Below are 57,671 nucleotides of genomic sequence, written 5' to 3' on the forward strand. Positions count from 1 at the left end.
TGGGCCTGATTTTGCTGCCGATCATGATCTACCACCCGCTGCAGTTGATCGTGTGCTCGGTGATGGCAGAAAGCTACGCCACTCGCAAATACAACATGAGTGGGAGCGGGCTTGCTCGCGATGCAGACGCCGCGGTGTAACAGCCACACCGCGGTGATGCCATCGCGAGCAAGCCCGCTCCCACCCACATGCGGCTACCGCTCAATGATTGCGGTAACGCCCTGCCCACCTGCCGCGCAGATCGAGATCAGCCCTCGTCCCTGCCCGGCAGTGGCGAGCAGCTTGGACATATTGGTCACGATCCGCCCTCCTGTCGCCGCAAACGGATGCCCCACCGCCAGCGAGCTGCCCTTGACGTTGAGCTTGCTGCGATCAATCGAGCCCAGCGGTGCATCCAGGTCGAGCCGGCTTTTGCAGTAGGCCGCATCCTCCCAGGCCTTCAACGTACACAGCACCTGCGCAGCAAAAGCCTCGTGAATTTCGTAGTAGTCAAAATCCTGCAAAGTCAGGCCATTGCGCGCCAGCAGCCGTGGGACTGCATACACCGGCGCCATGAGCAAACCTTCCGCTCCATGCACGAAATCAACAGCAGCAGTTTCGCCATCACGCAAATACGCCAAAATCGGCAAGCCGCGCTCCCGGGCCCACTCTTCGCTGCCCAACAGCACCACGGCAGCGCCATCGGTCAGTGGCGTGGAGTTGCCCGCCGTCAACGTGCCTTTGGCACTGCGCTCGAACACAGGCTTAAGGGCGGCCAGCTTCTCCAGGGTCAAGTCGGCACGCAGGTTGTTATCGCGGCTCAAACCCCGGAAAGGCGTGAGCAAGTCATCTTCCCAGCCTGCGTGATAGGCCGCCGTCAATGCCTGATGGCTGTGCAGCGCCAGTTCGTCCTGTTCAAGCCTTGGGATGCTCCAGGCTTGCGCCATCAGTTCGCAGTGCTGGCCCATCGACAGCCCGGTGCGGGGCTCGCCATTACGGGGAAACTCGGGTTTCAGAAAACCCGGACGCAATTGCAGCAAGGTCTTGAGCTTATCCAGAGGCGCCTTGGTGCGATTGAACTGCAGCAACCATTTACGCAGGCCGTCATTAAGGCCAATCGGCGCATCGGATGTGGTGTCCACTCCCCCGGCAACCGCACAGTCGATCTGCCCCAGGGCAATCTTGTTGGCCACCAGCAATACCGCTTCAAGCCCCGTCCCGCAGGCCTGCTGCAGGTCATAGGCCGGTGTTTTCGGCGACAGCCGTGAGCCCAGCACGCACTCACGGGTCATGCTGAAATCCCGAGAATCCTTGAGCACCGCCCCGGCCACAACCTCCCCCATGCGCAGCCCGTGCAGGTTGTAACGCTCGATCAACCCCTCCAGCGCGGCCGTCAACATGTCCTGATTACTGGCGGTCGCATACGGCCCGTTGGAGCGGGCAAACGGGATTCGGTTACCACCAATAATTGCTACACGACGCAGACTCATACGATTGCCCCTATTCTTTTGAATCCATTAATCGTTACAAGCGTAGGTCTTATCGCTGATAACGAACGACCACGGCCTGTTTGTGGTCAACCCTTTGAACCCCACCTGTCGGAGAGTGTTCCATGTCAGACCGTTATATCGACTTCGTCAACTCATCCCTCGGCCAGCGTCTGGTCGGCGCGTTGGGGCTGCCGTCACCGGGACGACTGGAACGCTGGCAAGCCGGGCGCCTGCGCCCCGTCGAAGGCCCGCTATTGATTGGCGGCGGGGCACTGGCCGAACAGGTGAACCGTTTTGCCAGCAAACTCACCGACGCCGTCTACAGCTACGGCCCCGAACCGTTGCTCGCAACCCCCTGGATTCCTGGCCAGGGACCAAAGCTCAAGGCCGTGGTGTTCGACGCCAGCGAGCTGCTGCACACCGACCAACTCAAACAACTGCGCGAGTTTTTCCAGCCACTGCTGCGCAGCCTGGAACACAGCACCCACATGGTGATTCTGGGCCGTGCACCTGAAACATTAAGTGACCCATTTGCTGCCAGCGCCCAGCGTGCGCTTGAGGGTTTCAGCCGGTCACTGGCTAAAGAACTGCGCAACGCCAGCACCCTGCAACTGCTGTATGTCGGTGAAGGCGCTGAAGATCAACTTGAAGGTGCACTGCGGTTTTTCCTTTCGCCCAAAAGTGCATTTATCAGTGGGCAAGTGCTGCGCCTCACGACCTGCGCCTCCCAGGTACAGGACTGGACCCGCCCCCTGGCCGGGTGCAAGGCATTGGTGACCGGGGCGGCCCGAGGAATTGGCGCCTCGATTGCCGAAACCCTGGCCCGGGATGGCGCCCACTTGATCCTGCTTGACGTGCCATCCGCCAAGGCCGACCTGGATGCGCTGGCCGCCCGTCTGGGCGGGCACAGCATCGCGCTGGATATCTGTGCCGCCAATGCCGCTGAAGAACTGGTCGAGCACCTGGCTGACGGTGTCGACATCGTGGTGCACAACGCAGGCATCACCCGTGACAAGACCTTGGCCAACATGACGCCCGAGTTCTGGGACTCCGTGCTCGCGGTCAACCTCAACGCCCCGCAGGTGCTGACCAAAGCCCTGCTCGACAGTGGCACCTTGCGCGATAACGGCCGGGTGATTCTGCTCGCCTCCATCAGCGGTATCGCCGGTAATCGCGGTCAGACCAACTACGCCGCCAGCAAGGCCGGGCTGATTGGCCTGGCTCAAGCCTGGGCCCCCTTGCTGGGCGAACGCGGCATCAGCATCAACGCCGTGGCCCCCGGGTTTATCGAAACCCGGATGACTGCGCATATTCCCTTCGCCTTGCGCGAAGCGGGTCGACGCATGAGCTCCCTGGGCCAGGGCGGCCTGCCGCAAGACGTGGCCGAAGCCGTGGCCTGGCTCGGGCAGCCGGGGTCGGGCGCCGTCAGCGGTCAAGCGCTGCGGGTGTGCGGACAAAGTATTCTGGGAGCATGAACCATGACCGTGAAGTGGCTCGACCTCGCCAGCCCACCGCACTTGCCCGCGCTGTACGCCCACGCCGCCGCCCGGCGCAAAATCACCGGCAGCACCTTGCCGGAACAGGGTTTGCGCTGCTGGGTGGAAGTTGAGCCCACGTCACTGGCTGCCTTCAGGGAGGTGTGCGCCCTGGCGCCAAGCCCACTACTCCCGCCCACCTACCCCCATGTCCTGGCCTTCGGGCTGCAAATGCAATTACTGACCAGCAAGGACTTCCCCTTCCCACTGCTTGGACTGATTCATCTGACCAATCGGGTACGGCTACTGCGGCCCATGGGCAGCGTGACGCAGCTACGCATCGGTGTGTTTGTGCACAACCTGCAAAAGCACCCCAAGGGGGCGACCTTTGAGGTGATCACCCAGGTGGACGACATGCTCGGGCCGCTGTGGGAGGCCGAAAGCACGCTGCTGTGCAAAGGCGTCGAGCTGCCGGGGGGCCCCCCTGAAACCGCCGCCCCCGGGCCGGTGGTGCTGAACGAGCTGACGCGCTGGTATGCCCCCACCGACATTGGCCGCCGCTACGCCAAGGTGTCGGGCGACTACAACCCCATTCACCTCAGTGCGGCCAGCGCCAAACTGTTTGGCCTGCCCAGCGCCATCGCCCATGGCCTGTGGATAAAAACCCGTGCCCTGGCGGCATTGAATTCGCACCTGCCAGCCGCCAATGTCGAGATCTTTGTCGCGTTCAAAAAGCCGGTACGTCTACCCAGCGAAGTGATTTTGCGCTGCAGCGAAGCGGGTTCCAGTGGTGATTTCCAGCTGAGCGGGCATGGCGATCTGGTGCACATGACCGGTAATTGGCGACCTATCAGTTGAGCCGGCACTTGCCCTGTAGCCGCTGAGGAGCGTAGCGAGGCTGCAATCGATAACGCAGCCTTCGTTCCTCGTCAGCGACTACAAAGAATTGCGCGCCACACCAGCACGCGCCTGTGCCTTTCGCTTGCGCCAAAGGCCGTTCAGTCGCAAGCTTTGCGCCTTCTGGAGAGCACACCCTCGATGAACCTCGACGAACTCACGCAACGCATGCACCGCATTCGCGATAACAACGACTGGAAACAATTCCACAGCCCGAAAAACCTGGCCATGGCCGCCAGTGTCGAAATGGCTGAGCTGGTGGAAATCTTTCAGTGGCTAAGCGAGGACCAGTCCCGCCAGCTCCCCGCCGACAAGCTCGCCCACGCAGGCCAGGAGGTAGGCGATATCGTGCTGTATCTGGTGTTGCTATGCGCCGAACTGGGGTTGGACATGAACGAAGTGGTGCGCAGCAAATTGGCTGACAATGAAAGGCGTTTCAACCCATGAGTGACCGTCACTTCGATCAACTGGCCACCCGTTTCGCCGAGAAAATCTACGGCGGCGCCAAGGGTGCCATTCGTCTGGCCGTGCTTCAGGCCGACCTTGAAGAATCACTGCCAAAACGCCCGTTACGTGTACTGGATATCGGTGCAGGCCTGGGTCATATGTCGTTGTGGCTGGCCCAGCAAGGTCATGATGTGACCCTGGCCGAACCGGCCGCGCCAATGCTTGAAGGCGCCCGCCAGCGTTTTGCCGAAGCAGGCCAGACCGGCACCTTTATCCAGGCGCCGTGGCAAGAGCTGCTGGGGCAACTCACCGAGCCCTACGATCTGGTGCTGTGCCACGCCGTACTGGAATGGCTGGCGGAACCCCACGCGATCCTGCCGGTGCTGCATCAGCTGACCGCCAGGGACGGCTGGTTGTCCCTGGCGTTCTACAACCGCGACGCGTTGATCTATCGCAACCTGCTCAAGGGCCACTTCCGCAAAATGCGCAAGAACGACATGGCCGGCGAAAAACAGAGCCTGACCCCTCAACAACCACTCGACCCTCGAGAACTGGCCACGGCACTCGAAGGCCTGTGGCAGGTCCAAACCCAAAGCGGTGTGCGTGTGTTTCACGACTACATGCCCGTTGAGTTCCAGGCACGAGCCGAGCTTGAGGCGCTGGTTGAAATGGAACTGGCCCATCGTCGCCATCCAGCCTTTGCCGGGCTTGGACGTTATCTGCATTGGGTGTGCCGCCCGGTTTGAATCGCCCTGCGGGGGAGACCATCATGTATCGCCGCGTTGCCTTAGTCGTTTTAAGCCTGGGGCTGGGCGCTTGCCAAAGCCCCAACCCTTACACCCCGAGCGCCCTGCCCATGCCGCCAGCCCCGGCACAAGCGACCAATAGCCTGGATTTGAGCGCCTATCCGGCACCGCCTCGCGATTACGGGCGCTACCAGAGTTGGGCCTGGCTCAATGGTCGCCTGCCGGTCGGGACCGCGTGGGCCGACTCTGCCCAGATCGCCGAAGCGGTGAACAATGCACTCGACCAGCGGGGCTTGCGCCCGGCGCAGCCCAACCGTCCAGCGGATCTGTGGGTCAGTGCCGACTTGCACACCGAAAAACGCTTGCGTCAGGTTCAGGACGACTATGGTTACGGAGCGGGCTACGGCAGCGGCTATGGCCGTTACGGCAGCCAGTACGGGATGTACAACTCTGTGCCCGTGGTGCGTACCTACGAAGTTGAGGTCATGGTGGTACGACTCAATCTGTATGACGGCAAAACCGGTCAACCGGTGTGGAGTTCCAGTGCAGAAACCAGCAGTAAAGGCAGCCTGGGCGAACGCAGTGATGCTCTGCGCGAATCACTGAACAAGGCAGTACAGGCTTATCCTCCCCATTAAGACTTATTGTTGAAGCGGAGAAATCATCATGCTACGTCGCCTGGCATTACTGGGCATCGCCCTGCTGCTCAGCGCTTGCGAAACCATGCAGGTCAGCAGCGATTACAACCCTGCGGTCGATTTCGCCAAGTTCCAGTCCTGGGCCTGGAAAGACCCTGCTGTGCAATATCACCCCAATAACCCGATGCTGCGAAGCAGCCTGACCGAGCAACGGATCGTTCAGGCCATCAGTGGCCAGCTGGACCAACGGGGTCTGCGCCCGGTTGCGGCAGGCAGCAAGCCGGACTTGCTCGTGCAAGCCTGGTTGATCGTTGCCAACCGCCAGGAGCAGGTCGTGACCAACTACGGCTACGGCGGCCCTTGGGGCGGACCATGGGGTGGTTACTGGGGTGGCCCGTGGGAAGGTTACTGGGGCCCACCGATGTATAACGAAGTACGCAACGTGGTCTATCAGGTTGGCACGCTGCAAATCGACCTGATCGATGCCAAGGACGGGAAACTGGTGTGGCGCGGCAGTGCTGAAAAAGTCGTCGACACCAGCCCTACTCCGGCTGAACGCAGCGCGGCAATTCAGGAGGCGGTCACTAAAATCTTGAGCGCCTATCCACCGAAGTAAGTTCCAGGACACTCACTTGCTCACACTGTATATATGTAAGTTGGTATTAATACTTTCGTGAGCAAGTTAGTTTCCACACTCGATTTTCGGCTATTTATCATCGGCTTTTGATTAACTGTTCACATCACGCCTATAAAACTGGCAACTGGCCAGCGCGACGATCACTTTCTGGCTACACTCGATCAAACTTTGGAGAGTTAGCGCTGGGCTATGTTCCAGCAACAGGAGTGCTCGATGTCTCCCCAACTACGCGGTATTGGTTTTACGGGCCCACAGCAACAGCGTGGCGCAATCGGCTTGATGGCTGCCGTGACCCTCGGCATGGTGCTGTTGTTCATGTTGTTGGTTGTCGACAGCGGGCGTTTGTACCTGGAGCAACGAAAATTGCAACGGGTGGCGGATATGGCGGTGTTGGAGGCGGTGAGTCGTGAGGGAAATTGCCTAGACGGCAGTGCCAAGAGCTACGTCGATGCAAGCGCCGGACGTAATGGATTTGCCCTCAGCAACATGCAAACGATAACCCCTACCTGTGGAGCTCTGACTATAGGTAGCGATCAGGTGCGCTTATTTAATAAAAACGAAAACGGCTCCGGTGATTTTATCCAGGTTATTGCCACCACCACCGTCCCTACCAGCGTGGCGGGTGGTTTGTGGAGCCTGTTTTCCAAGGACGGGTTTGAAACATTGACGCGTTTGACAGCAAGCGCTGTTGGGGCTTCGTCAGGACCTACGTTAGCTCAGCTAAGTATTCGAAGTACGCTCCTGAAAATTGATACCGATAACTCACCGTTACTATCCAGCGTCCTATCGCAAATGTTGGGGACATCCGTGACAGTGGAAGCAGTGGGCTGGAATGGCATGCTCAATACGGACATAAATTTGCTTGAATACCTGAACGAACTATCCGTCGTCGCATTAAACTTAGAGGTTGGAGACTACACTAAAGTCCTGGGCGCCAACGTTACAGCAGCACAACTAATTCAGGCAGCAGCCAACGTTGCAGAAAATGACAAAGCAACAGCAGCAGTTAGAGCTGCACTAGAAAACCTAGCAAGCACCGCAATTAACATACCCGGCATAAAAAGCATAAACGTAGCTGAGCTATTCAACATAAAGACTGGAACCACTTCTGCCGGCCTCGACGCAAACGTCCAACTATTCCAACTAATCCAAGCATTTGTTCAAGCCGCAAATAAAAATAGTGCAATTACTGCAACAGTACCAATCAATCTTTTAGGCTTAGTAAAAGTAACCACCCAAATAAAAGTAATTGAACCACCACAATTCTCCTCTGTCGGCAATCCAGCACTAGCTATTGGAAAGCCCATCAACGATATCAATGCGATATATGTTCATACTGCACAAATCAGAACCTTAATCGCTGTCGAACTACCACTACTTAAGGCACTTAGCGGACTTTTATCACCCATCACAAACTTACTGAAAGATATTCAGTGTTTAATATCAGCAACATGCCCAGTGGCCATCAGCATAATTGACAACCCAGTTTTACACATCAACTTAGACGTTGGTGGCGCAAGCGCATTACTGACAAATTACGATTGCTCCCTAAATAAAAAAAGCATCACAGTCGAAGCGAAATCCTCTATCGGAGAGCTTAGAATTGGTCAAATTGTTAGCCCCTCGACGGCTTTCACCGATAAAGAAGTCAAAGTTCGACCTCTACCTCTGATAAATGTCGCCATTGACAAGGTTCCTTTCGCTGGTGGTGGCGTCGCTCTGAGCTTTGACACTCCAGTTGGACAAACCATTCAAAAGAATTTGACTTTTTCAGGACAACTCTCCCCCCCGAACCTATCACTTCCTCCTGCCGAACAGCACATGAAACCTACTAGTGACATTGTGGAAAGTCTTAAGAAGACCCTAGCTGGCATCTCAATCAAAATCTATAGCCCTGCTAACAACCAAGAAATTCCCCGGGGGTTTGCTTCAAGTATCTCAACAACTTTGAACACTTTACTAAACTTGCTAACAACGATAATTTTACCGCCAATTATTACTCTCTTGGGCGACATATTGGACCCTATAATCAATCAAATTCTATCCTTACTAGGTGTAAACTTGATGGATACGGTAGTCGGCGCCAACCTCTCCTGCAACCAAGGCGGTCGCGCCCAGTTGGTGCTTTAACTCTTTGCGACCGATCACGAAAAGCGACTAAACCCCTGCAGCGCGGTGTATCAGATACACCGCGCTGCAGGGGTTTACGACTGCTGCGCAGCCGATCGCAGCCTCGCTTCGCTCCTCAGCGGCTACACACCCACTGCATGTAGCCGCTGACGAGTAGCACTCGCAATGTCGTCAATATCGCAGCACCTCACTCCTGCACTTCAACCACCGGCAACTCCACGCAAAACCGGGCGCCGTGCTCGGTGTTGCTGACGCTCAACCGCCCGCCCATGTTGTCGATGATGCCGTAGCTCACAGACAACCCCAGGCCCGTGCCAAGGCCAATGGGCTTGGTAGTGAAGAAAGGTTCGAAGATCCGCTCCAGCAGACGCGGGTCAATACCGCCTGCGTTGTCGTCCACTCTCAAGCACACATGCTGTGCATCGGACTCGATACTCAGGGCAATCCAGGGCTCAAAGTCGCGGTCGCTTTCTCGCTTGCTCATCAGCGCATCACGGGCATTGACCATCAGGTTGATCAGCACTTGCTCAAGCTGGTCGACATGGCCACGCACCTGCACGTCACACACCTGGCCTTCACTGCGCAATTCCACGCCTTTACCGCGCAGGCCTTCGCTGAGCAAGGCCACGGAGCCTTCCATCGCCTGCGAAGGGTTGAACACCTGCTGCTCGATTTCCGAGCGACGACCAAACACCCGCAAGTGATCTACCACCCGCGCCGCACGCTGGACTTGCCCGTCGATACGGGCAAGCTTTTCCTGCAGGTACTCGATCTGTGCATCGCCGTTGCTCAGACGCTTGAGCACGTTCGCCACGGCCATGCGCATGACGTTCAACGGCTGGTTGATTTCGTGGGCCAGCCCCGTGGCCATTTCACCAAGGGTGGCCATTTTCGCACTGTGGGTCAGTTGCTGCTGCGAGCGACGCACCTCGGTGTTGTCGCGGCCAACGGCTTGTACTTCCAGCAAGTTGCCCTGCTCGTCGAAAATCCCCCGGTCCGACCACACCCACCAGGCATATTCGCGCCCCGGCAGTTGCAGGCTGATTTCAGCGGAGCTCACCGGAGACTGTGGAGTCAAACCCGCAATACGCTGCACAAAGGCTTCACGCTGTTCGTCGGACAGCCAACTGCTCAGGTTGATGCCCGGCAACTGCTCGGTCGTGCACTCCAGGTAGCTGGCAAGGGGCTGGTTGCCAAAGGTCAGGGTCAGGTCGGGCAGGTAACGGCAGATCATGGCGGGTGAATCTTCGACCAGGATTCGATAGCGTTCTTCGCTGCTCTTGACCCGTTCGGCCGCTTCGGTGGCCTCGGTGATGTCCAGCCACAGCCCGACGACTTCCACCGGCAAGCCCAGGTCATCACGTAGCAACTTGGCTTCATCCAGCAACCAGTGGTAATCACCGCCTCGGTCGCGAAGGCGATAGCGACGTCGGGTGCTGCCTTCGCGCAGCAACTGGCGGGTGCGTTCAAAATAGTGCTCCCGATCATCGGGGTGGACCCACTCGATCAAGGTCGCGCTCGTGCACTCCTCCAGCGTCCAGCCCAGCAAGGGCTTGAGGCTGTCACTGAAAAACGCAGGCAACAGAGCGCCTTCGACATAACGCTGCACGTAAATCACCGCAGGCGAACTGGCGATAAGGTTGTCCAGCCGCGCATGGGCGGCTGCAACTTGCTGCTGTTGATTCTTGATGTCGCTGACATCCAGCATAAAACCCACGATGCGCCGCCGGGTGCCGGTCCCCAGCATCTGGCCCTGAACTCGATACCACTGGGCAGGTTGGGTGCTTTGGGGTTGATGCACCCGCGCAAACAGCAACAACTCCTTGCCATGCTCCAGCAATTCATTAAAACGACCGCAGAGCTCATCCCGATCGGCAGGATGAAACAGCGCCAGCCATGCCTCGCGGGTCATAGACTGCGGCTCGATGACCTCAGTCAGGTTAGCGGCCAGTTGGGGGGCCAGTTGCATCAGTTCGTTAGTGATCGACCACTCCCACCACCCCGTGCCCAGCAAGCCTTGAAGGGCTTCCATGCGCTCTCGCTGCTGCAGGTGCTGTTGCTCGCGCAAGCGATCCAGCAGGGGTGCGGCCAATGCCGCGCACACCTGCATCCAGTCGCTTTCACTCATCTGCGGTCCGTGCAGGGACGCGGGATAAAAGCCCAGCATCAACCAGGCACACAAGCCTTGCTGGTCGCTGTACGGCACCAGTACGCCGTCGGCATTGCCAAACAAATCGTTCAGCCGCGGGTTGCCATCGCGCTCGACACGCTGGGGGGAGTTGCCGCCCAGCGGGTCAAGCAGGCTGCCCAGGTTTTGCTCTGGCAACCAGAGTTGCGGCGCATCAAACGAGTGATACGTGCTGTGCATATACCAGGAGGACTGCCCATCATCGCGCACGGCCAGCGCCATGCAAGGCACACGACCATGCTGGGCCACGCTGCGCAGCGCTTCGTGCATCACTTCCGGCAGGCGCTGCACACTGCACTGACGCAATTGCTCGCCCAGGCTAAGGGTCAGTTGCGTGCAGCGCTCACGGTTGCGCGCCTGCTCGCTGCCAAGGCGCAAGTCACTGATATCCAGCAGCTGTAAAAGCCAGCCATCACCCTGGGGCTGAACCCAGCCTCGGGTATGCACCACGCGCAGCCCGGCGCATTGAAAGTCCAGGTCGAGGCTGTGGCCCACCCAGTCCGCCGGCACGCCTTCGAGCGCCAGCGTGCTGCCCGGCACCATGTAGCTCAGCAGCAGGCGCGGTGCGCCGTCGCCGCTTGAGCGCGCCAGGCCATAACGCTGCAGACCGTGAATGTCGGTCACGTACCCGTGTTGATCGAGCATCAATTGGATGCCCGCATGATTGTGCAATTGCGGATCATTGGATTCAGGCAAGCGCTCGTCGGTCCGTCCCAACAAACGCCCGAACAGCCCTTCACTGCTTTTCAAGGTTACCCACTTGAATTCTCGACTCTGCGATCAAGCTCTTTGGCAAATCAGGCACAGTGATTACTCCAAGATTGAGTACTGGCATGATGCTGTTCAACTCATTAGTATCAAATGTTACCTTGGCAAAAATCTGTTTGGTTGAAGGGGCATACCCCCCGTCCAGACTTAGACCACGTTCCACCGCCTCGGGCACCCAATCCAATTTTTGAGCCAACACCTCCTCGATCACTTTTTCTACCGTGCTCGCATAGTCATCCTTCGTCTCAGGATCGACCGCCATGCCGCGACGCGCAGCCTCTGCCGTCGCATTATTGAATGACTGCACCAGCAACAGCGGCAAGCTGTAGCTGACAACGCCATAGAGCACCGCAAAAAAAATCATAAACACCAGCGCGAACTCAATCGCCGCGGCGCCTTTCTGCTTTTTGGGAAGCCTTGTTTTCATGACGGTGTCTACCCTGACTGTCGACAGTAATATCATCATAGAATCATTGGTAAAAAAGGGAGGTTCTTTACGTGATCCAGTTATGTGTTGTGTTCGTGTGGTTTGCTGCGTGTTCCATTCAAGACCTGCTTCAGCGCCATATTTCCAATGTCCTGACCTTTGGCGCGGCGGCGCTGGCATTGCTGTATCTGCTATGGACAGGGCACACCTGGCTCGGCGCAAGCGCAGCCGAAGGTGGCTGGGCGTTGCTGGTCGCGCTGGTACTGACACTGCCCGGCTATGCACTGAACAAGCTTGGAGCCGGCGACGTAAAGCTGTTGATGGCCCTGGCACTGGCAACCGATCGTCCGACAATTCTTGGCACTATCATCGGTGCAGGCCTTTGTACTGCCGTCTGGTGGCTATTTACGTCAAAAATCCTGCCGTCAATGAATCAACGAGTTAAGATCCCTTGCCTTGCCCATCACGTCCCAGTGTCAAAAAAGCTTCCATTTGCACCCTTCCTGTTGGGCGGGTTTACCCTGACAATGGCGCTCCTTCGCTAATCGTTTGGAGGGATTAATACCTTGTACATAGTCGTAAAGTAGGTCTACGTTTAACCCAAACGCAGTAAACAAGTGGACCCAGAAGTCCCTGATTGGTTTACCAGGAAGGAGAACCGCGTGCATACATCTACCCCCCTGATAAAAATTCTCGTAGTCGACGACCAGTCGTTGATTGTCGAAGAACTGTGCGAATTTCTTGAAAGCAGTGGCTACCGTTGTGTGCCCTGCCATTCAACACGCGAAGCCATCAGTGCTTTCATCGGCGATCCAGAGATTGGCCTGGTGCTGTGCGACCTGCACATGCCCGAGATGAACGGCATTGAACTGACCCAGCACTTGCAAAAAATCGCCGGCAAGCACCGCTCCTTTGAAAGCATTTTGTTGACCGGTCGAGCAGACAAGCAGGATGTGATCAAGGCCCTGCGCATCGGCATTGCCGATTACTATCAAAAACCGGTCGACCTCAATGAACTGCTTGAGGGCATCCAGCGCCAGGAAGCCATCTTGCGCGAAAAGCACAAGAGCGATCAGTTGGGCCACCTGAACCAAAAACTTCAGTATCTGGCCGAATCCATTGACGACCTGTATCAGGACATGGAGTCCGCTAGACGCCCCCCTCAGTCGGCCACTCAACCTTCAAACCCGCAGGACTCAAACGAGGGCCCCTGGCAGCAGATCCCGACGATTTTCAAACAGCTGTCGCCCCGTCAACTGGACGTTGCCAAGCTGGTGAGCAAAGGCCAGACCAACTATCAGATCGCCTGCGATCTGGGCATAACCGAAAACACGGTAAAGCTTTACGTGTCCCAGGTTCTGCGCCTGACCCACATGAACAACCGCACTCAACTGGCCCTCGCGCTGTCCCCTAACGCCCCCGCACAACATCGCCAGAGTGCGCATTAATCGCTGATCCGGCCTCGCCTTAATCGCTGGCAACACCTGTGAGTAACAGGCTTGCCCGCGACAAGTCCGGCTCATTCAGTTCTGCTTGGCCCTGCCGCCCTCATCCTGTTTGTAGTACTCAGGGATCTCATGCTTGTAGCTGTCCAGCCAGCGCTGCAGGCTGAGCTCACGCTCGGCCGGGGTAGCCGTTTGGCGTATCGGCGACTGCACACTGCCACTGACCTGAAGCTGCAGCCAGTTTTCGGTTTCCTGCTGGTTTTTTGGCGTGGGACCGGGCTCGATGGCCACCGCACCCAGCGGGATCAGGGCCAGCAACACCCCCACACGAATAGAAAAAGTCATTGCAAACCTCCAACGCATTATTTGATGACAGCCACCTGGTTGCTGGCTGCCTTGGCTTGAGCCTTCAGCGCTTGCGCCCGGGACTGGGCATCACTCACTTGATCGGGCGTTAATTCGGCGCGGGTGACCAGTTCGGCCGCCTGGGTCCACTGGTCCTGATAAATCAGCAAAGTCACCAGGTTCAGCGCCGCCAACGAGTCATCCTGTTTGAGTTCCAGCGCGGTCAAAAACTCGAACCGGGCATCATCGACACGGCGCTGGTTGAGATAGACCACACCCAGGTCATTGCGGATCTTGGCGTCGGTCGGAGCCAGTTTCGCCGCACGCTCAAGGTGGGCTGTCGCCAATGCGTTGTCGCCACGCCCGGCGGCCAATTGCCCAAGGCCATGCTCCCCTTCTGCCGCCAGACACGACCCCAAAAGCCCCTGGAACAATGGCTCGGCCTCACTGCGCCCCAACTGACGGTAGATCCGCGCCTTGCGCAGCTGCACCTGCGCGGATCGCTCGGGCAGGTTTTGCAGGTTGGCCAGGCTGGCGTGCAGCTTGCCCTCCTTGGCCATGTCATCGGCCAGGTTCAGCGACAGATCCTGATCAGCACTCAGTTTTGTACAACTGCCGCCCATGACCATCCACGGCGGATTGCTCTGGCCTCCTGTTGCACAGCCGCCCAGCATCAGCAGCCCACATACGACGATGACAGCTTTCATGTTCATTCCCCTGATCAAGACTGAAAGGCTCGCGAGATAGCGACAAAGCTCGGCCCGGCCAACACAATCATGAGTGCCGGGAACAGAAACACCATCATCACTACCGACATCTTGGCGGACATTTTGGAGATGTACTCTTCCATGCGAGTCAGGCGACGGTCATCCAGCAGCTCTTTGAGTGCTTGCAATGACTTCATCGCCCCCCCCCCCTGCTGAATTAATTGCTGAAGAATCACGCAGGCATCATTGAACTCATCCACGTCCAACAAGCTCGCGGTTTTACTCAGTTCCTGGCTCAACTCCAGTCCCGAGTCGACCCGAGCCAGCAGTACCCGCAACTCTCCGGTCAATACTGGCAGCAACTCTCTCGCCTCCTGGCTCAACACCCGTAGCGCCTGTTCAACGGCCATGCCGGACTCAAACAGAATGCGCAGTAGCGGGATAAAGGTTGAAACTTCCACCGCCACTTCTTGCTGCCGATTTTTGGCAGCATAAGCCAACAACCGCTTGGGGATCAGATACCCCAAGGCCAGGGAGAACAACAACACAACCAACACATTGCCGGACTGTGGGAAGAACAGTTCATGCCCCAAAAACACCAGCCCGGCAAACGCAAACGGCGTACCGATCTGAAACGCTGCAAACAGCGAACGCTGACTGGCGGTACGCCAGCCAAGGCGGTTGAGCAGGATCTGGGTTTCGCTGTCCATCGTGATCGAACGCTGGCCAAACTTGCTGTTGCCCACCGTCCGCATCCAGAGACTGAGCTTACCGGGACCGCTCTTGTCCCCCTCCAGGCGCTGCATCACTCGCTGCTGAGCCAAACGGTCCTGAACCACGTTATTGATCAGCAGCGCCATTGCGCCCAACAGCAAAACTGCGCAAATCAAATAAGCCATGTCATACGCTCCGTACCATGCGCCACAACGCAAGACTGCCTATTACTTGCATCGCCAACGCAGTAAGCAGCATCTGCTGCCCTCCCCCATCCGCCCACATTTTGAGCATGTAATTTGGATTAGTGACCATAAAAAAACCCACCACAAAAACCGGCAACAAACCTAGTACCACAGCAGTCATACGGGTTTCACCGGTCATGGCCCTCAACTTGCGAGCCCCCTGTTCACGCTCGCGAATTAGCGCGATCAGGTTTTCCAGCAGCTCACTGGCGTTGCCGCCGTAGCGATGGTTCACCTTCAGGCCAAGAGCGAACATGCGAAACTCGTCGCGCTCATACAGCTCGGCAAAATCGCTTACAGCTTCCGGCAGACTTACCCCCATCTGCACGTTACGTGAGACCCGGCTGATACTGGTTTTGAGCGGATCACTGGATGCCTCGATTGCGTTCAGCACCGCATCGGCCAAGGTCCGGCCCGCCTTCAGGCTGCGAACGCTGTGATCAAGCAAGAGCGGCAGTTGCTCAACCATGCGCCGTACCCGACGGTGGTAACGCCAACTGACAAACAGCTTGAGCAACAGTGGCGGCAACACCAGCAGCGCGAGAAAAAATACCCAGCCGCCGATCAGGCCAGCCAACACCACTGCTCCCGCCCACAGCGACAGCCATAAACCCAGGCGCTCAGAAGGACGCCCCAACCCCGCCTGCAAGAAAGCCCGGTCAAGCCACGCTACGCCCTTTAATTTTTCCGAGGACTGCGGCTGCCCTTCCCCCAAACGGTCCAGCACGCGACTGGTTGTCGGATCCGTCAGAGCCCGATACACCAGACTCAGCGATAGCACGAACATAAGAAAACTGATGGTAAAAAGCAGTAAGGCCGGGATCATGATCAGCGCCTCAGCCGTGTGCATTCAGAATAGGGTCACGACGCAACTTGTCGCCTGCCGGGTTCAAGGCTTCGCGCATAAAACCAAAACCGGTGCGCTTGTCCAGGCGGAACAGGGTGTTGGTCACGTACACATCGTCACGCACCCCGACCACTTCCAGGACTTCACTGACGCAACGGCGACCATCAGGCATGCGCGTGAGCTGGATAATTACGTCCAGTGCAGCGCAGATCATCTGGCGCAGGGTTTTTTCCGCCACGGTGCGACCCGTCAGGCCCACCAGGGTTTCCAGACGCAACAACGCATCCTGTGCCGTGTTGGCGTGGACAGTGCTCATCGAGCCATCGTGACCGGTGTTCATCGCGGTCAATACGTCGAGCACTTCCACCCCACGAATTTCGCCGAGGATGATGCGGTCCGGACGCATCCGCAGGGCGTTGCGAATCAGGTCGCTGGACTTCACTTCACCATGCCCTTCGGCATTGGGCGGGCGTGTTTCCAGGCGCACCACATGAGGGTGCCCCAGCTGCAGCTCGGCCACATCTTCGATGGTGACCAAACGTTCGTGGGGGTTGATCAACTGGCTCAGGATATTGAGCAGCGTAGTTTTACCGGTACCGGTACCGCCGCTGATCAAGATATTGCAGCGCTTGCCCACCGACTCCTGAAAAAACTCATAGATTGCCTGGTCGATGGTTTGCATCGCCACCAGGTCGCTGCTTTTGAGCATGTCCTTGCGAAACTTCCGGATCGACAGGCACGGCCCGTCCAGCGCAATGGGCGGAATGATCGCGTTGACCCGGCTGCCATCCGGCAGACGTGCATCCACCATCGGCGAAGACTCATCCAGGCGTCGCCCCAGCGGCGCCAGAATGCGCTGCATGACCCGTTCAACGTGATGATCGTCGATAAAACGCAAATCGCTCTGGCTAAGCAGACCCTCGCGCTCAACAAACACGCGATGGGGGCCGTTGACCAAAATTTCCGTGACGGCAGGATCTCGCAGCAAGACTTCAAGCGGGCCGAACCCCGTCAGCTCGTCGACGATTTCTTCAGCCAGACGCTCCATTTCATAACGGGAAATGGCCAGGTGCAGGCGCGACACATATTCAGCCACCCGCTCGGTGACAAACTGGGCCAGGGACACACGGGAGCCTTCCAGCAGGTTAACCCCGGTCTCTTCAATGGCATCGATGATGTAGCGATGCAGTACCAGCTTAAGACCGTCATGGTCCGCACGCCCGTCCTTGTACAGGCCGGAGCCAAACAACTGTTCGTTGTTCATTTGGCCCCCCACAGGCGGTTTAACCACGCGCCAGACTTGGAAACCGTTTGCTCGGACGACTGCGAGCGCTTGGTCAATCGCTCACCCAATTTTTTCAACGCCAGGCTCAGGGCTTCCCGCGGAGCCAGATCAAACAGGGTGGTGGCCTGATTCTTGGCATTGATGCGCAGCTCAGGGCTGAGCGCCAGTGTCGCCATCACCGGCAGGCCAAAGCTCTTGCCCAGGGCATCGGCATTCGGGGCAACGCCCCCCATGTAACGATCGATCAACAACCCCGTATGCTCAAACTTCATGCCCTTGGCCCGCCAGCGAGCGAGCACGTCCAGGTTGCGGCGGCAATCAAGCACGCTCTGGTCGGTGTACCACAGCAAACTGTCGCAATGGGTGGCAAAGGTGCGCAGCGCTTCACTGTCTGGCTGCCCCGTGAGGTTGACCACAATGTGCTGGAAATGCTGGCGCAAGGCGCTGAGCAACATATACAGCTCGGCAGCACTGGTGTGCTCCAGCGGCTCATCACTTTCGCTGTGGGCCAATACCCGCAAACCACTTGCTGTCTTGGTAAAGGCACTGTCAATCAAGGTGCTGTCCAGGCGTCGTAAATGGCGCAGGGCATCACCAAAAAAGAACGTACTCTCAAGCCCCAGCACGGCCAGACCATCGCCACGGGGCACGCCCAGGTCCAGAAACAGGGTTTTTTGATCGTGTTTTTGCACGACCAGCCCAAGGTGGCTGGCAACCAGTGCGCCATCGGCATTGCATTGGGCGCTGAACAACACGCTCAACCCGCCCAGTTCGGCGTTGGGCGCCACCGGCGGCAAGCGTTTGCTCAGACGGCGAACCAGCCCCGCCACTTCACTGGAGCGCGAACCGTAGGCAACAAAATCCCTTGCCCCGGCGCGCATGGCGTTGAGCACCAGCTGGTTATCCATGCCGTCGCCCAAGGCAACAATGGCCAGCATGGGCTTGGCTTCCAGCGCGCCTTCAATCAGCGCGCACTGGTTGACCACCTTGTCCCGGTCCAGGCCTACAAAAATCAAACCGGCAAACGTCACGTCAACCAGTGCCAGCAGTTCATCCAGGCTACTGGTGCCTGCACCCACCACTTGACCCAACGGCGCCAAAGCACCTTGCAGCCATTCAAGATCGGTGTTGTTGCGCGTCAGCGCGAGAAATGTCTGGCTCAGGCTTTGGCTCATTGGGATAACCCGCTACGGCTGTTGAATTTGCCGTTTTCCAGGAAGTACAGGCGATACCAGTTAGGGTCGTAGTTACGCAGTTTCTCCCCGGGCATCGATGGCAATGGCGCATTGGCAGCCAATGGCTGAACCAGATGCGGGGTCACGATCATCAGCAACTCTTTCTCTTCGCGGCTGATATTGGAGTCGCGGAAGAACGCGCCAAGAATCGGGATATCCCCCAAGCCAGGGAACTTGTTGACCTGTGAGCTGTTGCGCGAACTGATCAAGCCACTGATCACAAAACTTTCGCCATCGGCCAGGGAAATACTGGTGTCGGTGCGTCGAACCGTCAGGCCCGGTACCAAAGTCCCGGCGATATTCACCGCATTGGTGTAATCCAGATCACTCACCTCAGGTGCCACTTTCAGCATGATGCGATCACGTCCAACCACGGTAGGGGTCAGGGTCAGACGGATACCGAACTCCTTGTACTCGATCGATACGTTGTCGCTGCCGCTGCTGGGTACCGGGATCGGCACTTCACCACCCGCGAGGAAGGTTGCACTCTGCCCGCTCATGGCCACCAGGCTTGGTCGTGCAAGGGTGTAGGCAAAACCGCTGCCTTCCAGGGCATTGATCATCGCTTTGACCTTGCCGCCGCCAAAACCAATGTTGAAATACTTGCTGTTGGCAACCGGACCGCCCGTGATCACCCCTTCAGCCGTACTGAGGAATGAGTTCGGCGAGCCGAACAGAAAGTTGCTGCCCATGCCGAAGATAGAGGTACTGGCCTCTTGCAGTTTGGTACGGCTGACTTCTACAAACCGAATGTCCGTTTGCACCTGAATGGGCAACGTCGGGTCTTCGGTCGGCGACAACGACGCACCGGCCAAACCCGAAGTGGCCTTGCCCTTGACGAACAGCATGGTCTGGTGTGGCTCTTTCGAACAGGCGCTCCAGACCATCAGACTGGTAGTGCCCGACGCAACGCCGGTCAGCAAAAAGGCGTTTTGGCCATTGGTGCGAACATCGGCAACCGTGGGATCACCCACAGCGATGCGAGAAATGTTGACCGGGAAGCTCATGGCCTTCTGGGCCCCCTGGGGCACTTCCAGTACCGATGGCAATGCGTTGAATGCGGCGCAATTGTCAGCAGCGGCCAGGGCCATTTCCAGAGGCAAACTGCTCAGGATCAATGTCCAGGCAGCACGTTTATAAAACGGAGCGCGACGTTGGCTCATGTTCGATGTCCTTATAGATCAGGATTTTTATTGGGCCGACTGCTGAGCCGTTTGATTGCCGCGAATAACTTCAATACCGCGCACTCGAGGAGCGCCAGAGGGACTGCTGACGGGCGCCCTGGCTGGACTGGCCATGGCTAACTGGTTGAATTGATAAAGACTGCGTTTGGCATTCTCAAGGTTAGTCTCAGATTGCTGCTCACCCGCCCAATATTTACTCAACCGTTGTTCATCGGCACTGCGCACAGCCAGACGCAGCGTACCGGCCTGGGTTGCGAGCATCAGTTGATTGAGCAGAAGCTCGGGAATCGCCAGCACTGCGGAGCGCGCATTGATCCGGCTCTGCTCCAGCCTGAGTGCTTCTTCGGCATTTTTCGGCTGGCTGGCCAACTGGCCATCGCGGGTCAAACCCAGCTCGGCACCGACACTCAGCACACGCACGGCAGGCAACACCACTTGAGCCGACTGCTGTGGATTCCCGGCGTCCTGGCGCAGAAATAGCAGAATATCGACGTAGTCACCCGGGGTTAACTGCCCTCCAGCGGCAGAAACTTCGTCAATCATCACCGCCAGTGCCCGCTCATCAGGGCGGATCATGCGTGCCAGTGGCCCACCCATTTCAAAGCTTTGTTCATTGAGCCAAGTGCCTGCACTCAGACTGCGCCAAGGGGTACGACCTACCGCCTGATCGATTGCAGTAAGGCTGCCTGCAGGCGCGGTACGCAGTTTTTCCAAGGTCACATCTTCTGCCGTCAAGGCCACATTCGGGGGTACATCGCGGGCCAGCACCACCACCGACTGACGGGTCGTGTCCTCAGCTGCTGCTACCCCTTGCTCCACAACCTGTGTCACCGGAACTTCAGCAACCGGCTGCTGCCGACTCAATACCAAACCCCAATAACCGGCGGCAATTGCCCCTACAAATAATATGGCGGCCAGTATTAAACTGCGTCGATTGTTCATGCACAAACTCCCTTTTCCACTGCGCACGGCAGACTAAAAAACCCATTCACAATCAGGCAGCTATGAATCGATATTGCTGTTGCAACCATTCGCTATTTAAAATAGTCCAGTCGAAGCAAAATGCCATTATCGACAATAAAAAGCTCTAATTAATTGTGAATAGTTTGATTTGGCACACATTTTTTAGAATAGCTATTTGGACTAATACTTTGTGATTAGTCCATTGTTACAGTTGTAAGGAAGTGATTTATTGCCAATCCTATGATGGCAGATGGAGATCAACCTGCACCATTGTTACGCAGTGCCCGACCCGGTGCACTCAAGGAGAAGTCAGATGATGTTAAATACTGTTCTGAAAGTGTATGTACCTGCACAAATTTTCTTGGCACGCCAAGCCAAATTATTTGCTAAAAGAACAGAAGGTGCTTCGGGCATTGAATATGCAATTATTGCTGCCATGGTGGCAGTAGTTATTGCTGGACTTTCAACCGGCGTCGGGGATTCAATTAAAAAAGTATTTAATGCAATCACCGCATCTTTGAACGGAACCGGAACTGGGACAGGTGGCGGATCACCCGACTGATTTATTAATTACGACGAGTAACTTGCATGCCCCTCTCCCCATCACGGCAACAACTGCTTCTGGTGGATGACGAAGAGGACGCACTACTGGAGTTGGCCGAGCTGCTTGAGGGCGAGGGCTTTTGTTGCTTTACGGCAACATCAGTCACACTCGCCCTTTCGCAGTTGACCCAGCATCCGGATATTGCGCTGGTCATCACTGACCTGCGCATGCCGGAGGAAAGCGGGATTGCGCTGATCAGGCGCCTGCGTGAGCACACATCGCGCCAGCATTTACCGGTGATTGTCATCTCGGGGCATGCCGATATGAGCGATGTCAGCGACCTGCTGCGGTTGCAGGTGCTGGACCTGTTTCGCAAACCCATCTATCACGTGCGCCTGCTCGACACCCTCGACAATCTCTTTCCAAAACCCGCACAGCTACAGCTGGCCAGAACATAAAACCCGCCCCATAAAAAACCCGCAGCCTTAGTTAGCACTGCGGGGGTTTTTTACATATAAAGCTTACAACTGATAACTAAAACTTAGTGTATATCGCGGCCTGCGATTAAAACTGTCCAGCGCGATATCAGACATGGGCTTGGCAACTTCCAGGGCAATGTTGTAGTAACGCTTGTCACCAAAACGCAACCCCAGTGCTGCGGAGGACATGTCCGAGCCTTTTAATGGCAGTTCGTTGTACCAGGCCTTGGCCCTGTCCACGATCGCATAAGGCTGCAGCAACTTGACCCAGTCACCGTCGCGGTTAAAGCTGTAGTTGAGCTCATAGGCCACGCCCCAGCCCTTGTCCCCCGACGCCTGGTCATCCGGATAACCACGACCGAAGTTCTGCCCGCCAAACACTGCCCGCTCGCTGTCAGGCAACGTGTCATCACTCCAGTACAACGCCCCCGACACCACGCCCTGCCAGTTATCGAAATAGCCGTCACTCTGCACGCCCGACAAACGCAAGCGGAAGAAGTCCAGGTCATAACGGCTGCCAGTCAGGGTGGTTTCGCTCTTGGCACCCATCGCGTCCATGCCCTGATACATACCGGCACTGACAATACGCAACTGCCTGGCATCGGACTTGCGCCAGTCACCTTCAAACGCCAATGCGCGCACGTTGGTTTTTTCGCTGATGGTCTGGCCGAAGCCTGCCACCTCATAGTCGGTATTGTCGTTGACGCCATACAACCGGGCACCGGCGCTGAGCCATTGATCCGGTGCAGCAATCAGCGGGTGGCTGACGCCAATCGAGAAGCGGTCATTCTCACGGTGAGGCTTGAGTTCAAAACCATCATCGGTAGCAATGCTCGTGCTCGGATCACTGCGATAACTGGAGCCATACAGGCTCAGTTGCGTGCCTTCGGCATTCAGGTACTGGCTGTAATCGAGACGGTAGTAGTGCTCCTTGTCGCGACCCGGCGGAAACAAGCCGCTCAGGGTCAACTGCTCCGCCATGGCCGTTTGCGAGTTACTGCTGGCTCCGAACAGTGCCTGGGTACTGTTACGGCTGCCCTCGACAAGGCTCATGCTGGTGGTGAACGGTTTGCGACTGGCACTCACACGCAGTGTCGAAGCACCGTCGGTGGTACCCGGTGGCGGCACTTGCGCCTGCAAGGTCACACCGGGAATCCGGCTCATCAGGGTGCTGTAGCGATCAAATGTTTTACGGGTCAGCGGGCGCTCGCCCTTGAGCTTGTCTACCAGCTCATCGATATACCCCTTGACCCGCCCTATATCCCCGTCGATCTCGTAATTGCTGACATAGCCTTCGACCAGCACAACACGCACCAGGCCTTGATCGAAGTCCTGTTGAGGCAAAAACGCATACGACAATAAATAGCCATCGTCCTGGTAACGCTTGGTGATGCCGCGCGTGGCCTCGATTAATTCACCCAGGGTGATTTCATGGCCCAGCAGCGGCTTGAACACCGCACCCAACTCGGGCAGCGGGTAAATCGTGCCACCTTCGATCTGCAACTTGCGAATGGTCAGGCGCGTGCCCATGACCAGTGGCTGAGCCTCCCCGGCTGCCGGCTTGGGCAATTCCAGCGCAGGCGCCGGCGGGCGATAGGCATCCACCGGCAAGTTGGGTGTGGGCAAGGTTTGCATGCTGTCGTTGCTATTGAGAAAGCGCGGAAGGGACTCGGCCCCCGCATACGGGGCCAGGGCCAATAACAAAAAGGGAACGCAATTACGCATATGACACTCCATGTTCAACTACAGCGGCATAACGAGGGGGGCTTCATCTTTGAATGATTCGCGAAGCTGCCCGAGCATCACGCCTACATCCTGCACATGAAAAAAGACGAGAGACTCATCTGAATCTCTCGTCCCAACCAAGCGTAGGCGCTGTAGGTAAGGCCGTCGAACCGGCCAGGTGCAATTAATCGTCAGTTTTTCTTGCCCAGATTGCCCAGCCCACCCAGCACTCCCCCAAGAGCACCACCCAGACCTGTATTGGCGCCCGTGTTACTACCTGTGCCGGCGCCTGCACCCAACAAGCCGCCGAGAGCGCCGCTCAGACCTGCGCCTGCGCCGGTACTGCCACCCGTGCTTGCGCCCACTCCCAACAGACCGCCAAGACCCAAACCGGCACTTGTACCGCCACCTGTGCTTGCACCTGCACCCAACAGGCCGCCAAGACCGCCACCAATGCCTGCACCGGCACCTGTACCATTACCCGTGCTTGCACCCACACCCAGCAGGCCGCCAAGACCGCCAAGACCGCCACCCAGACCCGAGCCGGTGCCCGTGTTTGCAGCCGGGTTCAGCAGGCCGCCCGCCTTGTCGACCGCACCGCCCACGCCCACCAGCACGCCACCTACCAGCGAGGTCACCGGATTTTTGTCGCCGGTTGCAGATACCTTGGTGCCAAGACCGCTCACGGTGCCACCGACCTTGGTCAGCAGCCCATCCACCGGGGCTCCAAGGCCTGTGGTGGTACCCACTTTGCCCGTGACGTTTTCTGCCAGGGAAATGACCGGTACCAGGACCTTGTCATTCACGCCCCCGGTCACCTTGCCCAATTGGCCACTGTTCACATTGGTGGTCAATGTGTCACCGAGCATGGTCACGGTTGTACCGACTTTGTTGACCAGCCCACCTGTGGTGTCAGTCACTTTGCCCACCAGGCCACCGGCCAGCGGGATCTGGCTGATTGGCGTGTTATCGAGCACTGTGCTCAAGCCAGTACCAACGGACGAAACGCCTTTACCCAGCTCGCTGACTGCATTGGTCGCACCCGCTACGGTGATGCCCAGGGAATTCTTGTCTGTGCCCAACGTACCCAGGCCATTCGTCAGGCCAGTGGTGACGGAGCTCACGGCATCGCCGGTTTTGACCACCAGGCCGCCACCCAGGGTGCCGACTACCGGCACCGGGGTCAGGGCAGTGCCCAGACCACTGACAGTGGTGCCTACGCCACCCAGGGCGGTACCGACTTGACCTACAACCTGGCCTGTAACCAGAGGCGTAGTCACACTGCCGCCAGTCCCGCCACCATCTGTACCGCCAGTGCCACCGGTACCACCGGTACCGCCTGTACCACCCGTGCCGCCTGTGCCGCCTGTGCCACCTGTACCCCCCGTGCCGCCGTTTGCACCGCTGCCCGAACCGGTATTGGTTGTGGTCACATAGCTTTTGGAGCCGCCACCGCCACTGCTGCAGCCCGCCAGGCTGACAGTCATGACCAACAATAATGCTGTACTGGTTCTAAACCACAGTTGAGTGTTCATGATTAATTCCCTTGCACCTGTTACGCCTGAGTTCGAAGTTCCCTGCTCTGCGTCAGGGATACATTCATCCGTTGGGTACATAACAACCTCAAGGGTCATATCAAACAATTCACAACTTGGTATTAACCCCTTATATAAAGAGGCCGATACCCTGCTTGAGAACTAATACTTTAGCGTTAAGAACTTATTAAAAACGCTATTTATCAAGGTCAGGGACTGCCCACCAAAGTAAAAAACCCACCACCAAACTTTAGGTATATATACAATTAACAGCGTTTTATAAGCGCTTTATCCCGCAAAAACGCTTTGATTACCTCACTCCACCACACTGAACTCGACACGGGCGGTTTGCCCGCTTTCGTCAAGCACGCTGAGCTCATAACGCCCCACGTGTTCCAGGGTGGTGCTGAATACCTCCAGTGGCAGGCTGTCCCCCAAAGGGGCGCCGTTGATAAACCACCACCGCCGCCCCTCTCCGCCCAGGGTCATCAATGCCAGCCGCAACACCGACTGGCTCGCAGCCGGGCAGCGCAGGCGGTCGCCTTCGCGCACGCCCGCAATCGACAGCGGTGTCACTGCACTCAAGGGCGGTGGCGGGCATTGGCGTGAGGCGTCTGGCAGTCGCGCCTCACGCCGTTCAACACGGGGTAGCCACGGTTCAAGCGGAGCTGGCCACAACGCCACCTCACGCACTTGCGCATCCGGGCATTGCGCCCCCACGCGCAGGCCCCGGGAGTTGACCCGGATGGTTTCCTTGAGCCCCACCCCCAACGGCTGGTCCGCCGCAAGCAAGGTCGGGGGAGTGGTGTGATCCAACGTCCAGGCAAAGCGTTGACGACGGCAATTGGGGTCACTCTTGTTCATGGGTTGGCCCAATGGCCAGCAGATCGCAGCCACCCCGACGCTTTCAGGTACGGCCTGCACCGGCGCCACAATGCCGCGCTGGCTGTCGCGGTTACTCAGCACATCGTGGACTTGCAGCATCAAAGGGGCCGCCGACGCCAGGCCAAACTGCCCCGGCACGGGCGTGCCATCCGGGCGACCGATCCACACACCGATCAGATAACGCGGTCCAACGCCGATCGCCAGCGCATCGCGAAAGCCATAGCTGGTACCGGTCTTCCAGGCCAATTGCGGGCGCTGCACCAGATCGGCATGGGGGTCACGATCCGGGCGCGCCTGACCGCTGAGAATGCGCCGGATAATCCACGCCGCTCCTGGGGACAGCATGGGGCGATCGTGTAATTCGTCACTCGGCTGCAGACGTAAATTGGCGCTGCGCCCTTCTCGCGCCAGTGCGCTGTAGCCGCTGACCAGATCCTCCAGGCGAGTGCCGGCGCCGCCCAGAATCAGCGCCAGATTGGGTTGCGCGAGAGCCGGCAAGCTCAACGGCACGCCGCCATTGCGCATATCGGCGGCAAAACGCTTGGGGCCATAAGCCTCCAGCAACTGCACGGCGGGCAAGTTAAGGGACGTCACCAGCGCCGCACTGGCCGATACCGGCCCGCTAAACCCCGTGGAGAAATTACCCGGTCGATAGTCGCCATAGCGCCGGGGCACGTCCTGCAGCAACGACTCGGAGTGGATCAGCCCCGCATCCATTGCCATGCCATACAAAAACGGCTTGAGGGTGGAGCCCGGCGAGCGTATGGCGGTGATCATGTCGACATGGCCAAAACGGCGCGCATCGTTGATATCCACCGACCCCAGATAGGCGCGTACCGCCATGCTCTCGGTCTCGACCACTACGATGGCGGCCGAAGTGTGATCGGGTAAACGGGCGCGCCAGCCCAGCAGCAAGTCTTCGAGACGGCGCTGCAGGCTGGCGTCGATCAGGGTACGGATCAGCGGCGGGCTGTCCGGGCGGTTGAGCCGTCGTGCCAACAACGGCGCCAGGCTCGGTTCCAGGCGCGGCGCCAGTAACAGCGGTTCTTCCTGCGCCTCGTCAACCGCCGATTGCGGCCACACCCGGTATTCGGCCAAGCGGCGCAACACCTTGTCCCGCGCCACTTGTGCCCGCCCCGGATGACGGTCGGGACGCAAGCGGCTCGGCGCCTGGGGCAACACGGCGAGCAGCGCCGCCTCGGAATGGGTGAGCTGGAGCGGAGACTTGCCCAGATAAGCCCAACTGGCCGCCGCGACCCCCTGTAACGTGCCGCCGAACGGAGCCCGGTTGAGGTACAGCGCAAGAATCTGGTCCTTGGACAAGTGCCATTCCAGCTGCGCCGTACGCCACAACTGGCGCAGCTTGCCGGGCAGCGTGCGCTCATGGGGATCGAGCAAACGCGCCACCTGCATCGACAACGTGCTGCCGCCTGACAACACCCGTCCGCCCGTCAGGTTTTGCCAGGCCGCACGGCCCAACGCCAAGGGATTGATCCCGGGGTGGTGAAAAAACCAGCGGTCTTCGTAGGTCAGCAAAGCGTCCAGGTACAACGGCGATACTTCACCGGTTTGCACCGGATAGCGCCACACGCCATTGGCATCGGCAAACCGCCACAGGGGCGTGCCGTCTTCGGCCAATACCACACGGGCCAGATCATCCCGGGGCAAGGGCAACGGCCAGATCCTGTCGGCCAACCACAGCAATGCGCACGCCAGCAGCAGACCGGCGAGCGTCCAGCCGACTATTTTTTTGATCCTTGCCCCCACTGACTCTCACTCTCTACGCAACTTGCGGCATGGATGGATGCCTAATCTGGCACAGTGGCCACCTTACTCATCGGAACATGACCATGCACGTCGAAAGTTTTATCGGAAATCTTGGCCTCTGGCTGGGCACACTGGTTCGTTTTATCGTGGAGAGCCTGAACGGCCTGTTTGGCGCCATCACAGAGGCAGGCAGCAGCTTTGTCGAAGGCATGGCGCGCGCGTTGGGTATGGACACCTCGATCATCAGCATTGCGGTACTGATCATCGGCTTGCTGTTTCTGTACAACGCCGTGCGCGCCTTCATGCGCGCCTCGGTCATCGGTGGCGTGATCTGGCTGCTGCTGGGCCTGTGGGTGCTGAGCTGGATCATCAACTGAGCAAGCCCGCTCCCACTCCGGTCAGCGGCCCTTGATCACCATGTCCCCCGGTGTTTCGCCCACGGCCTGCCAGTTGGGGCGGTACATCGACTCCACTTGCGGCGGCGGGACGCGGTAGGTGCCAGGGGTCACGGCACGGGCCAGGTACAGCAGGTGCGTGGTGCCGTAGCCATCCAGTTTCAACGCTGCCACATACCGATCATCCCGATATTCCTGGTGCTGCACGCTGGCGTTCTGCATCGACTCGCGCCATTGCTTGACTTGGGTGCTGGCGTTTTCAAGGCTGGCGGCGCTTTGGCCCAGATTCTGGTTTTCAAGTTCCAGGCCCGCTGGCAGCAAATCGACCACCAGCGCATCCGGCACCTGCTGCTTGGCCGTCACGGCCAGGTGCACCAGCACCAGATCACCACTTTTCAGGGCCTTGAGGTTCAACGGCTCCCCGTTCATGCCCAGGTAGTCACGGCGAATGCTCATGTTCTCGCCGCCCGCCGCCGGGGCTTGTTGTGGATAACCTGAAATCGTCAGTTGTTGATAAACCGGCGCACTGCCTTCGTTGCGCAAGGTCAGTGGCGAGGCCAGCAGCGGCCCGTCGAGCTTGAGGCCCGACTGGGCATTGTTCAGCTCGCGGGTCTGGTCGCCACTGGCAAACTGCACCGACCACTTGGCTTCAGGCTGGCTCAACAGATCGCGACCGGCAAGGAACAGCGCGTTGCGCTCCTGGGTCGACAGCCACTGGCTCGCCGCCAGTTGATCGGACAGGTCGAACACCCGTTGCTCGCGCTGGCCGGCCATCAAGTTGTTTTCTTCCAGCAAGGCCAGAATCAGAGCCTGATCCCGCAACGGGCTGCCGTAATCGCCCAGCCATTGATCGGCTTTACGGGTCACTGCCAGGCCCGCCACCAGCGCCTGATCAGCCCGTGGTTGGTCGCCCATCTTCTGCAAGGCAATCGACAACTGCACCAACGGCAGGCCGGAACGGGCATCGCTGCGTCGCTCGAAAATGCTGCGCAATGCACCCAGCGGTGCTTGCTGACTGCGGGCCAGGACCATCGCCGCATAGGCCTGCACGGCAAAGCGGGTGTGTTCGAGGTTTTCGCTGTAATCGGCCTCGATCAGGTTGCGTTCCTGCACATAGCGCAGCAAACGCTCGCTGGCCTTTTTAAGCGCTTCGGGCGGCACGGCATAGCCTTGATCCCGGGCACGCAGCAAGAAATCGGTGACATAGGCGGTGAGCCAATACTCCTCCTGACCGTCCGCGCCCCACAGGCCGAAGCTGCCGTTGTAACGCTGCATGCCCAGCAGGCGCTCGATACCCAACTCGATTTTGCGTTTGCGCTCGGTGTCCGGCTCGCCTTCCAGGCCCAGGCGTTTGAGCAGGGCCGCATCGGCATACAGCGCCGGGTAAAGGCCGCTGGTGGTCTGCTCGGAGCAGCCGTAGGGGTAGGCCTTGAGCGCCCGGATCTGCTCGCCCAGGTTCAGCGGCGGGCGGCTCGACAGGCTGAGCAAGGCTTCACGCCCGGCCGGTTCAAAGGCTTGCAGCTCGCCCTCGGGCAGGCTCCAGGGCTGGTCGTTGAGTACGGCACGGTAATGCTTGAGCAATGCCGGATACGCCGGGCGCACGCCCAGCGTCCATTCGCGGGTGAACGGCGCCAGGGTTTCACCCGGCAGGTCCAGGCCATTGACCGTCACCTTGACCACACCGGTGCCATACCCGCCCAGCGCCTTGACCGGAACCTGCAAGGTACTCCGCTGGCCGGGGCTGAGTGTCAGGTTCTGTGTCGCGTCACCCGGCAGGCTCAGTTGCCCCTCGGTGTTGAGCTTCACGTGCAGCGTTTGCGGCGTGTCAGTGAGGTTGGACACGTCCAGCGCCAGCCGTGTCTCGTCGCCACCGGCCAAAAAGCGCGGTGCCGCCAGTTCGGCCACCAAGGGCGCGGCGACTACGGTTTTGGCTTCGGCCATGCCGTAGCGATCATCGGTCCAGGCTTGAGCCATCAGGCGCAGCTCGCCATTGAAGTCAGGGATATCCACACTGACTTCACCTTCGCCCTGCTCGTTCAGGGTCACGGGTGCGCTTTGCAGTGCCACGATCGTCACACTGGTGGCAGGCCGCTTGCCGCCTTTGGCCAGCGCTGCATCGCCACCGAACGCCAGGCTGGCCAAACGGCCTTGCCCGGTTTCGATCAATTGCCCGTAGATGTCCAGCTGATCCGCGCCATAGGCCTTGCGCCCAAACAGACTGGCAAATGGATCCGGAGTCGGGTAGTCGGTGATGTTGAGCACGCCCACATCCACGGCGGCCAGTAGCACATGGGCCTGTTTGGGGATGCTGCCATCGGCGTTCTTAGCGTGGATTTTCACCGTCAATGGCTGCTTGGGGCGCATTTTCTCAGGGGCATCGAGAGTGAGTGCCAACTTGCGCTGGCTGCGATCGATCGGCAAATGCAGCACGCCCACGGCACGCTTGGGAGTGATGTTGGTCTTGCGCTCACCCGGGCGAATCACCAGGGCGCTGATGTACAAGTCGTGCCGCGCCCAGCGTGGGTCAAGCTTGACGTCGAAGACCTTGCCCTCGGCAGGCACCTCGATTTCTTCCCACCACAACGGGCCGTCGCTGCCTTCAACCAGTAAATAGCCTTTGCCTGCCGCTGGCGGCGTGACCGTTACCCTGGCCGTGTCGCCATCGGCATAGGCAGCCTTGTCCAGCGCCAGCTTGACCTGATCGGGGCGTACGGCGCCGCCTTCGGCGTTGTCCTGGGCGCGATAACCGGCCCAGAAGCGCAGGCTGCTGATCAAGCCGGTTTTCGGGTCTTCAACTTCAACGCGATACGGCCCCCACTCGACCGGGAAGCTGACCTTGGCGGTTTCGCCCGCCTTGAGGCTGAGGGTTTCTTCGTTGAGGTTCAGAAACTTCTCGTTGTAGTGGTAGCTCCAGCCGTCGCTGTCCGAGTAGTTCCAGTAATAGTCACGGCGCTCGCGCACCAGGCGCACCATGAGGTCGTCGGCGGCCAGCTTGTTGCCCTGGCTGTCGGCAACCAGCAGCTCGAATTCAACCGGGCCATCACCGTCGGTTTCAGTGCCGTCAAACAGGCCGCGAATGCCCGGCAGACGATCCGCTGGCCACACCGCCTGCACCAGACGCCGGGTAATCGGCCGCCCGCCCGACTCTTGCAGACTGGCCTGCACAATCAGTTGCAACGGGGACTTGGCATCGCTCCACTGGCTTTCGAGGCTGATGGTTTCCTTGCCTTCGGCATCGAGAACGCTTTCGTCCAGTTCCAGGTCCTGAGTCAGCTCGGGTTCTGTCACCGATCCGAACTCATAGCCCGGCAAGGTGCTGACGGCCTCGCGCAATGGCCGCACATAGACTTGACCACTCAAGCGATTACCCGCCGCCGGAGCGCCATACAAGTAGCGGCCATTGACCTGGATTTCAGCGGTTTGCTCAGGGCTCAGCGGCGTATCGCTGCCCTTTAGCTCCAGCGCCAAACGCTCGGGCAGGAAGTCCTCGACCAAAAACTCGTACAGCTGCGGCTTGCCGTCACCGAAGTCGAACACCAGCTGCCAGCGCCCGGTCGGGGCTTCAGCGGCCAGTTGCAACGGGTACTGATACAACCCTGAAGCGTCCGGCGACCACACAAACTTGCGGCTGACCTGCTCGTCCGGACGACGCACTTCAACGCTGACCGGCTGCGGCTTGACCGGGTTGCCATCGCGGTCGCGCAACAAGGCATTGAGCAATACGGTTTCGCCGGGGCGATACAGGTCACGGGGGCCAAACACAAAGAACTGCAGCGGATGCCCCTGGGGGCCGCCAATATCGAATTCGGCCAGGTCCAGCGCCGCCGTGTTCAGGCGCAGCAAGCTGGTTTGATCGCCTTGGCGCGCAACCAGCACTTCGGCCTTGGGGGGCAGCGCCAGTTCGGCGTGACCGTCTTTACCGGTTTTACCCTGGCCCAGCATCTGGCCTTTGCCGTCGAGCAATTCCAGCTCGACACCCGCCAGGGCGCTACCGCCTTCAAGGGCCTGGGTGAACACATCCAGGCGCTTCTGGTAGCGGTGTACCGAAAGGCCGATATCGCTGAGGGTGAACAAGGTGGCAGGGGTCGAATAGTTGTAGCTGCCCGTCGCCCTCATCACCGCCAGATACACGCCCGGCTGCTGCAAAGGCTTGATTCCGGACGTCGGCAAGATCAGGGTTTCACGGGTATTGCGCGCCGGGTTCAAGTCAAAACGGCCGCCGTACACCAGCTCGGCCATGCTCAGCAGATCCTTGGCTTCGTAGCTTTGCAGGCTGCTGTTGCGACCCCATTGACTGAGAAACGCTGGCAGGGACTCGGGTTTGACCCGAAAGAACTCAACATCCACCTTGTCGACGTTCAGCGCGATCACCGGCAAGCCTTCGGCCAGGCGGGTGGGCAGCAAGTTGCCACGGCTGGCAAAGCCGACTGTGGGTTGCAGGTCACGGGTTTCAAGGCGGCTGATGTACTCGGCGGCCAACGTGGCGTCGTTGACGGCACGCAGGCCGGGGTCAACGGTGAGGATCAGTTTGCGCTGTGGCTCAAGATGGCGCAGGCGCAGTTCCATCAGGTTATCCGACAACTCCCAGGCGCCATCGACCTTGCCGGTTTTGGCATCGACCAGGTGCAGCTTGTCTGCAAAATTCTGCTCAGGATGGAGCGGCACCGAAAAGCTCACGGACAAGGTGCTGGCTCCGTCCAGTTGCACCTCGGACACATCCACCACACTTAACTCACGCCCGGCGTAACGCTGGGCCAGGGCCTTGACGTCCTGCACCGGCTTGGCGGGCTGGCTCGCGGCAACGGTCGGCGCTGCAGGCTTGTCGACGCTCGAAGAATCGCAAGCGCTCAACAGCGCCAGCGTGCAGGCCAGGAACAATCCTTTGTTAAGCATGGTGTTCTCGTTAACTGGGCAGATAAAGGGCGACTATATAACAGCCGCTGGGGAACCACAGGCGCACTGGTCTGATTGTGGGAGCGGGCTTGCTCGCGATGGCATCACTGCGGCTGGCCTGACAAACCGCGCTGCCTGCAGCGCGAGCAAGCCCGCTCCCACAGGTTACAATCGCGGCCCCAAAGGAGCCTGCATGTCATCTTCTCTATCAGCCGACTGGCGCGATCGCCCAACCCATCGCCGGGTATGGGCGCTGGCGGCGCCCATGATTCTGTCGAATATTTCCGTGCCCCTGGTGGCGCTGGTCGACAGCACGGTCATTGGCCATTTGCCTCACGCCCATCAGCTGGGCGCAGTGGCGGTGGGCGCCAGCATGTACATCTTCCTGGCCTGGATGATGGGCTTTTTGCGCATGGGCACCACCGGGTTCTCCGCGCAGGCCGCAGGGCGTGGCGATGGCACCGCACTGCGACAAATTCTGGTGCAGGGCTTGCTGCTCAGTGCGTTGCTGTCGATGCTGCTGGGGGCCATTGCGATTCCGTTCAGCGGGGTAGCCTTGAGCGTGATGCAACCGTCGTCCGAGCTGCACGCCCTGACCCTGGATTTTTTCCATATCCGCCTGTTTGGCTTGCCCGCTGCCCTGGCCAGTTATGCCCTGGTGGGCTGGTTCCTGGGGACGCAGAACGCCCGCGCGCCACTGGCGATCCTGCTGACCACCAATCTGGTCAATATCGCCCTTAACCTGTGGTTTGTACTCGGCCTGGACTGGGGCGTGGTCGGTTCGGCGCGGGCTTCGGTGATTGCCGAGTGGAGCGGCGCCCTCCTCGGTTTATGGCTGACCCGCGGCGCCCTGCGCACGTTTCCAGGCACCCTGGCATGGGCCGGGTTGCGCATCTGGAACAACTGGAAGCCGTTGCTGGGGGTCAATCGCGATATTTTTATCCGCAGCCTGATGCTGCAACTGGTGTTTTTCTCCATCACCCTGCAAGGCGCCCGCCTGGGTGACGCCACCGTGGCGGCCAATGCGCTGCTGCTCAATGGCCTGCTGCTCGCGGCCCACGCCCTGGACGGCCTGGCCCATGCTGTCGAGGCACTGTGCGGGCATGCTATCGGTGCACGGGATCGCAATGCGTTACGCCGTTCGATGGTGGTGGCCTGTGGCTGGTCGTTGCTGGCCAGCGTGGGGTTTGCGCTGTTGTTCATGTTCGGCGGCCATCTGTTTGTGCAAATGCAGACCGACATCCCTGCGGTGCGCGAAACCGCCTTCCAGTACCTGCCTTATCTGGCCCTGCTGCCGCTGATTGCGGTGTGGAGCTATTTGCTCGACGGGCTGTTCATTGGCGCCACCCGCGCCCGGGAAATGCGTGATGCAATGGTCATCAGCGTGATTATCGCGCTCCCTGTCGCCTGGGCACTGCACGGTTATGGCAACCACGGGCTGTGGATAAGTTTTCTGCTGTTTATGGTGCTGCGCAGCCTGACCCTGGCGGTTTATGCGTGGCGCATGCAGCGCCGGGACGAGTGGTTTACGCCCAAGGCTGCAACCTGACCCCGCAACCTGCGCCTACGGGGTTGCGGTGACAAACTCGCTGACGTTGTCCAGCACCGGTGCCAGCCAGCGCAGCGGCCGTGAAAGCGCCGCCACCAGCGTCACGTGACTGGTGCGCGAAAAGTACAGCTCCTGCACCGGCACCTGCGCCCCGCGCAGTGCATTGGCCAGGCCGCCTGTGTTTCGGGTCGGGTTGACCAGCGTATCCGTCGCGGCCGCCATCAATAACGTCGGCGGCGACGCGTGGCTGACATGACGAATCGGCTGCGACTCGGGCGGTGAGTCCGGGTAGAAAAATACCGGCCTGACGGCCTCATCCTTGATCGGCAAAAAGTCGTATGGCCCAGCCAGACCAATCCAGCCGCGGACATTGGCCGGGCTCAGGCCTACGGCCTTCAACCATTGCGCATCGAGGGCCAGCATCGCGACGTTGTAGGCCCCGGCGCTGTGGCCCATCAAGTACAGACGCTGGGGATTGCCGCCGTACTCGCCAATGTGCCGATACGTCCAGCCCACCGCCTGCGCACCGTCCACCAGAAACTCCGGATATCGCACCTGTGGATAAAGCCGGTAATCGGCAATCACCGTGGTGATCCCCCGGGAAGCCAGCGCTTCGCCCACAAACAGATAGTCACTGCGCGAGCCGCTGTTCCAGCTGCCGCCATAGAAGAACACCACCACCGGCGCGCCGGGTGCAGGCTGCCTGGGGCGATAGATATCGAGGGTTTGCCGTGGGTCTGCGCCGTAGGCAATGTCGCTGGTTTTTTCGAAGCTGCCGGTGGGCGTCAGGCCGTTGATGACCCCCACCGGTGAGCAGGCGCTGAGCAGCCAGCCCATCAGTCCCGCACAGGCCAGCCCGATGACGCGCTTGAAGGTATTGGACATGCCTGCGACCTCTGGGCAAAAAAAAACGCTGACCCCTGCAATGCACAGGTCAGCGTAGTTCAGTCAACGAGGACTATGTCGGGCAATCAGTGGCTCGACAGGTACGACGAACGGGTCAGGCCAAGACGCAGCGCGTCCAGATACTGGGTACGCTCCTTGACGCTGATGTTGGCGCTGGCCACTTTGTCGCGGTAGTGGTTCATCAGCTCTTCGGGGGACAAGTGCACGTAGCGCAGCATGTCTTCGATGGTGTCGTGGGTCTCGATACCGGCGTGATAAACGCTGCCGTCTTCGTTCTGGTAGATGTTCACCGAATCGGTGTCACCAAACAGGTTGTGCATGTCACCCAGGATTTCCTGGTAAGCGCCCACCAGGAAGATACCCAGCAGGTAGTCTTCGCCTTCGTTCAGCCCGTGAACCGGCAGGCTGGTTTCGATGCTCTGCTCGTCGACGTATTGCTTGATCTTGCCGTCGGAGTCGCAGGTCAGGTCTTGCAGCACGGCGCGACGCAGCGGCTCTTCGTTGAGACGGTGCAGCGGCAGGATCGGCAGTACCTGGCCAATCGCCCAGGTGTCCGGCAGGCTCTGGAACACCGAGAAGTTGCAGATGTACTTGTCGGCCAGCTTGTCGTTGAGTTCGTCCAGCACCTGACGGTGGGAACGCTGACGCGCTTTGAGCGAGTTGTGCAGGCGACGGCATACGGCGAAGTAGCACTGCTCGGCCAGGGCTTTTTCAGCCAGGTTGATTTTGCCGTCGGCGTACTGGGCAGCGATGTCGCTCATGTAGTGCGTGGCACGCCAGTAGGTTTCGGTGACCATTTCAATGTCGGTCGGGCCCAGCAGGTCAACCAGCCATTGCACGGTTTCGGGCAGGTTTTCCTTGTTCTCGATCACCGGCACGTCGTCGTTGTGTTTCTCGACGTCGGTCACTTGCACCACCAGCATGGCGTGGTGCGCGGTCAGGGAACGGCCGCTCTCGGAGAAGATGTGCGGATGCGGCAGGCTCTGCGCGTCGCAGAACTCTTTGAGCATGCCCACTACCACACCGGCGTAATCGTCCATGTCGTAGTTGATCGAGCTGGCGTTGCGCGAGTGCGTACCGTCGTAGTCCACGCCCAGACCGCCGCCCACGTCGATGTGGTCAACCGGCAGGCCCAGGTTGCGCAGTTCGCCGTAGTAACGAATCGCTTCCTTGAAGCCGTGCTGGTAGTCCGCCAGGTTGGCGATCTGCGAGCCCATATGGAAGTGCAACAGGCGGATGCCCTGATCCAGACCGGCCACACGGAAACGCTCAACCACCGACAGCAATTGCGCGGCAGACAAACCAAACTTGGATTTCTCGCCGCCCGTGTCAGCCCACTTGCTCGATGCCAGGGACGACAGACGTACGCGCAGACCCACCTGAGGCTTGACCTTCAGCGAGGCCGCTTCTTCGATCACCAGGTCTACTTCGGATTCTTTCTCGATCACGATAAAGACGTTGTGGCCCAGCTTCTGGCCCATCAGTGCCAGACGGATGAACTCGCGGTCCTTGTAACCGTTGCAGACGATGGTGCCGCCCTTGGGGGCCAGCGCCAGCACGGCCAGCAGCTCAGGCTTGGAGCCGGCTTCAAGGCCAATGGACACGTCTTTGGTGGCGATGATGTTTTCGATCACCGCTTCTTGCTGGTTTACCTTGATCGGGTACAGCGCGGTGTACTTGCTCTGGTATTCCAGGCGCTCGATATTGGCATCGAAAGCGCCGGTCAACTGGCGTACACGGTCTTGCAGGATATCCGGGAACCGCACCAGCAACGGCAAGGACAAGCCACTGTTTTTGCGCAATTCGTCGACCTGCTCGTACAGATCGATGGGCGAGCTGTTCGGGCCGTTCGGACGGACTTCTACGCGACCGGCTTCATTGATCGCGAAATACCCGGCCCCCCAATGGCGAATCCCATAAACGCTGCGGCTGTCCGCAACTGTCCATTGGCTGCCATCGTCTTTGCGTGTGCGTCGTACGGACATCGAAGTCCCCTATAAATAAGTCAAATAGCCCAGCCTGAAAGCAGGCTGGCGCAGTCTAAAGTGTGAACGTGACGATTAGTCAGACCCTGACAACAGCGCCGAGTTTAGAAACCCGTGATAACAGGCTCTGTGAAAACCATGGCAAGCACGATCTGGCCAGCCCTTCAGAGGCGCCAGATCGGCTGTGCGGTGGTTTTCACAGAGGCTGCTAGCCGCCGGATTTCTTGGCTTTGAACCCGTGCTTGATCAACTCGCCAAGCAACAGCTCGACGTGATCGCCCTGGATTTCGATGATGCCGTCTTTCAACGCACCACCCGTGCCACAGCGTTTTTTCAACGTCGTGGCCAGTTCCTTGAGCGCGTCTTCAGCCAGCGGCACGCCGGTGATGGTGGTCACCGTCTTGCCGCCACGGCCTTTGCTTTCGCGACGCACGCGGGCAATGCCATCACCTTCGGGGATCAGGGTTTGTTTGCAGGTACAGGCGTCCACCGGCTGGCGACAGTCCGGACAGTGACGACCTGCGTCGGTGGAAAATACCAGGCCACCAAGGGCGGCGAAGGATGCGGCTTTTTTGGCCACCGGCAATCCTCATTCGGAGGACAAATAATTGGCCGGTGCATGACGCTGTTGCGCCAAGGGATACCGACCGCGAAGCCCCACTCTGGCAGGGGCAGCGCAACTCAGGCGGGAAAACCGCCTGAGCCTGAAAAAGGTCGCGCAGTGTAACGACAAAATCGCTGCTGCCCAATAGCCAATCGGCGCAAAAATCTTGGTGGACCCTGTAGTCGCTGCCGCAGGCTGCGTTGAGGGTTGTGGGGACCTTGAGAAAACGGGTTGCTACGCAACCCTTCGCAGCCTGCGGCAGCGACTACAGGGTTTTGACTTGCGCCATATAACGCTTGAGCGCATCCAGTGAGTCAGGGCAGTAGTCCAGGTGCGTACTCAAGCGCAGTGCCTCGTCCACCGGCATGAAGCAGGCCTGCTGAACTTCTTCGGGCTGCACCTGCAAGGGGCCATCCCACACCGCCGAAAACACCGCGCACCACAGGTGGTTCTGCGGGCCTTCGAAGTAAAACCGCTCATGGGCCATCAGCGCCACGCCACTGACCCCAAGCTCCTCGGCCAGTTCCCGGGCAGCCGACTCGGCGTAGGTTTCGTCCACACCCACCATTCCACCTGCCGCCACATCCCAAAAACCCGGGTACAGCGCTTTGCTGAGGGTGCGCTGATGCACGCACAGTTCCCCGGCAGAATTGAATAAAAGGATGAACGTACCGCGCCCGATCAGGCCGCGCTCGCGCAACTCATGGCGCGCCAGGGCGCCCAGCAAGCGATCATCACGATCGACCCAGGCAACTTGCTCGACATCAGATGCCGCACGGTGTGCGGCCTCCAAAGCTGAAATAGCCATCGCTTAACCTTGGGACAGCAATTGACGAAGGTCCATGACCGCCGCGTTGGCGCGGGAAATATAGTTGGCCATGACCAGCGAGTGGTTAGCCAGGACGCCATAGCCGCTGCCATTGAGGATCATGGGGCTCCAGACCGGTTCTTGAGCCGCTTCCAGCTCGCGAATGATCTGGCGCACGCTCACCGTGGCGTTCTTTTTGGCCAGCACGTCGGCGAAGTCAACTTCGATGGCACGCAGCAAGTGCGACAAGGCCCAGGCTTGACCACGCGCTTCGTAGAACACGTTGTCGATCTGCATCCACGGCGTTTCGACCACTTCTTCGTCAACCACCGGCACCTGGCCCGGCTGCAGAGATTCGGTCTTCAGTGCGCTATTGAGCTTTACCCGCCCGACACTGGCCGACAGGCGTTGCGACAGCGAACCCAAACGGGTCCCTACATCACCCAGCCAGTTGTTGAGGTTATCGGCGCGTGCATAGAACAGTGCATTTTTCTGATTCGGATCAGACAGACGCGCCTGATAGCGGCTCAGGGAGTTGATGCCTTCCTGGTATTCGGATTCGCTGGACGGCAGCATCCAGCTCTTGTTGTCAAAGTTGAAGCGCGGCTCAGCCTTGGCCAGATCCGCATCTTCGGCCGATTGCGATTGCGAGCGTGCGAAGTCTTTGCGCAGGGCGCGGGTCAGGTCCCGTACCTGCACCAGAACGCCGTATTCCCAGCTCGGGATATTGTCCAAAAAGATGCCCGGTGTAAGACGGTCATTGGACAGATACCCGCCCGGCTTGTTGAGCAACGTACCGGCCACGGTCTTGAGGGTTTCGACGGTAGTGAAGCCCGGCACCATCTGTTTGCCTTCTTTCTCGGCCGCCAGCTGGGCGTTTTGCTGCACAGGGAACAGGTCCGGTTCCTGGCTCCAGTACCAGCCTAGCCCCAGGTTCACCACCACGAAAATCGCCACCAGCACGGCGATGGAGCGGCTCAGCAGAATGCTTTTGAAATAGCCACGCGACTGTGTTTTCGTCTCTTTGACCGACTCGCGGGCACTGCCCTCACGTTTTTTCCAGTCCAGCATGGCTATGTCCTTTCATCTGCTTGATTCAACGGTTCGACCATAACCCTAACCCATCGTGCCTTGGGTGCACGCTTTTAAATCGGGGCCGGGCTTCCTGCCGTATCGCAGGGGCCATTTACGCCCGGCACTATAGAACAAGCACGCGGGCGATGGGCAAAATGGCTACCCACCCGTTAATTTCAAGTAGAAACTCGTACATTTGAAACGAGCTGCTAGCATAGAGCCACTATTTCATTTCAGCATGCTCACTTACCAGCAGCCAGGATATGACAGAGCTAGAAGACCCCAGTCGCGAACGCCTGAAACACCACTTTGCCCAGCGTGTCACCCACCAGGCACGCCAGATCCTTGAACTCTGGCAGCGTTTACAAGCTAATGAATGGTCACCCGCAAGCCTGGCCGAACTCGACGACGCCAACCTGCGCCTGCTGCGTTTTGCCAAGCGTTTTGAACAGCCGGAGCACACCGAACTGGCTCGGGCGATCAACGTTGCGCTGCAAGACATGGCCGCCAATCAAAGTCGCCTGAGCAGCCAGCTCATCACCGAGCTCAACCGTTTGATGCAGCGCCTGTCGCGCACCGGCCTGCGCCAGGGTGACGTGGACGCCAACATCCGCCTGCCGCCGCTGCGCAAGCCTGTGTATATCCTGCTGCAGGATCTGGAGCGGGCGGACCGCCTGGCCAGGCAACTGGAGTTTTTTGAACTCAGCGTCCAGGCCTTCAACAACCCGATGAGCTTTCGCCACGCCATGGCCGAGCGCCATCCGGCCGCAATTGTGATGGACGTTGATTTCGGCGGTCCGGGCCTTGGCCTGGAACTGGCCGCCGAAGCCCAGGTCGGCCTTGAGCAGAAACTGCCGCTGCTGTTTTTCAGCCTGCATGAAACCGACACCCCGACGCGCCTGGCCGCCGTGCGCGCAGGAGGGCAAGCGTTCATGACCGGCACCCTCGAAGCGTCCAGCCTGATGGAAAAGGTCGAAGTGCTGACCTGTGTCGCTCAGTACGAACCTTACAAAGTCCTGATCATTGACGACTCCCGGGCCCAGACGTTGCTTACCGAGCGCCTGCTCAACAGCGCGGGAATTGTCACCCGCACCCTGACCGATCCGATCCAGACCATGGCCCAGCTTGCAGACTTCCAGCCGGACCTGATCATCCTCGACATGTACATGCCCAGCTGTACGGGCACCGAGCTGGCCAAGGTCATCCGCCACAACGATCGCTATGTGAGTGTGCCGATCATTTATCTGTCAGCCGAAGACGACATGGACAAGCAACTCGACGCCATGAGCGAAGGCGGCGATGACTTCCTGACCAAACCCATCCAGCCGCGCCATCTGATCACCACCGTACGTAATCGGGCCGCCCGTGCCCGCCACCTCAAGGCGCGCATGGTGCGGGACAGCCTGACCGGGCTGTATAACCACACCCATATCCTGCAACTGCTCGAAGACTGCACCTTTCGCGCGCGCCGTGAAAATCGTCCATTGAGCTTTGCGATGCTCGACCTGGACCACTTCAAACACGTCAACGATGGCTACGGCCACCCAATGGGCGATCGGGTGATCAAAAGCCTGGCGTTGTTTCTCAAGCAACGCCTGCGTAAAACCGACTTTATTGGCCGATACGGCGGCGAAGAGTTTGCGATTGTGATGCCCGATACGGACCAAGAGTCGGCTTACAAGGTGCTCAATCAGATTCGCCAACGTTTTTCGGAGATTCACTACCCCGCCCAGCCGACCGATCTGTCGTGCTCGTTCAGCGCCGGCGTGGTGCAAATGCAGGACGAGGCTGACAGCCTGCTGATGGCCTCACAGGCAGACGAAGCCCTTTACCGGGCCAAGAACAGCGGCCGCAATCAGGTGCAGCGCTTCACCCAGACAAGGCCAATTGCCACTATTTGCTCGTAACCCCAGTTTTCCGTCATACCGCTGTAACTTAAATGCAATAACTTCTGCCGCTTCTGACTGTGTTGTAGGCAAAATCCCACATGCGCCTGAAGCTGCTAACCAATCTCAACACACTGTTGCTGGTCGCCGTGTGCCTCGCCCTGGGCGCAACCTTGTGGTGGTCACAACAGGCACTGGAACGGCCCTTCCTGTTGATGGAACGCTACCTGAGCCTCTCGCAGCAGTTCCAGAATAAGGTGGCACGCAATATCGAGGACTACCTGGCCAGCGGCGATGCCCTGCGCCTGAGCGATGCCAACAGCGCCCTCGACACGCTCAAGGACGAACTCAAGCCATTACCTGTGGCGCTGGCCGATGCGCTGCGCCCCAGCCTTGAAGACCTGAGCACCTACAGCAATACCCAGTTGCTGGCTGCCGGCAAATTGGCCGGTGATCCCCAGGCCTTGCTGCTGCAAGCCGAACGCGAGCTGGGCGCCAGCCTCGAACAACTCAGCCAGTACGCCAGCGATGCCGCCTCACCCGAGGCCCGCGCCTACCTGCCCTGGTTGCTTGGCGCCTCGCAACACTTGGCCAAGCTGTCTCTTGCTCGCGACAAGCTGGTCAGTAGCGGGCGCAGTGAGCTGGCGGGCGACGTGGCGCGTGAGCTGGACGGCATTGAGCGCCAGGTCCGGCAAATCGACGCCTTGCCCCTGCTGGGGGTCAGCAGCAAAAGCGCTTCGGACACCGACGACTTTGCCGCGATGATGGGCCTGGAATCCACCGCCACAGCCCAGGCCGAAGACGCCGGAATTGGCCTCAAGCGCGAACTCAACAGCCTGCTGAGCCGCTACCCGGCGGAGCTCAAGCGCACCCGGAACCAGATAGAACAACGCGCTCAACTCAGCGCCGCCACCCACCTGAAACTCGATGCAGTGCAGCAGGCCATCGCCGGGCTGGAGCCGGTGGTACGCGCCGAACACGGGCAGATCCAGAACGAAGTGCGGTTGATTCAGGGACTGATGATTGGCCTGATCCTGCTGATTGCGCTGCTGATCGACACCCTGCAACGCAAACTGGCGCGGGTGCTGACGTATTTGGCACCGCTGCTTTCGACATGGGCCGAGGGTGACTTCAGCCGCGACATTCAGCTGGGCAAAACCAACCGGGAATTGCGCGACATCGAATCATCACTCAACCGGCTGCGCAGCTATCTGGTGAATCTGGTGGGCACCCTGCGCCTGAATGCCGAGCAGGTTGCCGGCAGCAGCCAGACCCTGGCCGAACTGAGCACGGGCCTGCACAGCGGCGCACAACGCCAGGCAGGTGATACCGCGCAAATCCGCGACGCACTGGGTGAGCTGGAGGCCACCATTTCTCAGGTGGCTGGCGATGCCAGCCAGGCCGCCGACGCCAGTCGCAGCGCGGGGCTGGCCGTGGCACAAGGGCAACGGGTGATCGGCCAGAGCCTGACCGGGCTGCACGCCCTGGTGGGAGAAGTGCAAGGCAATGCGCAGACCATCGAACGTCTTGCAGAAGAATCGGCCACCATCGGCGGGGTCCTGACCGTGATTCGCTCCATTGCGGACCAGACCAATCTGCTGGCGCTCAATGCCGCCATCGAGGCTGCCCGCGCCGGTGAAATGGGCCGTGGCTTTGCGGTGGTCGCCGAAGAGGTGCGTTCCCTGGCGCAACGTACTGCGGGTGCGACCAACGAAATACAGGTACTCATTGGCGGGCTGCAACTGGCCGCCCGCCAATCGGTCGAGGGCATCCGTGCGCAAGTGACCCACGCCCAGGCCACCGCCCAGCAAGCCCAGGACGCGGACGGTGCCCTGGATGAGATTGTCGGGGCGATTGCAACCATCTCAGACACCGCCGTGCGCATTGCCGACGTCACGGCACAACAAACGGGCGCCGTCAGCGAGATTCGCGATCACAGCGAGCGCATTCACGTGCTGGGGGACGAAAACCTGCAACGCATCGGCATTGCCCGCGACCAGAGCCAGCAGCTACTGACGCTGGGGTCAGAACTCAACACCGCGGTGCAGGCGTTTCGGGTGTAACCCGCGCCCCTTGTGGGAGCGGGCTTGCTCGCGATGCAGACGACTCGGTCTACCTGCATGACTACGGTGATGCAATCGCGAGCAAGCCCGCTCCCACACCCCCACATACCCATGCACCGCGCTATCATGCCCGCACGTTCGACTTGCGAGATTCCTATGCGCCGCCTGTTTCTGCTTCTGTGTTTGCTGTTTGCCGTGCCCGCCCTGGGCGCGGGGTTACTGGATAACCGACCCAGTGCGACCCTGGGTGCAATCAATAACAGCAGCGACTTCTTGCCGGTTCGCGAAGCGTTCAAGCTCAACCTGATCAGCAGTACACCCGAGTCGATAAAGCTGCGATTTGTACCCACCGAAGGCTACTACCTGTATCGGCACAAGTTCGCCTTCAAGACCGAACCTGCCGACATCGCCCTGGGCGCCGCGCAACTGCCTCCCGGCGAAGCAAAACACGACGAATACTTTGGCAACGTCGAGGTCTATCACGGCATTCTCGATGTGGATATCCCGCGCCCGGCCAACGATTCGCGCCCTTTCGCCCTCGTGGTTACCTACCAGGGCTGCGCCGACAAGGGCCTGTGCTACCCGCCTGAAACCGAGCGAATGACCATCGAGGGCACCGCAGCCCCTGCCACCGGCCAACCCGAAAAATCGTGGAACTGGCGCGAGCTGGCTCTGTTTTTCCTCGCCGGTATTGGCCTGACGTTCACCCCCTGCGTCTTGCCGATGCTGCCGATTCTGTCCGGCGTGGTATTGCGGGGCCAGGTCGGCGGCTTGCGCGGTTTCAGCCTGTCACTGGCCTACGTGCTGCCGATGGCCGCGTGCTTTGCCTTGCTGGGCGCCCTGATGGGCCTGTTCGGGGCTCAGCTCAATCTGCAGGCACGCCTGCAATCGGTGTGGGTACTGGTGCCATTTGCCCTGTTTTTCGGGGTTTTTGCCCTCGCGATGTTTGGCGTGTTTGAGCTGAAATTGCCGCAAGCCATCAGCAATCGCCTCGATCGCGTGGCCAATCGCACTCAGGGTGGTTCGCTATGGGGAGCCGCCGTGCTGGGCGTGGTCTCCAGCCTGCTGGTGTCACCTTGCGTGTCGGCTCCGCTGGCCGGGGCCTTGCTCTATATCAGTGCCAGTGGCGATGCGCTGGGAGGTGGCTTGAAGCTGTTCGCCCTCGGCCTGGGCATGGGCGCGCCGCTGCTGCTGGTCGCCACCGGTGGCGCGGCCTGGCTGCCGAAAAGCGGGCCTTGGCTGGTCAATGTAAAAAACGCCATTGGCGTGCTGCTGCTCGGCCTGGCCATTGCCTTGCTCAGCCGCGTATTGCCGGGGCCCGTGACCTTGCTTCTGATCGGTGCGCTGGCGGCGGGCGTGAGCGTGTTTCTCGGCACCCTGGAATTTACCGCTAAAGCCCCGCGCCAGCGTCTGGCCCAGTTACTCGGGCTGTTTTTGCTGGTCTATGGACTGGCCTGCTGGTACGGCGCACTGAGCGGTCAAAGTGATCCGTTCAACCCCATCGGCCAGTCGCAACCCGCAAACACGGCAGTGACCGCCAGCGCCCAACCGGCCGACCAGTGGCTGACCGTCAGCACCCCGGCCGAGCTGGACAGCGCACTGGCTCAGGCCAAGGCCGCTGGTCAGCCACTGTTGCTGGACTGGTACGCCGATTGGTGCATCAGTTGCAAAGTGATCGAGCACGAAGTGTTGAACAACCCCCGCGTGGTCGATCTGCTCAAAGGTTATCGGCTGGTGCGTTTCGATATCACTGCCAGCAATGCCAAGCAACGTGCCCTGCTCGATCACTACTCATTGTTCGGCCCGCCCGCGCTGATGTTCTTCGGAAAAAACGGCGCCGAAAAAAGTGACCAGCGGGTCATCGGCGAGATCAATGCCGCAGACTTCGCCGAACGTGTCGCTATCGCGAATGACCAGATCTAGAGCACCGGTCACAAACTTTTCGCGAACATCGGTCATCGTGCTGGCTATTGCAGTTAACTGGACAGCGAATCCGCTTTTCGGCATAGTCGCCCGGCACTGACAACTGCACATAGATAATAAGGAACAGCAGATGGCGACTTTTCTGGTACTGCACGGCCCCAACCTGAACCTGCTTGGCACCCGCGAGCCGGGCGTCTACGGCGCAACTACCCTGGCGCAAATCAATCAGGATCTGGAACAGAGAGCCCGTGATGCCGGCCACCATTTGCTCTACCTGCAAAGCAATGCCGAGTATGAATTGATCGACCGCGTACACGCTGCCCGCAACGAAGGCGTGGACTTTATTCTGATCAACCCGGCGGCTTTTACCCACACCAGCGTGGCATTACGTGACGCGCTGCTGGCGGTGAGCATCCCATTCATCGAAGTGCATTTGTCTAACGTGCACAAACGCGAACCTTTCCGCCATCACTCCTACTTCTCCGACGTTGCGGTAGGTGTGATCTGCGGCCTTGGCGCCAGCGGTTATCGACTGGCCTTGGAGGCCGCCCTGGAACAGCTTGAACTACAAGCTAAACGCCCCTGACAGACCCATTGGGAGTTGACGATTCATGGATATCCGTAAAGTTAAGAAGCTGATCGAACTGCTGGAAGAGTCCGGCATCGACGAGCTGGAAATTAAAGAAGGCGAAGAGTCCGTACGCATCAGCCGTCACAGCAAGACTCCAGCTCAGCAGTTCTACGCACCGGCACCAATGCAACAAGCTCCAGCCGCGGCTCCCGTTGCTGTTGCTCCGGTTGCCACCGTGACCGAAGCGCCTGCTGCACCAAAACTGAACGGTTTTGTGGTCAAGTCGCCAATGGTCGGTACGTTCTACCGCACCCCGGCTCCAACCTCGCCTGCCTTCGTTGAAGTTGGCCAGACCGTCAAGGTTGGCGACACCATTTGCATCGTTGAAGCGATGAAAATGATGAACCACATCACGGCTGAAAAAGCCGGCGTTATCGAATCCATCCTGGTCGAAAACGGTCAGCCGGTTGAGTTCGACCAACCGCTGTTCACCATCGTTTGAACCGCGGGGAGCCAACGATGCTGAAGCCTCAGAAGCTGGAAAAAGTCCTGATCGCCAACCGTGGCGAGATTGCTTTGCGCATCCTGCGGGCGTGCAAGGAAATGGGGATCAAGACCGTCGCGGTGTACTCCACTGCCGACAAAGAGCTGATGCACCTGGGTCTGGCAGACGAAACCGTCTGCATCGGCCCGGCACCGGCCAACCTGTCTTACCTGCACATTCCGGCCATCATCGCGGCCGCTGAAGTGACCGGCGCCACGGCGATTCACCCGGGCTACGGCTTTTTGGCTGAAAACGCCGATTTCGCCGAACAAGTCGAGAAATCCGGCTTTGCCTTCATCGGCCCGAAAGCCGACACCATTCGCCTGATGGGCGACAAGGTTTCGGCCAAGCACGCCATGATCGCTGCAGGCGTACCTACGGTTCCAGGTTCTGACGGCCCGCTGCCTGAAGACGAAGAAACCGCACTGCGTATCGGCCGTGAAGTCGGCTACCCGGTGATCATCAAGGCAGCAGGCGGCGGCGGTGGCCGTGGCATGCGCGTTGTACACCGTGAAGAAGACCTGATCGAAGCTGCCAAGCAGACCCGCGAAGAAGCCGGCGCCTGGTTCAGCAACCCGATGGTCTACCTCGAAAAATACCTGACCAACCCACGTCACGTGGAAGTTCAGGTCATTTCCGATGGCCAGGGTAACGCGATCCACCTGGGCGACCGCGATTGCTCGCTGCAACGTCGTCACCAGAAAGTGCTGGAAGAAGCACCGGCACCGGGCATCGACGAAACCGCACGCGCTGAAGTTCTGGCTCGCTGCGTAAAAGCCTGTGTCGACATCAACTACCGTGGCGCGGGTACTTTCGAGTTCCTGTACGAAAACGGTCGCTTCTACTTCATCGAGATGAACACTCGTGTGCAAGTAGAGCACCCGGTGTCTGAAATGGTTACTGGCATCGACATCCTGAAAGAGATGTTGAGCATCGCAGCCGGTAACAAGCTGTCCTTCACCCAGGCTGACGTGAACATTCACGGTCACTCGCTGGAGTGCCGGATCAACGCTGAAGACCCTGCGACGTTCATGCCGAGCCCTGGCATGGTCAAGCACTTCCACGCTCCGGGCGGCAACGGCGTTCGCGTCGATTCGCACCTGTACAGCGGCTACAAGGTTCCGTCCAACTACGACTCCCTGATCGGCAAGCTGATCACCTGGGGTTCGACCCGTGACGAAGCCATGGCCCGCATGCGCAATGCCCTGGACGAAATCGTGGTCGACGGTATCAAGACCAACATCCCGCTGCACCGCGACCTGGTGAATGACGAAGGCTTCTGCAAAGGCGGCGTCAACATTCACTACCTGGAACACAAACTGGCTAACCAGTAAGTTTGTCATCCGATCAACAAAGCCGCTTTCGAGCGGCTTTGTTGTTTCTGAGTTTGCAATACCTGTAGTCGCTGACGAGGTACGAGGCTGCGATGGGCTGCGCAGCCGTGATCGCTTTTCATCGTTTTTGATTACCCCCCTGCCTGCCCGCTCGCGTAAACTTGCGCGCTTCTCGCAGCCCGACCGGCTGCACACTCCTATTTTTCAAAGGTGCCCGCCATGCCTTGGCTGCAAGTACGCCTCGCCATCAGCCCGGAACAAGCCGAAACCTACGAAGACGCGTTCCTCGAAGTCGGTGCCGTTTCTGTGACGTTCATGGACGCCGAAGATCAACCGATTTTCGAACCTGAACTCAACACCACCCCCCTGTGGTCGCACACCCATTTGCTGGCATTGTTCGAAGGCGGCACCGAAGCCGACCTCGTGCTGTCCCATCTGGAACTGCTCACCGGCTCGCCACTGCCTGAGCACCACGCCGAAGCCATCGAAGACCAGGACTGGGAGCGCAGCTGGATGGACAACTTCCATCCGATGCGCTTCGGCCAGCGCCTGTGGATCGTGCCAAGCTGGCACGCAGCCCCGGAACCTGATGCGGTCAACCTGCTGCTCGATCCGGGCCTGGCGTTCGGCACCGGCACCCACCCGACCACCGCACTGTGCCTGGAATGGCTCGACGGCCAGGATTTGAAAGACTGCAACGTGCTGGACTTCGGCTGCGGCTCGGGGATTCTGGCCATTGCCGCCCTGCTGCTGGGCGCCAGGGAAGCCATCGGCACCGATATCGACGTGCAGGCGCTGGAAGCCTCCCGCGATAACGCCGGGCGCAACAATGTCGCCGAAGCACTGTTCCCGTTGTACCTGCCTGAAGACCTGCCACAGGTTCAGGCCGACGTGGTGGTTGCCAACATCCTGGCAGGCCCGCTGGTATCCCTCGCCCCGCAACTGTCGAGCCTGGTCAAGCCGGGTGGCCGCCTGGCACTGTCGGGCATCCTCGCCGAACAGGGCGAAGAAGTGGCTGCGGCGTACGCCAAGGACTTCGATCTGGATCCGATTGCCAATCGCGATGGCTGGGTGCGCATCAGTGGCCGTCGGCGCTAGAATGCACGCCTGCTCAATCCGGATGGCCGCATGAACGATAGCTTCGTTACCCAGTGCCCACATTGCCAAACCAGCTTTCGCGTGCGCCACGCCCAATTGGGCATGGCTCGCGGAGTGGTGCGCTGCGGCGCCTGCCTGCAAGTGTTCAATGCCGCACAGCAACTGCTGAACCAGAGCACTGAAACAGAGCAGCCGCCCGCCGTGGTGACTCCTGCCGTTGCCGCGCCCGAAGTAATCGAGCCGACACCCGTCCAGGCCCCTGCCACACCTGTGCCGGCCAGCCCGGCACCGTGGCAGGCCAACGCGATGGACCTCGACCATCTGGATCTGGACGAAGAGCTGGCCAAGCTCGAAGAGCGTGAAATACAGCCCAGCAAAAGCTTCGGCCAGCCCCACACGCCCAAAAGCAGCTCACTGAGTGCTCGTCGCGAAAGCAATGACGCTGAAGAAAACGAATGGTCTGACAGCCTGTTCAGTGAATCTGCAGCCGACCGCGCCGAGACGGCCAAGGATGCCGAAAAAGCCGTAGAGCTCTCCAAGACAGGGCGTACCGAACCGTCAGTGTCATTGGACCTCGACGAACCGGACGACACACCGCCGCTCCAGCTTTCGCTGGACGACGACCTTGAGCCGCCGCTGCCGGGCGAGCGCCTGTCGGCGACCGATGACGATGACGACGAGCTCCCTGAACCTGCGCCGGTCAGCAAAGACAAGCGCAAGCGCAGCGAGCCAGCCATGCGCGAAGATCCGTTGATGGATCTGGTCGACGATCCGCTGCACCTGGACTGGCAGAAGCGCCGTACCCCCTGGGGCAAGCGCCTGCTCTGGACCTTGCTGGTATTGCTGGCCGCGGCGGCATTGGCCGGGCAGTACATTGCCAACCACTTCGACGAGCTGGCACGCCAGGATCAATACCGTCCGATCTTCCAGCAACTGTGTCCGCAGATCGGCTGCACGGTGCCGTCCAAAGTCGATATCGACCGCATCAAAAGCAGCAATCTGGTGGTGCGCAGCCATCCCGAGTTCACCGGAGCGCTGGTGGTGGATGCCATCCTCTACAACCGCGCACCGTTCTCCCAGCCCTTCCCGTTACTGGAACTGCGTTTTGCCGACCTCAACGGCAAAATGATTGCCAGTCGTCGGTTTAAACCCGGCGAATACCTGACCGGGGATTTGTCAAAAGCCGAAATGCCCCCGCAAACCCCCATCCATATTGCGCTGGACATCCTCGACCCGGGTCCCAAGGCCGTGAACTACAGCCTGAGTTTTCACTCGCCCGAATAACCGCGCTACGCTTTGAGTGACAAACCGCAAGCGGCAAGTGCCGGGCTCTTAGCCCCCCACTTGCCGCTTGCGGTTTGTGTCTTGCGGCTAATTGTTCAAAATTCATCCAATTGCGTCTTTAACCAGTCATCGAGAGCGGGTATCATGCCAACCCTTTTTCGAACTCCCAAGATCCGGCCCCACAACAGGGAAGTCCTATGTCGGCGGTACGCATCGGCCCATATACATTGCACAACGGTTTGATTCTCGCCCCTATGGCGGGTGTCACCGACCAGCCCTTTCGTCAGCTTTGTCGACGGATGGGTGCAGGCCTGGTTGTTTCGGAAATGGTCACCAGTGACATGAGTCTCTGGAACAGCCGCAAATCGCGCCTGCGCATGATTCACGACGGTGATCCCGAGCCACGCTCGGTACAGATCGCCGGCGGTGACGCGCAAATGCTGGCAGACGCCGCCAGGGCCAATGTGGAACTGGGCGCACAGATAATTGACATCAACATGGGTTGCCCGGCAAAAAAGGTCTGCAACAAGGCCGCCGGCTCCGCGTTGCTAAAAGATGAAGCACTGGTAAACGAGATCCTGCAGGCCGTCGTGGCTGCGGTTGATGTGCCGGTTACCCTGAAGATCCGTACCGGCTGGGACCGGGACAACAAGAACGGCATTACGGTGGCAAAGATCGCCGAACAGGCCGGCATTACCGCTCTGGCGGTGCACGGCAGAACCCGTGCCGACCTGTACACCGGCGAAGCCGAGTACGACACCATTGCCGCGATCAAGCAGGCGGTGTCGATACCGGTCTTTGCCAACGGCGACATTGATTCACCCCACAAGGCCCTGCACGTGTTGAACGCGACCGGGGCTGACGGACTATTGATAGGCAGGGCGGCTCAAGGGCGGCCCTGGATTTTCCGCGAAATTGATCACTTTCTGCGCACCGGGCAACTGATGCCGGCACCGCAGTTGAGTGAAGTGGAACGTATTCTGCTGGAGCACCTGACTGCATTGCATACCTTCTATGGGGAGGTGCTGGGCGTACGCATTGCCCGCAAGCATGTCGGCTGGTATCTGGCAACCTTGCCGGGCGCCAAGGAGTTTCGCGCCCACTTCAATCGTTTAGAAGATACGGAAGCACAATGCGCCAACGTTCAGGCGTTTTTCGCCGAACGACACAAGAGCCTGGTAACAGGGGACGAAGGATGGGTGGCCGCATGACGATGATGACCGAGACATTAGTGAGTGGAACAACGCCCGTGAGCGACAACGTCAACTTGAAACAGCACCTCAATACACCGAGCGAAGAAGGCCAGACCCTTCGCGGGAGTGTCGAAAAGGCGCTGCACAATTATTTCGCCCACCTGGAGGGCGCTGAAGTCACGGACGTCTACAACCTGGTACTTTCCGAAGTCGAGGCTCCCCTTCTCGAGTGCGTCATGAACTACGTCAAGGGCAACCAGACCAAGGCCTCCGAGCTGCTGGGCCTCAATCGCGGCACCTTGCGCAAAAAGCTCAAACAGTACGATCTGCTGTAAGCATTCAATCAAACCTGAAAGGCGTCCTGATAAAACAGGCCGCCTTTTTTGCTGACTCCTTTGCTTTTGATGGAAATCGAGATGACCGATCAGACTACCCGCCTGCCGATCCGCCGCGCTCTAATCAGCGTTTCCGACAAAACCGGAATCCTTGATTTCGCCCGTGAACTGGAAGCCCTCGGCGTCGAGATCCTGTCCACTGGCGGTACGTTCAAGCTGCTGCAAGACAACGGCGTAGCCGCCGTTGAAGTGGCGGACTACACCGGCTTTGCAGAAATGATGGACGGTCGGGTGAAAACCCTGCACCCGAAAATCCACGGTGGCATTCTGGGCCGTCGCGGCATCGATGACGACATCATGAGCGAGCACGGCATCAAGCCGATCGACCTGGTAGCCGTTAACCTCTACCCGTTCGAAGCCACCATCTCCAAGCCAGGCTGCGACCTGCCGACCGCCATCGAGAACATCGACATCGGCGGCCCGACCATGGTCCGTTCGGCTGCAAAAAACCACAAAGACGTGGCCATCGTGGTGAATGCCAGCGATTACGCCAACGTTCTGGAAAACCTCAAGGCCGGTGGCCTGACCTACGCACAGCGTTTCGACCTGATGCTCAAGGCGTTTGAACACACCGCGGCCTACGACGGCATGATCGCCAACTACCTGGGCACCGTGAACCAGGCCGCTGAAGTACTGAGCACCGAAGACCGCGGCCTGTTCCCGCGCACCTTCAACAGCCAGTTCATCAAGGCCCAGGAAATGCGCTACGGCGAGAACCCGCACCAGAAAGCGGCGTTCTACGTTGAAGCCAAGCCGACCGAAGTCAGCATCGCGACGGCAACCCAGCTGCAAGGCAAGGAACTGTCGTTCAACAACGTGGCCGACACCGACGCCGCGCTGGAATGCGTAAAAAGCTTCGTCAAACCGGCTTGCGTGATCGTCAAGCACGCCAACCCGTGCGGCGTAGCCGTGAGCCCGGACGCTGAAGGCGGCATCCGCCAGGCGTACGAACTGGCTTACGCCACGGATACCGAATCGGCGTTCGGCGGCATCATCGCCTTCAACCGTGAACTGGACGCTGAAACGGCCAAGGCCATTGTTGAGCGTCAGTTCGTTGAAGTGATCATCGCCCCGTCCGTGAGCGAGGAAGCCCGCGCCATCGTCGCGGCCAAAGCCAACGTGCGCCTGCTGGCCTGCGGCCAGTGGAGCGAAGATCGCGCCCCGGCCTGGGACTTCAAGCGCGTCAACGGCGGCCTGCTGGTTCAAAGCCGTGACATCGAGATGATCGGCAGCGAAGACCTGAAAGTCGTGACCAAGCGCGCACCGACCGAGCAAGAGATCAACGACCTGATCTTCGCCTGGAAAGTAGCCAAGTACGTGAAGTCCAACGCCATCGTCTACGCCAAGGGCCGTCAGACCATCGGTGTCGGCGCGGGCCAGATGAGCCGCGTAAACTCGGCCCGTATTGCCGCGATCAAGGCCGAGCACGCCGGTCTGCAAGTACAGGGTGCCGTCATGGCATCGGACGCCTTCTTCCCGTTCCGTGACGGCATCGACAACGCGGCCAAGGCCGGTATCACTGCGGTGATCCAGCCGGGCGGCTCGATGCGTGACAGCGAAGTGATTGCAGCTGCAGACGAAGCCGGTATTGCCATGGTGTTCACCGGCATGCGCCACTTCCGTCACTAATCACTTTTGAGCGCACCGCAACCCTGTAGTCGCTGCCGAAGGCTGCGATGGGATTTGCAGGGAGCCTGAGATAACGGGTTGCTTCGCAACCCTTCGCAGCCTTCGGCAGCGACTACAGGCTCAGGTTGCGGTGCTCACCAGAATTCAGCGTCATCCGAGGTTTTTGAAATGAATGTTTTGATCATTGGCAGCGGTGGCCGCGAACACGCACTGGCCTGGAAAGTAGCTCAGGACCCACGTGTCGCTAAAGTATTCGTTGCCCCGGGCAACGCCGGCACCGCCATTGAAGCCAAATGCGAGAACGTCGCCATCGACGTGCTGGCCCTTGAGCAGCTGGCAGATTTCGCCGAGAAGAATGTCTCCCTGACCATCGTGGGTCCGGAAGTACCTCTGGTAGCCGGTGTGGTAGATCTGTTCCGCGCCCGTGGCCTGGACTGCTTCGGCCCTACCGCCGGCGCTGCTCAGCTGGAAGGCTCCAAGGCGTTCACCAAGGACTTCCTGGCACGCCACAAGATCCCGACCGCCGACTACCAGAATTTCACTGAAATCGAACCGGCTCTGGCTTATCTGCAGAAAGTCGGCGCGCCGATCGTGATCAAGGCCGACGGCCTGGCCGCAGGTAAAGGCGTAATCGTCGCCATGACCCTGACCGAAGCCGAAGACGCCGTACGCGACATGCTCGCAGGCAACGCCTTTGGCGAAGCCGGTTCACGGGTCGTGATCGAAGAGTTCCTCGACGGCGAAGAAGCCAGCTTCATCGTGATGGTCGACGGCAAGAACGTTCTGCCAATGGCCACCAGCCAGGACCACAAACGTGTTGGCGATGGCGACACCGGCCCGAACACCGGCGGCATGGGCGCTTACTCCCCTGCCCCGGTCGTGACCGCCGACGTTCACCAGCGCGTGATGGATCTGGTGATCTGGCCTACCGTGCGCGGCATGGCTGACGAAGGCAACGTCTACACCGGTTTCCTGTACGCAGGCCTGATGATCGACAAAGCCGGCAACCCGAAAGTCATCGAGTTCAACTGCCGCTTCGGCGACCCTGAAACCCAACCGGTGATGCTGCGTCTGCAATCGAGCCTGGTGCTGCTGGTTGAGGCCGCACTGGCCCAGGCGCTGGACAAGGTTGAAGCGCAATGGGATCCGCGCCCAAGCCTGGGCATCGTCCTCGCTGCCGGTGGCTACCCTGGCGATTACGCCAAGGGCACGGTCATCCACGGTCTGGATGCCGCAGCCAAGCTGGAAGGCAAGGTTTTCCATGCAGGTACGGCACTTAATCAAGCCGGTGAAGTCGTAACCTCGGGTGGCCGAGTACTGTGCGCAACCGCAATGGGTGACACCGTTGAAGCGGCACAACACAAGGCCTACGAACTGGCCAAGGCCATCGAGTGGGAAGGTTGCTTCTACCGTAACGATATTGGCTACCGAGCCATTGCACGCGAACGCGGTGACGACCAGGAATAAGCAATCCACATAGATAGGCGGGGGCTGCCTGCCCTTGCCTAACTATTCCAGGCCCGCGCATAGTTATCATCTGGCTTCACTTTACGAAGGGATTTCGCCGTGCGCTGGCTCAGGATCGCCATAGCTTTTACCATCACGTTGCTGGGCTCTGTGCTCGGCATGATGCCTGTGCAGGCTGCATCAGGTACCAGCTGGTCTGTATTGCCAGACCCTCAGGCTACCCTGCAACTGAGTGATGTGCGCTCACCCCGGCTATCCAGCCAGTTCAGCCCTGTCGAACTCGACCGAATAGCCGCTGCAGAACCCGGCGAAGCCCTGTGGCTGCGGGTACACCTGCAACCCGACAAGCATGAACAGATCCTGCGGATATTCGCCCCCGATCTGGCAAACCTCGACATGTATGTCTTCGATGATCAAAAACTGATCAGCCAGACCAACACCGGCACGGCATTGCCCATCAACAGCAAGCCCGTGCCCAGCAGCGACTACCTGCTGCCCCTGCCCCAAAGCTCACAACCTCTGGATGTCTACCTGCGCATGGTCTCGGACCATCAGTTGCGCCCCCACATTACCCTCGACACTGCCGTCATGCTGGCTGCCAACCAGACCAAGCCCCTGCTCTATGGCTTGCTGCTGGGCTGCATGTCGATGCTGTTGCTGCACAACCTTATTCGCTTCGCCTTCAGCCGTTCGCCCAGCAGCCTGTGGCTGGCCATCTGTGAAATCCTGCTGATGGCCAGTTCGGCGCTGTTCCTGAACCTGCTGGACCCCTGGCTCCCTGACTGGCACGCCATCCAGACCCCCGGCGCGTACCTGACGCTGCTGCTGACAGCCCCTTGCGGGCTGATGTTTACCTACAGCTTTTTCTCGACCCGTGGTGCGCACCGGCTGCACAAGCTGCTGCTGCTGGATATCCTGATCATCGGCCTCGGCGGCCTGTTGCTCCTGTTTATCGATAATCTGCCGCTGAACGTGATGACCTACGCCCTGGTCGGACTGGCAAGCGTCAGCATCCTGGCCGTCTCGGTCTACCACTGGCAAAAGGGCTATCGGCCCGCGCGCATGTTTGTCATGGCGATGGTGATTTTCAACATCGGCACCCTGGTGATTCTCCCCGCGTTGCTGGGCTTGACCCTCATCGCGCCGCAGGAGCTGGTCCTGGCCCTGATGGTGATCATCTGCATCAGCGGGTTGCTGATGAGCATCGCCCTGAGCGAGCGCAACCGCAGCATTACCCAGGCCCAATTCAGTATTAGCCGCGAGCTGGCCGCCAGTAATGCCGAAGTGAATGCCAAGGCCGAGTTTCTGGCCAAGATCAGCCATGAAATCCGCACCCCCATGAACGGGGTGCTGGGCATGACCGAGCTACTGTTGGGCACGCCGCTGTCGGTCAAGCAACGGGACTACGTCCAGACCATCCACAGTGCGGGTAACGAACTGCTGACACTGATTAACGAAATTCTCGATATTTCCAAGCTCGAATCGGGGCAAATCGAGCTTGATGACGTGCAATTCGATCTCAATGCCCTGATCGAAGACTGCCTGAGTATTTTTCGCACCAAGGCCGAACAGCAGAACGTCGAACTCATCAGTTTTATCCAGCCACAAGTGCCACGGGTCATCAGCGGTGACCCTACGCGTTTGCGCCAAACACTGCTGAGCCTGCTCGAAAGTTCCCTGAAAAAGACTGACGAGGGCGAGATCCTCATCGTTGTCGCACTGGAGGAACGCAGTGGCCCGCCGCGACTGCGCATTGCCATTCAGGACTCTGGCCAACCGATGGATGAACAGGAGCGTGATGCCCTGTTGCATGCCGAATTGCACAGCAAGAACTTCCTCGCCGCGACCCGCTTGGGGGGCCATCTGGGTCTGGTGATCGCTCGCCAGCTGATCATGTTGATGGGCGGTGAATTCGGCATAAAGCCCGGACAAACCACCGGCAGCAACCTGTGGCTGACACTGCCCCTGGACCCGCAACACCTTGAGCACCCGACTTCCGACCTGGACAGCCCGCTCAAGGGCGCACGGGTGCTGGTGGTCGACGACAATGACACCTGCCGCAAAGTGCTGGTACAGCAATGTTGCGCCTGGGGTTTGAATGTCAGTGCTGCGGCATCGGGCAAGGAAGCCCTGGCCTTGCTGCGCACCAAGGCCCACTTGCGTGATTACTTCGACATCGTGCTGCTGGACCAGAACATGCCCGGCATGACCGGCATGCAACTGGCCGCCAAAATCAAGGAAGACCCGAGCCTGAACCACGACATCCTGCTGGTCATGCTCACGGGGATCAGCAACGCACCGAGCAAGATCATTGCACGCAACTGCGGGATCAAACGCATCCTC

At 59.4% G+C, this 57,671-nt stretch carries 46 protein-coding genes and 1 pseudogene (2 of these 47 cut by a window edge); 27 read left to right on the forward strand and 20 right to left on the reverse strand.

What is annotated here, in order from left to right; all coding sequences use genetic code 11:
• Positions 1 to 140: the final stretch of a bile acid:sodium symporter family protein gene (locus tag VSQ83_RS21010; RefSeq protein ID WP_219262828.1), read on the forward strand. 892 nt of this gene lie to the left of the window's left edge; only the last 140 of its 1,032 coding nucleotides appear in the window; the start codon falls outside the window, past its left edge; its stop codon occupies positions 138 to 140.
• 54 nt (positions 141 to 194) lie between these two features.
• Here VSQ83_RS21010 and VSQ83_RS21015 read toward each other — a convergent pair whose 3' ends face one another.
• On the reverse strand, positions 195 to 1,469 hold the full coding sequence (locus tag VSQ83_RS21015; protein ID WP_219262827.1) for an acetyl-CoA C-acetyltransferase: 1,275 nt from the start codon (positions 1,467 to 1,469) through the stop codon (positions 195 to 197).
• 122 nt (positions 1,470 to 1,591) lie between these two features.
• Here VSQ83_RS21015 and VSQ83_RS21020 point away from each other — a divergent pair, with 122 nt between their 5' ends.
• The 7 genes from VSQ83_RS21020 (at position 1,592) to VSQ83_RS21050 (ending at position 8,439) form a co-directional block, all read left to right on the forward strand.
• Positions 1,592 to 2,944 carry a 3-oxoacyl-ACP reductase gene (locus tag VSQ83_RS21020; protein ID WP_326427443.1) on the forward strand — a complete coding sequence of 451 codons (1,353 nt, stop codon included), beginning with the start codon at positions 1,592 to 1,594 and terminating at the stop codon, positions 2,942 to 2,944.
• 3 nt (positions 2,945 to 2,947) lie between these two features.
• Positions 2,948 to 3,802 (forward strand): MaoC family dehydratase, encoded by an 855-nt coding sequence (locus tag VSQ83_RS21025; RefSeq protein ID WP_326427445.1) that lies wholly within the window; start codon positions 2,948 to 2,950, stop codon positions 3,800 to 3,802.
• Positions 3,803 to 3,982: 180 nt separating this feature from the next.
• A complete protein-coding gene (locus VSQ83_RS21030; RefSeq protein ID WP_133079602.1) occupies positions 3,983 to 4,288 on the forward strand; it encodes a nucleotide pyrophosphohydrolase in 306 nt (101 codons plus the stop codon).
• Positions 4,285 to 5,034 (forward strand): methyltransferase domain-containing protein, encoded by a 750-nt coding sequence (locus tag VSQ83_RS21035; protein ID WP_219262824.1) that lies wholly within the window; start codon positions 4,285 to 4,287, stop codon positions 5,032 to 5,034. The genes VSQ83_RS21030 and VSQ83_RS21035 overlap by 4 nt, the downstream gene beginning before the upstream one ends.
• Before the next feature lie 23 nt (positions 5,035 to 5,057).
• Positions 5,058 to 5,672: a DUF4136 domain-containing protein gene (locus VSQ83_RS21040; protein WP_326427446.1), complete on the forward strand. Its 615-nt coding sequence runs from the start codon at positions 5,058 to 5,060 to the stop codon at positions 5,670 to 5,672.
• 28 nt (positions 5,673 to 5,700) lie between these two features.
• Positions 5,701 to 6,288 carry a DUF4136 domain-containing protein gene (locus VSQ83_RS21045; protein WP_133079599.1) on the forward strand — a complete coding sequence of 196 codons (588 nt, stop codon included), beginning with the start codon at positions 5,701 to 5,703 and terminating at the stop codon, positions 6,286 to 6,288.
• Between the two features lie 234 nt (positions 6,289 to 6,522).
• Positions 6,523 to 8,439 (forward strand): pilus assembly protein TadG-related protein, encoded by a 1,917-nt coding sequence (locus tag VSQ83_RS21050; RefSeq protein WP_326427447.1) that lies wholly within the window; start codon positions 6,523 to 6,525, stop codon positions 8,437 to 8,439.
• Between the two features lie 187 nt (positions 8,440 to 8,626).
• Here VSQ83_RS21050 and VSQ83_RS21055 read toward each other — a convergent pair whose 3' ends face one another.
• Together VSQ83_RS21055 and VSQ83_RS21060 are read right to left on the reverse strand one after the other, a co-directional pair.
• A complete protein-coding gene (locus VSQ83_RS21055; protein WP_326427448.1) occupies positions 8,627 to 11,377 on the reverse strand; it encodes a PAS domain-containing sensor histidine kinase in 2,751 nt (916 codons plus the stop codon).
• On the reverse strand, positions 11,364 to 11,822 hold the full coding sequence (locus tag VSQ83_RS21060) for a TadE/TadG family type IV pilus assembly protein (protein ID WP_326427449.1): 459 nt from the start codon (positions 11,820 to 11,822) through the stop codon (positions 11,364 to 11,366). The genes VSQ83_RS21055 and VSQ83_RS21060 overlap by 14 nt, the downstream gene beginning before the upstream one ends.
• A 71-nt stretch (positions 11,823 to 11,893) precedes the next feature.
• Here VSQ83_RS21060 and VSQ83_RS21065 point away from each other — a divergent pair, with 71 nt between their 5' ends.
• Positions 11,894 to 12,367, forward strand: coding sequence for a prepilin peptidase (locus VSQ83_RS21065; RefSeq protein WP_326427450.1), 474 nt, complete (start codon positions 11,894 to 11,896; stop codon positions 12,365 to 12,367).
• 117 nt (positions 12,368 to 12,484) lie between these two features.
• A complete protein-coding gene (locus tag VSQ83_RS21070) occupies positions 12,485 to 13,270 on the forward strand; it encodes a response regulator transcription factor (protein ID WP_219262819.1) in 786 nt (261 codons plus the stop codon).
• Between the two features lie 75 nt (positions 13,271 to 13,345).
• On the opposite strand, the gene VSQ83_RS21075 is transcribed toward VSQ83_RS21070, so the two are convergent.
• Genes VSQ83_RS21075 through cpaB form a run of 8 tightly spaced genes read right to left on the reverse strand, consistent with a single transcriptional unit; the run spans position 13,346 to position 20,771 of the window.
• Positions 13,346 to 13,612, reverse strand: a complete 267-nt coding sequence (locus VSQ83_RS21075) for a DUF3613 domain-containing protein (protein ID WP_326427451.1) — start codon at positions 13,610 to 13,612, stop codon at positions 13,346 to 13,348.
• Positions 13,613 to 13,629: 17 nt separating this feature from the next.
• A complete protein-coding gene (locus VSQ83_RS21080; RefSeq protein ID WP_133078793.1) occupies positions 13,630 to 14,319 on the reverse strand; it encodes a tetratricopeptide repeat protein in 690 nt (229 codons plus the stop codon).
• A 14-nt stretch (positions 14,320 to 14,333) separates the two neighbouring features.
• Complete coding sequence (locus tag VSQ83_RS21085) at positions 14,334 to 15,218, reverse strand: type II secretion system F family protein (RefSeq protein WP_326427452.1); 885 nt, start codon at positions 15,216 to 15,218, stop codon at positions 14,334 to 14,336.
• A gap of 1 nt (position 15,219) precedes the next feature.
• Entirely contained in the window at positions 15,220 to 16,104 is an 885-nt protein-coding gene (locus tag VSQ83_RS21090; RefSeq protein WP_133078791.1) for a type II secretion system F family protein, read from the reverse strand.
• 10 nt (positions 16,105 to 16,114) lie between these two features.
• Complete coding sequence (locus VSQ83_RS21095; protein WP_133078790.1) at positions 16,115 to 17,389, reverse strand: CpaF family protein; 1,275 nt, start codon at positions 17,387 to 17,389, stop codon at positions 16,115 to 16,117.
• The gene (locus VSQ83_RS21100; RefSeq protein WP_133078789.1) at positions 17,386 to 18,585 is read right to left on the reverse strand and encodes a pilus assembly protein; all 1,200 of its coding nucleotides are present in this window, start codon (positions 18,583 to 18,585) and stop codon (positions 17,386 to 17,388) included. The genes VSQ83_RS21095 and VSQ83_RS21100 overlap by 4 nt, the downstream gene beginning before the upstream one ends.
• Entirely contained in the window at positions 18,582 to 19,808 is a 1,227-nt protein-coding gene (locus VSQ83_RS21105; RefSeq protein ID WP_219262815.1) for a type II and III secretion system protein family protein, read from the reverse strand. Before VSQ83_RS21105 ends, VSQ83_RS21100 begins: the two co-directional genes overlap by 4 nt.
• 27 nt (positions 19,809 to 19,835) lie before the next feature.
• Complete coding sequence (gene cpaB, locus VSQ83_RS21110) at positions 19,836 to 20,771, reverse strand: Flp pilus assembly protein CpaB (protein WP_326427453.1); 936 nt, start codon at positions 20,769 to 20,771, stop codon at positions 19,836 to 19,838.
• Between the two features lie 334 nt (positions 20,772 to 21,105).
• Here cpaB and VSQ83_RS21115 point away from each other — a divergent pair, with 334 nt between their 5' ends.
• Together VSQ83_RS21115 and VSQ83_RS21120 are read left to right on the forward strand one after the other, a co-directional pair.
• Complete coding sequence (locus tag VSQ83_RS21115) at positions 21,106 to 21,354, forward strand: Flp family type IVb pilin (RefSeq protein WP_133078786.1); 249 nt, start codon at positions 21,106 to 21,108, stop codon at positions 21,352 to 21,354.
• Positions 21,355 to 21,380: 26 nt separating this feature from the next.
• A complete protein-coding gene (locus tag VSQ83_RS21120) occupies positions 21,381 to 21,794 on the forward strand; it encodes a response regulator (RefSeq protein WP_326397284.1) in 414 nt (137 codons plus the stop codon).
• 63 nt (positions 21,795 to 21,857) lie between these two features.
• Here the strand turns inward: VSQ83_RS21120 and VSQ83_RS21125 are convergent, their stop codons facing one another.
• The 3 genes from VSQ83_RS21125 to pbpC form a co-directional block, all read right to left on the reverse strand.
• Positions 21,858 to 23,540: a ShlB/FhaC/HecB family hemolysin secretion/activation protein gene (locus VSQ83_RS21125; protein ID WP_326427455.1), complete on the reverse strand. Its 1,683-nt coding sequence runs from the start codon at positions 23,538 to 23,540 to the stop codon at positions 21,858 to 21,860.
• Between the two features lie 191 nt (positions 23,541 to 23,731).
• A complete protein-coding gene (locus VSQ83_RS21130; RefSeq protein ID WP_326427456.1) occupies positions 23,732 to 25,075 on the reverse strand; it encodes a collagen-like triple helix repeat-containing protein in 1,344 nt (447 codons plus the stop codon).
• A gap of 315 nt (positions 25,076 to 25,390) precedes the next feature.
• The gene (pbpC, locus tag VSQ83_RS21135) at positions 25,391 to 27,727 is read right to left on the reverse strand and encodes a peptidoglycan glycosyltransferase PbpC (RefSeq protein ID WP_442800242.1); all 2,337 of its coding nucleotides are present in this window, start codon (positions 27,725 to 27,727) and stop codon (positions 25,391 to 25,393) included.
• A gap of 83 nt (positions 27,728 to 27,810) precedes the next feature.
• On the opposite strand from pbpC, the gene VSQ83_RS21140 reads away from it, so the two are divergent.
• Positions 27,811 to 28,104, forward strand: a complete 294-nt coding sequence (locus tag VSQ83_RS21140) for a hypothetical protein (RefSeq protein WP_133078782.1) — start codon at positions 27,811 to 27,813, stop codon at positions 28,102 to 28,104.
• A 21-nt stretch (positions 28,105 to 28,125) separates the two neighbouring features.
• Here the strand turns inward: VSQ83_RS21140 and VSQ83_RS21145 are convergent, their stop codons facing one another.
• Positions 28,126 to 33,015, reverse strand: coding sequence for an alpha-2-macroglobulin family protein (locus VSQ83_RS21145; RefSeq protein ID WP_326427457.1), 4,890 nt, complete (start codon positions 33,013 to 33,015; stop codon positions 28,126 to 28,128).
• Positions 33,016 to 33,208: 193 nt separating this feature from the next.
• Here VSQ83_RS21145 and VSQ83_RS21150 point away from each other — a divergent pair, with 193 nt between their 5' ends.
• Positions 33,209 to 34,564, forward strand: coding sequence for an MATE family efflux transporter (locus VSQ83_RS21150; protein ID WP_326427458.1), 1,356 nt, complete (start codon positions 33,209 to 33,211; stop codon positions 34,562 to 34,564).
• Positions 34,565 to 34,579: 15 nt separating this feature from the next.
• Here VSQ83_RS21150 and VSQ83_RS21155 read toward each other — a convergent pair whose 3' ends face one another.
• The 5 genes from VSQ83_RS21155 to VSQ83_RS21175 all read right to left on the reverse strand — a co-directional run bounded on the left by VSQ83_RS21155 (position 34,580) and on the right by VSQ83_RS21175 (position 39,938).
• Complete coding sequence (locus tag VSQ83_RS21155; RefSeq protein ID WP_219262808.1) at positions 34,580 to 35,449, reverse strand: alpha/beta hydrolase; 870 nt, start codon at positions 35,447 to 35,449, stop codon at positions 34,580 to 34,582.
• Positions 35,450 to 35,535: 86 nt separating this feature from the next.
• On the reverse strand, positions 35,536 to 37,455 hold the full coding sequence (gene speA, locus VSQ83_RS21160; protein ID WP_326427460.1) for an arginine decarboxylase: 1,920 nt from the start codon (positions 37,453 to 37,455) through the stop codon (positions 35,536 to 35,538).
• A 208-nt stretch (positions 37,456 to 37,663) separates the two neighbouring features.
• The gene (locus tag VSQ83_RS21165; RefSeq protein WP_019825846.1) at positions 37,664 to 38,035 is read right to left on the reverse strand and encodes a translation initiation factor Sui1; all 372 of its coding nucleotides are present in this window, start codon (positions 38,033 to 38,035) and stop codon (positions 37,664 to 37,666) included.
• 289 nt (positions 38,036 to 38,324) lie between these two features.
• Positions 38,325 to 38,867 carry an NUDIX hydrolase gene (locus tag VSQ83_RS21170; RefSeq protein ID WP_326427462.1) on the reverse strand — a complete coding sequence of 181 codons (543 nt, stop codon included), beginning with the start codon at positions 38,865 to 38,867 and terminating at the stop codon, positions 38,325 to 38,327.
• 3 nt (positions 38,868 to 38,870) lie between these two features.
• Positions 38,871 to 39,938 (reverse strand): DUF2333 family protein, encoded by a 1,068-nt coding sequence (locus VSQ83_RS21175; protein ID WP_326427463.1) that lies wholly within the window; start codon positions 39,936 to 39,938, stop codon positions 38,871 to 38,873.
• A 266-nt stretch (positions 39,939 to 40,204) separates the two neighbouring features.
• Here VSQ83_RS21175 and VSQ83_RS21180 point away from each other — a divergent pair, with 266 nt between their 5' ends.
• From VSQ83_RS21180 to VSQ83_RS21240, 13 genes and pseudogenes are all read left to right on the forward strand, one after another.
• Entirely contained in the window at positions 40,205 to 41,848 is a 1,644-nt protein-coding gene (locus tag VSQ83_RS21180; RefSeq protein ID WP_326427465.1) for a GGDEF domain-containing response regulator, read from the forward strand.
• 1,526 nt (positions 41,849 to 43,374) lie between these two features.
• Positions 43,375 to 43,890: pseudogene (locus VSQ83_RS26845) on the forward strand (methyl-accepting chemotaxis protein); the annotation flags it as partial.
• Positions 43,891 to 44,046: 156 nt separating this feature from the next.
• The gene (locus VSQ83_RS21190) at positions 44,047 to 45,813 is read left to right on the forward strand and encodes a protein-disulfide reductase DsbD (RefSeq protein WP_326427466.1); all 1,767 of its coding nucleotides are present in this window, start codon (positions 44,047 to 44,049) and stop codon (positions 45,811 to 45,813) included.
• A 130-nt stretch (positions 45,814 to 45,943) separates the two neighbouring features.
• Positions 45,944 to 46,399 (forward strand): type II 3-dehydroquinate dehydratase, encoded by a 456-nt coding sequence (gene aroQ / locus VSQ83_RS21195; protein ID WP_048360251.1) that lies wholly within the window; start codon positions 45,944 to 45,946, stop codon positions 46,397 to 46,399.
• 25 nt (positions 46,400 to 46,424) lie between these two features.
• Entirely contained in the window at positions 46,425 to 46,886 is a 462-nt protein-coding gene (gene accB / locus VSQ83_RS21200) for an acetyl-CoA carboxylase biotin carboxyl carrier protein (RefSeq protein WP_019826877.1), read from the forward strand.
• Positions 46,887 to 46,903: 17 nt separating this feature from the next.
• The gene (gene accC / locus VSQ83_RS21205; protein ID WP_133078772.1) at positions 46,904 to 48,262 is read left to right on the forward strand and encodes an acetyl-CoA carboxylase biotin carboxylase subunit; all 1,359 of its coding nucleotides are present in this window, start codon (positions 46,904 to 46,906) and stop codon (positions 48,260 to 48,262) included.
• A 219-nt stretch (positions 48,263 to 48,481) separates the two neighbouring features.
• Complete coding sequence (gene prmA, locus VSQ83_RS21210; protein WP_326427468.1) at positions 48,482 to 49,360, forward strand: 50S ribosomal protein L11 methyltransferase; 879 nt, start codon at positions 48,482 to 48,484, stop codon at positions 49,358 to 49,360.
• 30 nt (positions 49,361 to 49,390) lie between these two features.
• Positions 49,391 to 50,644 carry a DUF3426 domain-containing protein gene (locus VSQ83_RS21215; RefSeq protein WP_219262805.1) on the forward strand — a complete coding sequence of 418 codons (1,254 nt, stop codon included), beginning with the start codon at positions 49,391 to 49,393 and terminating at the stop codon, positions 50,642 to 50,644.
• A 197-nt stretch (positions 50,645 to 50,841) separates the two neighbouring features.
• A complete protein-coding gene (dusB, locus tag VSQ83_RS21220; RefSeq protein WP_133078769.1) occupies positions 50,842 to 51,855 on the forward strand; it encodes a tRNA dihydrouridine synthase DusB in 1,014 nt (337 codons plus the stop codon).
• A complete protein-coding gene (gene fis / locus VSQ83_RS21225) occupies positions 51,852 to 52,172 on the forward strand; it encodes a DNA-binding transcriptional regulator Fis (RefSeq protein WP_003439210.1) in 321 nt (106 codons plus the stop codon). The genes dusB and fis overlap by 4 nt, the downstream gene beginning before the upstream one ends.
• Positions 52,173 to 52,253: 81 nt before the next feature.
• On the forward strand, positions 52,254 to 53,861 hold the full coding sequence (gene purH, locus VSQ83_RS21230; RefSeq protein WP_219262804.1) for a bifunctional phosphoribosylaminoimidazolecarboxamide formyltransferase/IMP cyclohydrolase: 1,608 nt from the start codon (positions 52,254 to 52,256) through the stop codon (positions 53,859 to 53,861).
• 168 nt (positions 53,862 to 54,029) lie between these two features.
• Complete coding sequence (purD, locus tag VSQ83_RS21235; protein WP_133078767.1) at positions 54,030 to 55,328, forward strand: phosphoribosylamine--glycine ligase; 1,299 nt, start codon at positions 54,030 to 54,032, stop codon at positions 55,326 to 55,328.
• Positions 55,329 to 55,427: 99 nt separating this feature from the next.
• Positions 55,428 to 57,671 carry the 5' portion of a hybrid sensor histidine kinase/response regulator gene (locus tag VSQ83_RS21240; protein ID WP_133078766.1) on the forward strand. The gene runs 537 nt beyond the window's last position, so only the first 2,244 of its 2,781 coding nucleotides appear in the window; it begins with the start codon at positions 55,428 to 55,430; its stop codon lies off the right edge, out of view.

It is taken from the genome of Pseudomonas sp. DSV-1, from assembly GCF_035830915.1.
Lineage (GTDB): Bacteria > Pseudomonadota > Gammaproteobacteria > Pseudomonadales > Pseudomonadaceae > Aquipseudomonas.

Bases quoted from the DNA above. Each gene is read 5' to 3' on its own strand.
- aroQ (WP_048360251.1), top strand. From the start codon at position 45,944: ATGGCGACTTTTCTGGTACTGCACGGCCCCAACCTGAACCTGCTTGGC.
- VSQ83_RS21090 (WP_133078791.1), bottom strand. From the start codon at position 16,104: ATGATCCCGGCCTTACTGCTTTTTACCATCAGTTTTCTTATGTTCGTG.
- purH (WP_219262804.1), top strand. From the start codon at position 52,254: ATGACCGATCAGACTACCCGCCTGCCGATCCGCCGCGCTCTAATCAGC.
- VSQ83_RS21030 (WP_133079602.1), top strand. From the start codon at position 3,983: ATGAACCTCGACGAACTCACGCAACGCATGCACCGCATTCGCGATAAC.
- VSQ83_RS21025 (WP_326427445.1), top strand. From the start codon at position 2,948: ATGACCGTGAAGTGGCTCGACCTCGCCAGCCCACCGCACTTGCCCGCG.
- VSQ83_RS21125 (WP_326427455.1), bottom strand. From the start codon at position 23,540: ATGCGTAATTGCGTTCCCTTTTTGTTATTGGCCCTGGCCCCGTATGCG.
- VSQ83_RS21180 (WP_326427465.1), top strand. From the start codon at position 40,205: ATGACAGAGCTAGAAGACCCCAGTCGCGAACGCCTGAAACACCACTTT.
- VSQ83_RS21045 (WP_133079599.1), top strand. From the start codon at position 5,701: ATGCTACGTCGCCTGGCATTACTGGGCATCGCCCTGCTGCTCAGCGCT.
- VSQ83_RS21085 (WP_326427452.1), bottom strand. From the start codon at position 15,218: ATGGCTTATTTGATTTGCGCAGTTTTGCTGTTGGGCGCAATGGCGCTG.
- VSQ83_RS21040 (WP_326427446.1), top strand. From the start codon at position 5,058: ATGTATCGCCGCGTTGCCTTAGTCGTTTTAAGCCTGGGGCTGGGCGCT.
- VSQ83_RS21105 (WP_219262815.1), bottom strand. From the start codon at position 19,808: ATGAGCCAACGTCGCGCTCCGTTTTATAAACGTGCTGCCTGGACATTG.
- VSQ83_RS21170 (WP_326427462.1), bottom strand. From the start codon at position 38,867: ATGGCTATTTCAGCTTTGGAGGCCGCACACCGTGCGGCATCTGATGTC.
- purD (WP_133078767.1), top strand. From the start codon at position 54,030: ATGAATGTTTTGATCATTGGCAGCGGTGGCCGCGAACACGCACTGGCC.
- VSQ83_RS21215 (WP_219262805.1), top strand. From the start codon at position 49,391: ATGAACGATAGCTTCGTTACCCAGTGCCCACATTGCCAAACCAGCTTT.
- VSQ83_RS21015 (WP_219262827.1), bottom strand. From the start codon at position 1,469: ATGAGTCTGCGTCGTGTAGCAATTATTGGTGGTAACCGAATCCCGTTT.
- VSQ83_RS21140 (WP_133078782.1), top strand. From the start codon at position 27,811: ATGCACGTCGAAAGTTTTATCGGAAATCTTGGCCTCTGGCTGGGCACA.
- VSQ83_RS21035 (WP_219262824.1), top strand. From the start codon at position 4,285: ATGAGTGACCGTCACTTCGATCAACTGGCCACCCGTTTCGCCGAGAAA.
- VSQ83_RS21115 (WP_133078786.1), top strand. From the start codon at position 21,106: ATGATGTTAAATACTGTTCTGAAAGTGTATGTACCTGCACAAATTTTC.
- VSQ83_RS21060 (WP_326427449.1), bottom strand. From the start codon at position 11,822: ATGAAAACAAGGCTTCCCAAAAAGCAGAAAGGCGCCGCGGCGATTGAG.
- VSQ83_RS21075 (WP_326427451.1), bottom strand. From the start codon at position 13,612: ATGACTTTTTCTATTCGTGTGGGGGTGTTGCTGGCCCTGATCCCGCTG.
- VSQ83_RS21020 (WP_326427443.1), top strand. From the start codon at position 1,592: ATGTCAGACCGTTATATCGACTTCGTCAACTCATCCCTCGGCCAGCGT.
- dusB (WP_133078769.1), top strand. From the start codon at position 50,842: ATGTCGGCGGTACGCATCGGCCCATATACATTGCACAACGGTTTGATT.
- VSQ83_RS21130 (WP_326427456.1), bottom strand. From the start codon at position 25,075: ATGAACACTCAACTGTGGTTTAGAACCAGTACAGCATTATTGTTGGTC.
- VSQ83_RS21100 (WP_133078789.1), bottom strand. From the start codon at position 18,585: ATGAGCCAAAGCCTGAGCCAGACATTTCTCGCGCTGACGCGCAACAAC.
- VSQ83_RS21150 (WP_326427458.1), top strand. From the start codon at position 33,209: ATGTCATCTTCTCTATCAGCCGACTGGCGCGATCGCCCAACCCATCGC.
- fis (WP_003439210.1), top strand. From the start codon at position 51,852: ATGACGATGATGACCGAGACATTAGTGAGTGGAACAACGCCCGTGAGC.
- VSQ83_RS21190 (WP_326427466.1), top strand. From the start codon at position 44,047: ATGCGCCGCCTGTTTCTGCTTCTGTGTTTGCTGTTTGCCGTGCCCGCC.
- VSQ83_RS21050 (WP_326427447.1), top strand. From the start codon at position 6,523: ATGTCTCCCCAACTACGCGGTATTGGTTTTACGGGCCCACAGCAACAG.
- VSQ83_RS21095 (WP_133078790.1), bottom strand. From the start codon at position 17,389: ATGAACAACGAACAGTTGTTTGGCTCCGGCCTGTACAAGGACGGGCGT.
- cpaB (WP_326427453.1), bottom strand. From the start codon at position 20,771: ATGAACAATCGACGCAGTTTAATACTGGCCGCCATATTATTTGTAGGG.
- VSQ83_RS21155 (WP_219262808.1), bottom strand. From the start codon at position 35,449: ATGTCCAATACCTTCAAGCGCGTCATCGGGCTGGCCTGTGCGGGACTG.
- VSQ83_RS21175 (WP_326427463.1), bottom strand. From the start codon at position 39,938: ATGCTGGACTGGAAAAAACGTGAGGGCAGTGCCCGCGAGTCGGTCAAA.
- VSQ83_RS21120 (WP_326397284.1), top strand. From the start codon at position 21,381: ATGCCCCTCTCCCCATCACGGCAACAACTGCTTCTGGTGGATGACGAA.
- accC (WP_133078772.1), top strand. From the start codon at position 46,904: ATGCTGAAGCCTCAGAAGCTGGAAAAAGTCCTGATCGCCAACCGTGGC.
- VSQ83_RS21145 (WP_326427457.1), bottom strand. From the start codon at position 33,015: ATGCTTAACAAAGGATTGTTCCTGGCCTGCACGCTGGCGCTGTTGAGC.
- speA (WP_326427460.1), bottom strand. From the start codon at position 37,455: ATGTCCGTACGACGCACACGCAAAGACGATGGCAGCCAATGGACAGTT.
- accB (WP_019826877.1), top strand. From the start codon at position 46,425: ATGGATATCCGTAAAGTTAAGAAGCTGATCGAACTGCTGGAAGAGTCC.
- VSQ83_RS21080 (WP_133078793.1), bottom strand. From the start codon at position 14,319: ATGAAAGCTGTCATCGTCGTATGTGGGCTGCTGATGCTGGGCGGCTGT.
- prmA (WP_326427468.1), top strand. From the start codon at position 48,482: ATGCCTTGGCTGCAAGTACGCCTCGCCATCAGCCCGGAACAAGCCGAA.